Origin of the sequence: Helicobacter sp. MIT 03-1616 (assembly GCF_000765685.2) — a bacterium.
Lineage (GTDB): Bacteria > Campylobacterota > Campylobacteria > Campylobacterales > Helicobacteraceae > Helicobacter_C > Helicobacter_C typhlonius.
The window spans coordinates 57,672-114,717 of record NZ_JROY02000005.1; the positions used below are offsets into that span (position 1 = coordinate 57,672).

Sequence of the window (57,046 nt, forward strand, 5' to 3'; positions counted from 1 at the left end):
TAACGCAAAGAAAAAAATGCTTAAACGCCTTTATATGCTTCGCCGCTACGAGTCTAAACTCTAAGCATACAAGCATTTTTAGGATTTATTACCTAAATTTCCCCTTGTTTTTTAACAAGGGGGAGAATCTTATAAAGTCCCAAGGGCTTAAATAAAACACAAAATCCAAATAGAGCAATGAAAATCATAGATTTTGCGACATCGGCTAAAATCATTGCAAAAGTCAAAAAATTGGCACAAAGAGAAAAACAAAGGAGAAACCAAGCCTCGCCGCCCACATTTCCACATCAACAATGGAGCATACAATGAAACCTATCCTTTCCCTCTCGCATTTAAGTAAATCCTATGGACATTTTCAAGCACTGCACGATTTGAATCTACATATCACAGAGGGCAATATCGTGGGGCTTTTTGGCGTGAATGGCAGCGGAAAAAGCACATTGCTTAAGATTCTCGCCTCTCTCCTGCGTCAATATCAAGGCGAGGTGGAAATCTGCGGTATGCCCATTGGTTTGCACACAAAGCCCCTTGTCTCCTATCTGCCTGATCGCAATTTTTTGAATCCACGTTTCAATGCGCTTGAATGCAAAAAGTTTTTTGCTGATTTTTTTGCATTTGATAGTGCGAGTGCAGATTCTATGCTTGAGCTTTTGCAGATTCCAACCAATGTCCCCATTAAGTCGCTTTCAAAAGGCACGATTGAAAAGCTGCATTTGATATTCACTCTTGCCCGCCGCGCCAAACTCTATTTGCTTGATGAGCCTATCGCGGGGGTGGATATTATCGCAAGAGAGCAAGTCTTTTCGCTTATCACAACATATATTCCTAAAGATTCTGCCGTGCTTCTTGCCACGCACCTTGTCAATGACGCACAGCCCATTTGCACCCACGCACTTTTTATCGCTCAAGGCAGAATGCTGCGCTATGAGCGTAAAGACACGATTTTAGAATCTTTTGATGATTTGCAATCCGCACTTAAGAGCGATTATCACCGCGCTTATAGCTCTCTACAGCCCACACAAAATACGCAAGATATAAATACCCAAAATATACAAGAGCAGCCAAGCACAAGTGCTACAAAGGAGATATAATGCAAGAGAAATTATTCCAGCCACTGGGCTTTTTTCAAGGTTTTTGGCGATATGCTTCTTATGAGTTTCGCACAAGCTTTAAACCGCTGTGTGTTACCTATGCGCTTGGGTTTTTGTTTTTGTGTTTATTAAAGCTTGATATGAGTTTTTATAATAGCACATTAGAGAATATGATATATACGAGTTTGGTTATACTCTGCGTAGGTTTTTTTCTCGCATTTTTGGTGATTTTGGTTGTGTGGGTGTGGCAGAGCTTTTGGGGGGAGGTTTTTGGTGATGAGGGCTATCTCACGCATACATTGCCTATTGGCTTACATTGTATTTTATTGCCTAAGATTTTGATTTATACTTTATGGGCATTTTGTGCTTTGGTTGGATTTGTGATAGGTATCACTTTTGTGTTGGAGAACGAGTCGCTCTCTTATATTCTTTCATATTTTGCTACCTTAAAAATATGTGGCATTATAATGTATTTTATTACATTTATACTTGTTATTTGTGCTATTTTGAATGTTTTGCGTGTGCGGCGATTTGTATTGATGAAAGCCCTTTTGCTTGCAATTATTTTTTTCCTTCCCAAGATGCTTTTAGAGGTTTTTGGCTTGACGTTTTTTCTCTTGGTTGTTGGAGATTCTGTTAAGTTTTTAGTGTCTTATTTTTTATTTAGTGATTTTGTATGGGCGGTGCTTTTTTATACTTTGGCGTATTATCTTATCTCGCGTAAGTTGGAGCTTGCGTAAATGCGGCTTTTGTCCCACGCGCTGTTTTTTAGAATCTACTGCCTACTGATTTTTTTAAACACACTTATTCTCTTTGGTTCGCAGTATTTTGTTTATACGAAGCATTGGGATTTGTATTGGTTTAGTTCATTTTTTTATCGTGAGATTCTGCTATGTGTGAGTTATTTTCTCATTTTTTGGTTGCTTTCTTTGCTTTTTTGTAAGCTCCCTCAACTTGCTAAAGGCATAGCGTTCTTTATCCTTGTCATAAGCCTTGTATGCTTTGTCATTGATGTATTTTTGCTCTATACTTTTGATACAAATCTTAATTCTTATCTTGTCATTGTTGCCCTAGAGACAAATCCGCAAGAGAGTGCGGATTTTTTGCATAATTATCTTACCTTGCCACTTTTTGGCATTTATGCCTTTTTGGGTATTGCGTGTTGGCTTGTGTGGAAGTTTAGCGCAAAGCTCGTGCTTATTCCTTTAAATCCTACCACCTCGCCAAAGCAGCAAAAAAATATCGCCTTTAGGCTTTATACTGCTCTTGTGTGTGGAATCCTTATCATTCTTACGATGATTTTTACCCACACTAAGCCGCTTAATGAGGATTGGAGCGATATGATTTATAACTATACAAAGCAAACCTATCGCGCGATTGAAAACACGCGAGGATTCATAGAGGAATACAAAAAACTTAACGCTAATTTTGATACTCTCGCTCAATCCTTGCAAGTGAAAAAAGCAAAAAACAATATTGATAATATAGTCCTTGTTATTGGTGAATCTACCCAAAGAGGTAAATTAAGTCTTTATGGATATGAATTACCCACTACACCACATTTAGATAAACTTAAAATTTCTAAACCAAATAATCTCTTTATATTTAATGATATTATCTCTCCTCACGCTCAAACTCACGAAAGCCTTTCATTAAGTCTCACATTAGCTAATCAAGATTCACAAGGTATTCAAACAATCCATAAAAAACTTCCACAAAAGCAATGGTATGAGTTTTTAAACATCATTGATGCCTTTAAGCTTGGAGGCTATCACACTATTAGCATATCAAATCAAGAGCCTGTAAGTCTCTTTGGCAATGCTGCTGCTACGATTTTAAAACGCGCTGATGAAGCAAGCTTTGTCAATGTCAATGACAAAATGAGCACGACAAAATTTGATGAAAGCATTTTGGAGGTTTTAGATAGCATAGAGATTATAGAATCTAATTTGCCTGAAAATAGAGAGGATATAGAGGGTGCAAAAGATTCTATAAATCTTACAACAGAATCTGCGCTAAAGAGTAGCACCACAAATGCCATAAAAATCCCCGCGGATAAGCATAGATTCTATGCCCTGCACTTAATGGGCAATCACGCCAAATATTATAACCGCTATCCAACCAACTTCGCACATTTTGCGTCTAAAGATATGCTTTGTCAAGAGGATAATTCACCTCAAAAAGGTGCAAATATAGAGGAAAATATGCACTATGATAATGCCACCCTCTATGGCGATTTTATCTTAAGTGAGATTATTAAGCGATTTGAATCCAGCGATAGCATAGTAATTTATTTTAGCGACCACGGAGAAGAAATTTATGATTTTAGAAATTTCATAGGACATTCAGATTCTAAAATCTCGCGCTTTATGGTAGAGATTCCATTCATTATTTATGTAAGTGATAGCTTTATACAAAAGCACCCCAAGCTTTACAAGCGATTGCAAAGGGCGCAAAATACCAAATATATGAATGATGATTTAATGCACACTTTGCTTGATATTGCAGGTATTAGTTTGAAAGGCTATGAATCTCAAAGAAGTCTTATTGCTACAAACAAAGCCTTTCTTAAGAGTAGAATGCGTAAGGTTGGCGAAAAGAGTAATATAAAAGATTATGATAAAGAATTAAAAACACAAGAAAGCTATATCCAGCAAGGCTTATGCCAAAAGAAAGAATAATGTAGCTTGAATGCTTTTAAAGAATCTAGAAATTATAGAGTTATTTAGATTCTATGCCCCTCTCACAATAGCGACTTTTATTTGCTAGAGTTTGTAAGTAGATATTATGATTAGATTCTAACATCGTGCGGGAGTTTTCAGGGTGATAGAGATGATAGGCAATTCCTGCAAATTTTAATCGCCTCATCTCTCCACCATTAAACAAAAATCTCGCCACAAATTCAGAATCTTCCCTCCCCCAGCCAATAAATGCTTCATTAAAGCCATTGATGCTTATACAATCAGTCTTAAAAAAGCTCATATTGCACCCGCGAATGCCTTTGATAAAGTCTTTTTTGTCAAAAAATGATGAGGTAATTTTGGAAGTATTAAAAATAAATGACGAGAGTAAAACACATCGTTTTGCTTTGAATCCACCTTGTTTAGAGGCTAAGCTAAATGCGTCTTTTGCGTGAGATTGCATAATATTTTGTGTAGTGCTTTCATTTAAAATCACACGAGAGCCTTGCAAAAATACACCTTTTTTTGCAAAGTGAAGATGCTCTTTTATAAAAAAAGAATCTAAAATCATATCGCCATCAATGATAATAATATATTCTCCATTTGCCGCATTTATAGCACGATTACGAATCTCACTTAAGCGAAAGCCTTTATCCATCTGCCAAATATGCCTTAAAGGACAAGGAAAGTCTTTTGCATAAGATTCTATTAATTCTTTTGTATCCTCTGTGCTGCCATCATCGGCAATAAGCACTTCACTTGGCAAAAGCGCAAGATTTTTTACAGAATCTAGCACTAAAGCTAGTCTTTCTTTTTGATTATAAGTAGTGATGATAAGCGAACATACTCGGGGGGGGGTCGTGTTTTGAAGCTCATAAAGCTTCATATATTTAAAAAAAGTGCCTAATCCATTGCAAATACTAATCACAAAACCCTTGTATCCATAAAAAATGCCTTTTTTGAAAAAATAATCTCTAAAAAATGTCCAAATTCCGTGCGTGATTGCTTTAAATGGACTTGATTTTTTATGTTTGTTTTGCTCTGCCCAAAGGCTTGAGTATCGTTGGAGTTTTTCAAGGAGATGAGCGATATTATCATAGGCGTAATGTTTTATTCCGCTTGAGAGCTTGAGTGTGTGCGCATTTTTGGGGATTATCACACTCTCGTGAACAAAATTGTCATTAAAGCGCGTGAAAGTTTTATTAAAAAGTCGCCAAACATAGTCTGGATACCACCCACACGCCTTTATCCACTCTCCATTATAGAGATTTTTACGTGGCAGGGCATAAATCGTGTGAGAATTGAGCTCTAAAGATTCTATAAGCGCAAGTGTGCTTAACTCAAGCACCTCATCAGAATCAATACTCAAAATCCAATCGTGCTTCGCATAGCTTATCGCTAAGTTTTTCAAAGCACCAAAGCCGATAAATTCACTCTCAAAAATCCGCACATTAGAGAAGTTGCGTGCTATTTCCAAAGTTTTATCAGTGCTACCATTATCAAGCAAGATAATCTCATCAAAATTTTTTAAAGACTCTAAGCATTCTTTTATGGTGTCTTGTGCATTTTTCACTAAGATTGTTACGCTTATGGGAAGTGTATCCATTCTCTCTCTTTGTGTGGATTTAGGTTTAAAGCTCATAGTGCGCTATTGTAGCACATTTTATGTTTTTTGTCATTTTGTCTATTTAAGATGATAACAAGTATAAAAACATAAAACATTTCTCAAGCCATTAAGCGATGAGGAGTATGATAGACTGCAAGGTTTATGAGTTTAGAATCTGCAAAAAGGAGCAACAAATGAGTAAGCAACTATGGGATAAAAAGGCGCAGACTTTTCCGCGCTTTAAAAAAGATACGCAGGATACTTTAGAAATTTTAGATTTTTTTCGCGCCCAAAATGTGGTATTCAAAGATAAAAATTTGCTAGATATAGGCGCAGGAAATGGGCGATTTGCCTTGCAACTTGCTTTTGAAGCAAGGCACATTTATGCCACAGATATTTCCCAAACAATGCTTTCACATCTGCAAGAAGACGCAAGAGATTTGGGGTTAGATAATATCACCACATTTGTAAGCTCGTGGGAAGAGTTTGACATAAAATCTTTGGGAGAGATTGAGCTTGCCTTTGCTTCAATGACACCCGCACTCAATAATCTTGCAGGATTCAAAAAGGCTTTAGGTGCAGGTAAAGAGGGGCTGTGCTATATAGGTTGGGGCAGAGTGAGAAAAAGCGCGTTTTTAGATGAGATTTTTGCAGCACATAATATTAAGGTTGAACTTCCTGTGGGGTTGCCTCAAGTGTTAGAATGGCTCAAAGAGCTAGGATATAAAGAGCCTATATATTGCTATAAAGAGGCGGGATATACCTATAAATCAGACATACAAAAAGCTATAAACGACATAAAATGGCATATTTGCATACATCAAGGTGAGCCAGATGAAGAGAAAATCAAAGCCTATGTGGATAAAAAGCAAGTTAATGGATATGTGAGCTATGAGCAAAAACGTGAAGTAGGGATTTGCTTTATCCCACGCGTTTAAGCATATATATTAGGCGATGACTTAAATGAAGTAAGGGCAAAAATGAGAAAAAAGATATTTTTCTTTGCAGTGTATTTGCGCTTTTTGTGTGTTTGTATCATTGCTTTGAGGCTTGGGCGATTTGATATTGCATATAGCAATATGCTTGCCCTTGTGAGAGAATATTTTGAGAGTTCAAGCAAAAGTATAGATTCTATGCTTTTTGTAGAGGAGTGACTAAGATAAGGAGCATAGAAAAGGAGCTAGAAAAGCCAAGCAAGGAATACACGATGAGTGTAACGCATTGTTCTCCTTTATGTAAAATGTGATTAGTAAAGTTATGTTACTATCACAACCTAACTTTATAAAGAAGGAGAAAATAATGGGACTTTATGATAGGAATTACACTAACAACGCGCAGTTTGCAAATGAAGCAATAGCGGAGCGTGATAGTGCATTAGTGAATTTTGTAAAGACGACTTACAAATTTTTTGGTGCAAGTTTATTCTTTGCTTTCATCGGTGCGATGATTGGTTTTATGTATTTAGAATTTGTAGTAGAATATCGCCTTTTTATTTTTATTGCTGAAATTGCAGCACTTTTTGGGGTTATGTTTTCACGTTCTAAGCCGGGCTTAAATATCGCTATGCTTTTCATCTTTACTACACTTACAGGCTTAGCTATTACGCCTCTTGTAGCAATGGTAGCATTTAAAGCTGGTGCTGGTGCAGTTGCAATGGCATTTGCTATGACAACAATTATTTTTGGCGTTATGAGCATTTTTGGTATTAAAACTACAAAAGATTTAGCTAATATGGGCAAAATGCTTTTTATTGCTCTTATTGTTGTGGTTGTATGCTCAATTATAAATCTCTTTCTTGGAAGCTCTATGTTTCAAGTATTGATTTCAAGTGCAGCAGCTATACTTTTTAGTTTGTATGTAGCGTATGATACGCAAAATATTGTGCGTGGTTTATATACTAGCCCAGTAGATGCAGCTATTAACCTTTATTTGGATTTTTATAATATTTTTGTAAGCTTACTTTCGCTCATTGGCTTAGCAAATCGCGACTAAGGCTCACACAATGGAGGTTGGTAGAGTCATTGATGCTAACCTCAATCGTTTAAAAGAGGGTGTCCGAGTGATTGAGGATACTCTCCGCTACTTTCATAATGATGTTTTGCTTTCTTCGTCATTAAAGAATCTCCGACATCAAATTAAAATCTCTTCAAATATATCTTTACTTTCTTGTCGTAATGTAAATGGCGATGTGTTAAAAGGAAGTGTGCCTGATGAATTGTAACGTGAGAATCTCGCCCATTTGGTAATGGCAAATTTTAAACGTGCTCAAGAAAGTGCACGAGTTCTTGAAGAATATACTAAACTTGTTCCTACTTTTGGCAATAGTGCTGATTTTAAAAAGGTAAGATATGAGTTGTATGAGCTTGAGAAAACCTACTTTGAACGATATGGCAAAAAGGAATAATCAAAGAGTATTATTATGAATTTGTTGTATTAATTGTGCCTCTAATGCTTTTTCCTTTAAATGTGTAATTTGTGCAAATTGAGTGCGATTAAAGGTGCGCTGACGTTTGGCAAGTTGGCAAGTATGAAAAAAGATTTGCTCTTCAAGCTGTTGTAAAGTCGCAACTTTGCCTTGCAAAAAATTTACACATTCTTTTGCGCCAATAGCATTTAACGCAGGAGCTTGTGCGCCATAAGATTCTAATACATTTTGCACTTCCTCCACAATCCCTTTTTGAATCATTGCTTTTGTGCGTTTAGCAATGCGCTCTCTTAACTCATCGCGTTCGCATTCAAGGCAAAAAATCTCAATGTCATAGCCTAAAGACTCTTTTTTATGTGTGGCAAAATATATACTTGGAGGTGTATTTGTGGCTTTAAAGAGTGCAAGGGCTTTGCAGATTCTGTAAGTATCTGTGGGTGAGAGACTTTGAGCATAAGTTTTATCAATTTGTGTTAATTGTGCGTATTGCATATTTATATTTCCTAGACTTTTTACCCACTCTTCGTGTTCTTCAAGGGGAGGCATAGGGCTTAAGCCCTCCATAATGCTTTTAAGAAAAAAGCTACTTCCACCTACGATAAGCAAAGGCGTGTGTGGAGAGTTATTTTTGATATCTTCAATGCTTTGGAGCAGAAGATCTTTAAAAATCATCACATTGCTTTTTTGATGTGGCTCTAGGATATTAAGCGCATAATAACATACCTGTGATTGCTCCAAGAGTGTGGGTTTAGCAGAAGCAATATCAAGATATTTATAAATACTTAGAGAATCAAGGCTAAAAATCTTACAATTTTGCTCCATTGCTATGCGATGAGCAAGAGCACTCTTGCCGCTTCCACTTGAGCCAAGCACTGCAATGATTTTCATATATGAAGTTAGAGACCTATTTATCTAATATCTCATAATAGGTAGTGAGAAATACTTTATTTCCTGTGCCATCAAATTTCCTAAGATTTAATCGTTCTAGGGCAAGCTCTATTGCGTTCACAACCCACACACTCTCATTAAGTGCGATAAGTCCCATTTGATTAATGCGTATAATACTTGTTTTAAGCTTATCTTGCCCACCTGCTACATTAAGTGCAAATTCATTTTTAAGAATCTTCCTAAGAGGTGCGGCATTTACCTCATCATAAATTGTATTCATCGCTATTGCAGGAGATTTTGGGTAGATTTTAAGCCCGAGTGATTCTAGGGCTTTTTGTGTAGCGAGAGAACGCGCTTTGGTTTGCGCATAAACTTGTTGCATATTGCCATTGATGAGTTCAAAATATCGTGTCAAGCCTGTGATAATTGTCGTAGGCGCAGTCCAAGCAGTCGTATTTTGTGCTTGATTTTTAAGCTCTGTTTTGAGATTAAAATAAAAACCTATATTCCGCTCGTTTGCAAGTTCTATCGCATAATGAGAAAGTCCTATAATGCTTAAGCCCGGTGGGAGCATAAAAGCTTTTTGTGAGCCGCCAATGAGTGCATCAATATATGTCGTATCAATTTCTTCAACACCCATAGCAGTAATAGCATCAACAACAACTACAATGCGCGGATTATGCGCTTTAATTGCTTGAGCAATTTCTTCTACAGGGTGGCGCAATCCTCCTGCAGATTCGCACATTTGGATACAAAAGCAATCAATTTCACTCTCTTTTTGTAGCACTTCAAGCACACTTTTCGCACTTACAGGCGTATCCCAATCATTAATGATTTCTGTATAGGGGATTTTGTGCGCCTTTGCTATTTTACCAAATCGCTCACCAAATTTACCGCTATTGATACTTAGCACTTTATTTTGAGTAAAAGTGCATACACACGCTTCCATTGCACCAGTGCCACTACTTGCAAGCATAAGCACTTCAGGCATTTTCAAAATCTCTAAAAGCCCCTTTCTCGCTTGAGCAAAAATTGCTTCAAACTCTGGTGTGCGGTGGTGCAGGGTAGGCTCACTCATCGCATTGCGTATAGATTCTGGCACAGGTGTGGGACCGGGCGTAAAAAGTAGCATAATGACTCCTTAATGATTTATATAAAAACAAAAGCGCATTATACTTGAAATACCTTTACTTTTGACTATTTGACATCATCTAAGTTTAGAGGCTCACTTTTTTTGATAGCCCTTTTTGCTTTTTTGCCTAGAATCTTAGACAAATGTCGTGGGTGTACTCCACCATTAGGACGCAATACGGCAAGATTTTTATGTGTGAATTTCTCACCTTTTTGAATATCTGCACTTACCCAAATACTTCGTGCAAATTGTCGCCTTTTTTTCATAATATCTGCAGGAATTTGCGGGTTTTTTTGTCCTAATGCTAAGGTGCTATTGCGCACTTGCTCTACCATAGTTTTAAATTCATCTTTATTCATACTAAACGCACTATCTACACCACCAAGCGAGGAGTCAAGAATAAAATGCTTCTCAATCATACTTGCTCCTAAACTTGTGGCGATACTTGGACAAAGTGCACCAAGCGTGTGGTCAGATAATCCATATTTGATGTTATATTTTTTATAGGTTTTAGCAAGTTGAGGCATAGCAAGGAGATTTGCAGATTCTAGCGGGGCAGGATATTCGCTTATGCAATGAAGCAATGTAATGTCCTTACAGCCATATTTATGGCAAATTTCTAGTGCAGTTTTAAGTTCTTTGTGCGTAGCTACGCCTGTGGAAATAATGATTGGCTTTTTTGTTTTGGCAATAGCTTCTATAAGCTCATAGTGCATTACTTCAAAACTTGCTACTTTATAAATCGGGCATTGCAGAGATTCTAAAAATGCAACACCTTTAGGTGAAAAAGGCGAGCTAAAAATAAGCAAACCTAACTCTTTTGCAAGAGAAAAAAGTTCTTTATGCCATTCCCAAGGAGTTTGGGCTTCTTTATAAAGTTCATAGAGATTGCGTTTATCCCAAAGTGTGCCACCACTAATGCAAAAATGTGGCTCATTTGATTGAAGTGTGAGGCACTCTGGCGTATAAGTTTGTAGTTTCACGCCATCAGCGCCACAAGCGGCAATCGCACGAATAGAATCTTTAGCAATTTCTAGGCTTTGGTTGTGATTTGCACTCAATTCAGCGATAATAAGAGGAGAGTTTGTCATTTGAGCTCCTTATACATTAAAATCACATCATAATATCGTCTTTGTTCATCATCTTTGCGGCACACAAAGTCGTGTAATACGCCCTCGCGCATATAACCACATTTTTCATAGAATTTTATGGCGCGTTCGTTATGGATAAGCACCTCAAGGTGTAGGGTGTGTAGGGTTAGATTACGCATAGCATAAGATTCTAAAAAGGATAGAATCTGTGCTCCCTTGCTATTTTTGTCGCATAGCGGATTTGTATAGATACCGATAAAGGCGTGTTTATGCGCGGGATTTATGCGCGTGAGTGAGCCTACACCAATGTATTCATCATTGGATTTAAAAAGCCAATACTGCTTTGAAGTATCATTAGTGAGATGAGCTAAAAATGCCTTGTGTGAAGCGGGAGTGATATACGAAGAATACATCCATTGTGCTACTTGCTTGTGATTACGCATAGAGAGGACAATTTCGCTTTCTTCTTGTGTCAAATGCGTAAAGGGTAGGGCGATAAGAGAATTTCTAGAATCCACGCTTTTATCTCGCGCATTTATGTTATGTGATATGAGATTGTGAATCTGCGTAAAAAGTGCAGATAATGAATCTAAAAGCTTCTCACTTGGGTGTAAGTCTTGAAGCGTGGTTTTAATAGATTCTAGGCTTTTTGGGGTTTGGGGCTTTGTGTGCGTATCAAAGTCGTTTGCGCTAGATTCTAAAATATCTTTATACCAAATGCGTAAGATTTCAAGTGCGTCAAGCGGGGTTTTGGCGGTGGCAATCGCGCCTTTTTGCGCCCATTTTGTGATGTGGAGATGTTGATTTGTGGCAGATTCTATAATAATGCTTGGAATCTTTAGTGTGAGGAGTTCGAGCATACTCCCGCCCCCCGCGCTTATGGCACAATCGCATTCTTGTGCCTTGGCTAAAAAATCTTTGGGGTTAAGGTTGTGATAAGTGCTAATGTAGCTTGTGAGGCGAGGCGGGATACAAAGTGTGTGCGGGTAGCCGCCGCCTAAGATGATATGAAAATGGCAAGATTCTAAGAAAATAGAATCTGCAAGAATATTAAGATTCTCAATAAGTTCTTGCGTGAGATTGCCACTATCCACGCCACCAAAGGTAACAAACACATTTATACGCGATGTGTTTTTCCCGCACTTCTGCATAGAATCTTGTATAAAATCCCGCTTAAAATCTTGTGTATAATCCTGCGTTGGCATAATGGGCGGGATAATGTATTCTTCCCCGCACCATAGATAATAGTTCTTGTGCGAAAAATACTCTTGTATATGTGGAGTGGGGTTAAGGATATAGCTTTGTGGCGGATACACATCGCGCAGAGTATCATCAAGACAGATGAGCGCCTTGCTCTGGGATTTTAATCGGTAGTAAAACCACTCTTGTGCTTCATAACTATCGACAATAGCAATATCAAGCATTTGAGGCTGGGTAGAGAGCCACTCGTAATTTTTACATTCATAGGATATAGATTCTAATAATTCTTTATCGAGCAGTTGTGCTAATGACGGAGGGATAAAATCCCCTACCACGCGATTATGCAAAGTGAGGGCATTGACTTGCCTTGTTTTGGCGCATAACGCGATGAGTTTCACACAGCGATAAAAATGTCCTAAGCCATATTTCGCCCCGCTCTCGCAAAAAACATCAATCCGCATACCCTTTCCTTTAGCTTAAAAGTTTTGATTGTGTAGCAAAGTTGATTCCATAAACAATAAAAAAAGTGCAAATATAAAAAGATGATGAAAGAATGAATAAGGGTTATTTTGATGAGTTAAGGAGGTGTGATGTGGGCAGATTATGCGAATCAATGGTTTTAATCAGTGATTGAATCTCTTCATTATACATCTCTTGCGTATAGATTCGCTCTCACATTTTAACTTAATGCACTTCAGGCACTAGCTCAAAGCCCTAATACTCAAGCTTTGGGAGCTTTGCCCCTTGCAGTGAAATCTCCATTGCTCTGCGATAAAAGGCTGTGTGTTTATTAGAGCAGTGCCTATTGCATTGTTTGACAAATAGCACATCAAATACATCAAATCCCATCCACTCCCACGCGTAAGTATTGTATCTAAATATCATTTTTCCCTCACGCTTTTTAATAGCACTTATTTGCTCTTGAGTAAAGCCATTGTTTGTAAGATGATTCATACACCATTCGTGGGTTTCCTTAGTATATTCTGTATCAAGATACTCTTCAAGCAAGGCTATCCAATTATCCATATGATGTATTTCTTGCACGTTATTGCGTTTGATAAAGTCTTTAAATTGCTCTTTATCACAAGAAGGAATCTTAATCAGCTCATAAAATGGCTCACTCAAGCACTTATTTTGCACAATTAAAGCAAGTGGTAAATCTATATAGCCCACAATATCTTTGGCATTAAGCTCACTTTCGCCTTGCTTATTTTTGTTTTGATACACGCTACTTGGCTTAAGCGGATAATTAAAAAAATAAGGCTTGAAAGCCCTATTTTAATCCCGCAGTCTTGAGAGTAAATATCTTCAGATTCTGCAAGATCCGCAATATATTGACCTAGAATCGTATAGGGAAGCAAAAGTCGCGTCAAGCAGGAGCGCAAAAATCCCAAACTATAATCTCTCTCGCAAAAAACTAAATGGGGGCAAAGGCAGAGGGAGTTTAAAGGCATTTGTATTGCCACTATGGATTGATTCTAACTCCTTGCCCTCTTGTGTGATAATTTTCTCAAAGCGCATTTTTTTCACACCATTTTCTTCATAAATCTCACCTAGCTCACTTTTGCCACACGCCACCTCTATGCCAAAAGGCACGACAATCTCTTTGGCTTCTCCTACGCGAATTGTATGCTTACATATCGCACATAAACCATTTTCTAGCACCTCGGCATTGACTTGATAATTACCATCACTAATCGCGGTAAGATGATTTTGTGTGTTATTTTTTTCATAAGGGCGATGAATGATATAGCCATCAGTGAATCCGCGATTTTTAAGTGTGTTAAGCTCATTGGCATAAAATGCGCTATTTTCACTCCCGCTATAATAATCATCAATTGCTGCACGATAAGCCCTAGCAGTGATTCCTGCGTAATAATTTGACTTTGTGCGCCCTTCGATTTTGAGCGCATCTATTGCGCCAGAATCTAAAATTTCTTTCATATGTCCGCTTAGATTCAAATCTTTTGAGTTAAAAATATGTGTCCCCAGTCCCTCTTGCTCTTGTAGCCTCATCATCACGCCATTATCGGGATTTTTGACAAAAAGCTCCTTGCCATCAAACTTCACAAGCTCATCATTCTCAATATTACGCACAAAATATTCATAATCAAATCGGCAGTCATTCGCACAACTCCCGCGATTAGGCACACGCCCACTTTGCAAGGCAGAGATGAGACATCGTCCAGAAAAGGCAAAACACATACTGCCGTGAATAAAAACTTCAATCTCTAAATCGGGGAGTTGCTTTTTAATTTCTTTAATATCTTTGAGACTTATTTCTCGTGCCGCAACAATGCGCTTCACACCCATTTCATAGTAGCTCTGTGCATCAAGGATATTAAGCACATTTGCTTGAGTAGAGAGGTGGATAGGAATTTGCGGGGCGATTTTTTTAGCTAGACGCACAACACCAATAGTGGCGACAATAAAGGCATCAGGCTTAAGACTTGCCATTTTTTCAATATGAGATTCTAAAAGTTTGAGTTGGGAATTAAATGGGAATCCATTGATTGTAACAAACACTTTCTTGCCAAGTGCGTGAGCATATTTCACACCCTCTGCAAAGTCCTCATAGCTAAATTCTTTTCCTGCTCGTGTTCTTAAGGAGAAATGGCTCACGCCTCCATACACAGCATCAGCCCCATAAGCAAGGGCAATTTTAAGTTTTGTAAGGTTTCCTGCGGGGGAGAGGAGTTGGACTTTATGAGAAGTTTTAGAATGAGCCTTATTTTGCATAGGATTATGTGTGCTTAAGTTTATAGAATCTTGCATTATGTAGTCTTTAGACTTATTAGTTTAGAATCTCATCACTTTAAGACTTTGTGCCAAATGAAGCAATCATTGCTTCAATATCATCTTCATTGACCACATCTTCTTTGTCGTCTCCTGCAATAAAGACAGCGGAGCTTACGCGCTTACTATCATCAATCTTGCCTTCAAAGAGTGAATTCATATATTGTGCGAGGGCGCGCATTACATTGATTACGCGCTCAATTTTTTGACGATGAATATCTTGGTATTGCATTAAATCCATTGCCTGCATTGAAGCATCATTAATATCGTTTGCTGCATCTGTGATTTCTTTGCTATGTGACCGAGTGTTTTTGGTAGATTCTAAAGCGATTTGGAAACTTTGTATATGAGGAAAAGTCGTGCAAAGTTTGGTAAATAACTCCTCTTGCTCACATAGGTAAGATTCAATGCCCTTAGCAAGTTTAGAGATTTTATCTGCGTCATTACTCATTACTTCGAGCTGGTCGAAAATTTGTGTGCCCTTGACTTCTGTATCTTTTGTAACTTCATCAAGCTGATGAACGATTTTGTGGTCTTCTGTGGGTGGAGGTGGAGGCCATTTTTTATCTGCTTCTGCGCGGAAGTCATTTGGATCAATAGTTACTTTCTTCACTTCATCATCCTCTGGGGCAGAAACCGATGCACCATCTACCTTGCTCACATCGGGCTCACCATCCATAAGAGAATCTAGCTCTTCTTGAGTCATTGCGCTTCCTCCAAAATAAAAAGCGTATTATATTACATTTATTTTAAGTATTTCATTAATTTTTACTATTCTATATCGCATTTATACAATATAGGACTAAATGCCTTATCGGCTATAATGACTTGCTCTCCTATGTGGAATTGTGCGCATTCGATTGGGTCATATATGATTTTATAAATTTCATCATTGCATAGCACACTGATAACACACACTAGAGCTTCTTTGTGTATATGGATAATCTCGCCTTTGAGTTTGAGCTTCGCACTTAAGAGCTTGTGCGTAAAAATAGAATCATTGCTGCCATCACGGGTAATATGTCCATTCTGTAATACAAATGTGCGCGAGGCGAGTGCGAAAATCTCACTCATACTATGGCTTACGAGTATAGTCGTAAGTCCAAAATGCTTGTGGAGAGCCTTTAGCGTATCTTGCAATATTCTCCTCATTGCATTATCAAGTGCTGAAAAAGGCTCATCAAGTAGCAATATTTGAGGGCGTGAGATGAGTGAGCGCGCGAGGGCTACGCGTTGAGATTGTCCGCCAGAGAGTTGGGAGATTTTGCTTTTTTTAAGGGGTGTTAAGTCCATACGCGCAATGAGTTCATCGGCAAAGATTCTATCTTTTTTGTCTTTGAGCGCGAAACAAATGTTATCATAGACATTGAGATGGGGGAAAAGCGCGTGGTGCTGAAATACAAAGCCGATACATCGCTTTTGTGGTGGCAAACAAATGCCATTTTGTGAATCTAGCCATACGCTTTCACCCACGCGAATATAGCCATTTTCGACAGATTCTAATCCGCTTAAGATTCTTAAAATTGTCGTTTTCCCTGCGCCACTCTTACCAAAAAGTGCAACAAATTCACCAAATTGCAGCTGTTTATCCACTTCTAGCTTAAATGTACCCTCACTGCCAAGCAGGGTTTTGCTAAAACGCAAATGAATATCACTCATTGCTTGCCCCTTGCTAGGCGTTTATTGACATAAAAAATTGCCAAAAGCAATACGAAGCACACGCTAAAGAGCGTAAAGGCGTATTGGTGCGCTAATGTGTAGTTGAGCGATTCTACCTCATCATAGATAGCAATACTTGCCACGCGCGTTTGGTTTGGGATATTCCCACCTATCATCATTACCACGCCAAATTCCCCAATGGTGTGTGCGAAGCTCGTTACACAGCCCAACAAAAGGGCAGGTTTAATATTTGGCAAAAGCACGAAGCAGAGCGTATAAACGCGTCCTTTGCCAAGTGTGAAACTTGCTTCCTTGAGCGAGGAGGGGAGGCTCAAAAGCGCACTTTTTATGGGATTACACATAAAGGGTAGGGAGAAAATCACACTCGCTAAGATAAGCCCTTCAAAGCTAAATACAAGCTTTATGTCAAAGTATTTGAGCAAAAATGCCCCCAATATGTTCTGTGGGCTAAAAGTGATGAGGAGATAGAATCCTAACACGGAGGGCGGTAGCACGAGAGGCATCCACACGAGCACTTCGCATATGGGGCGCAGGGGATTTGTAGAATAGGCAAGAAAATTGCCGATGACTATGCCGAGTGGAAGTAAGATAAGCGTGGTGAGAAAGGCGATAAAGAAGGTAAGGCGCATTGTCTCTATAAAGTCCATTATGCAATGCCTTCAAGTATGATATGTGAGCTTAAAACGCACCAAGTGTAAATATCCCCCTCCTTTATTAAGGGTGTTTGAATAGAGGGAATAAGCGCATAGATTGGTTTATTATCTGTGTTGTATCGCGCTGTTGTGTGGGAGTTGGTGGATTGTGAATCTAAAGTATGCGGGGATTCTAAAGGCTTTGTAGAATCTTGCAAATGCGCGTTTTGAAAGGGCAGGGGCAGTAAGGCTATGCGCGTAAAAATAGAGTTTGCCTCATAGGTAATTACTTGTCCCTTAAATGCGTTGAAGCCCCATATCTGTGGCGTATCATCTGGCAGGAGAAACACATTATTTTCTTTGAATCTTAGCCATATCTCATCGCCCTTTGTATATTGTGGGCTATCTTTAGATTCTATTGTCAGTGCGTGGAATGTGCCAAAGACAGAATCCGCGCTTATTAGCGCACAATGAGAATCTAGCACAATGTGGCTAATGTGAGTTTTAATACTATTCATCTGCTTTGTCGTAACCATATTCTTGGAATATTTTTTGAGCCTTTTTATCATTGAGTATGAAATCCGCAAAGTCCTTAGCAAGTGTAGAATCCGCACCATAGTTAGGGATAATGAGTGCCTGATTTATGGGCTTATATATGCTTTCATCAATGAGCGTGTAAGTAAGGGAGGGGCTTTTGTCCTTTATTACCATTGAAAGTGCGCTAAAGCCAATCTCGCTTGAGCCTTGTAGCACATAAGTTGTCGCCTGTCCTATGCTTTCGCCGATTCTAAGTTTAGGAGAAAGTTTCTTATCAAGCTTTTGAGACTTGAGAAATTCCTGTGCGGCTTTGCCATAGGGGGCGACTTTGGGATTAGGAATCGCAATATCACGCACCTGTGGGTGTGAAAGCACATTAATATCACTCGCATTAAAATTCTTATTGATACTAAAAAGCACGAGTTTGCCTTTAGCGTAGTTTTGTGGCGCGGTGGCGGCTAGTTTTGCCTCATAAAGTTTTTGTGGATAGCTTGTATCTGCAGCGATAAAAAGATGTGTGGGTAAGCCATTGTGAATCTGCGCATATGCCTTGCCTGATGAGGCATAGCTAATTTGAATCTTATCTTTTTTATGCGTTTTTAAATACGCATTCTTAATATCTTCAAGCACATATTTGAGACTTGCTGCGGCAAGGACATTAATTTCTTCAGCCACCGCACCTACGCAGATAAAAGCACTTAGAATAGATATATTGAGAATTTTTTTAACAAATATCATAACACCTTCCATAAGATTCAAGTAGCAAAATTATATACTAACTTATATAACCAAAGCCAATTATGCGCTTCTATATCTTTGTATCTCATCATTTGTAAGGCTATATGATTTGTGTGCTAATGTGCTGTGCGGGATTCTAAAGCGGAAGTGTCAAATGTGGAATCTTGGGTTTAGATTCTAAAATTTTATCTGCAATTTTTTGGTTTGCTTTTGTGATTTAGGCGTGTAGAAACTGCCCTCCTTGTAGCCATTGAGTTTTGCAAAGATAAGCCCCAAAACACTAGAATTGATTAAATCCCTGAGGGAAGTTTTTTCAAAATATGCAAGGCTTAAAGTGTCATCAAGTGCTGAAATTTCGCATAAAGCCTTTTCTTTTTCGTTGCGATTAAAAAGGCTGGAGTTTAGATAAGGTAAATAATTAAAATTTTCATCGTCTCTGTCTTTTTTGGCTTAAGACTTCAAAGAAAAGTGTGTTTAAAGTGCTAAAGGTAGGAATTTTATGAAAATTTAAAAATTTCAAACGCTCATCGCCACCATTAAAATGCACTAAATTTGCTTCAATAAGCTGAAGAAAAAGCACACGATTAAGCCATAGAATCATCAATGAAAGTGTAGATTCAAAATTGCTTTTATGAGACTCATCTGGAAATTTGTTTTTTAAAATCTTTTAAAGCAGATTCTAAATGCGATAATTTTAAGAGAATCTCATCAAAATCTTGTGAGTTATCCAAATAATCAAAAAATATATTTTTTACCCTTTCAATTTCATTAAAGGTTTCAAGGGCTTTATGTCCTAGTGGAGTGAGTTTTGTGCCACCACCACCTTTGCCGCCATTATTTGATTGCACAAGTGGAGAGGGGGAGAGCTTATTCATAATATCTACACTATCCCACGCTGCTTTATAGCTCATACGCATTTGTTTTGCCGCTTTTGATATGGATCCAGATTCTGCTATGCGCGTGAGTAGCTCTGCGCGTCCTACCCCAATGTAGCTTTTATTATCTTTTTCAAACCAAAACCGCGCAAAAACATTCATAATCTTTCCTTAATAGAGTATCACATAGGTGCGTAATGAGCCGTGCACACCAAAGACGGTTTGAAGCTCAATATCCGCAGTGCGCGAAGGTCCAGCGATAAAAATCATATTAGTCGGCAGGATATTATTTTCGCTTTGAGCTTTGAGCGCACACACGCCGTCATAGAAGTTTTCCACAATGTTTGATTTTTTTAGCAAAACAACGCAGGTGCGCGTGATGAGTGATGAGAGACGAGGGGCATTTTTGTGTGAAGCAATGCCGATAATGCCGAGATTTGCCACGCCACAATTTGCGTGAATGATAGAAGTATCAATGTTAAAAAGCTCACTTCTAGTCTCATCAACGCTTTTTTCATATGCGACAAAATGCATAGAATCTACCCCGCTAACGCCCTTTAACGCACCTATATCAAGCGCGTCTTTTATATTTGGATTATACAAAATATTTTGTGCGCCCACTTCTACTAAGGCTTTAGCAATATCTTGTGTAAGCGCTTCTTTGCTAGATTCTATCACAATGGCTTTGTTCGCATTCTGCAAGGCAATGTATTCTTGCACCTTGTCTTGCTGTGCGCTTTTGAGCGGATTTGTATATTTTGGTGATTCTGTATGGAGCGGATTAACACGCATTGAATCTTTCACACGCGCCAAAATGTCTTGCTTACTCATAGATAACTCCTTTCATATTTGAAACTTTTTTGTGGAGGTTGCCATTTAAAGTAGGGAAAGTGCGATAAGCCACCCAATTTTTAAGCCCGGGTATAAATCCACTAAAAAGCTTTACTAGAGGCATAAGTAGAGGCTTGTTTGGCAAATTCAATAATTCACGCCAAGCATCACCATTAGTTGCAGCATTAGCAAATTGTTTCATTGCGTATTCTTCATTTCTGTCGCGTGATGAGCCGTCATTGCTTTTAAGATTCTTGCGCCCTTGTCCTACTTTTTCACTGCGTAAATCGCGTATAAGCTCGGCTAATGGAATCTTTACAGGACATACCTCGCTACATCGCCCACAAAGTGAGCATAAACTCACCATATGCCCGAATTTTTGCATACCAAAGAGTTGAGGTGAAATTACCTCGCCAATGGGTCCGGGATAGGTGCTAAGATATGCGTGTCCGCCGATTTTGTCATATACAGGGCAATGATTGAGGCAAGTCCCGCAGCGGATACACGAGAGTGAGCGATAGAAATGTGAATCCTTAAGCATATTCGAGCGGTTATTATCAAGCATAATAATATGCACCTCTTTTGGTCCATCAAGCTCACCCTCTTTGCGCGGGGAAGTGATGATGTTATTGTAGCAAGTGATAGGTGCGCCCGTGGCTGAAGGCACAAGCAGCGCGTCTAAAATACTTGCATCTTCAAAGCTTTCAACAACCTTTTCAATCCCACAAATAGCGATGTGAATATCACTTGCTGTGGTGCTCATACGCCCATTGCCCTCATTTTCAATAAGCCAAATCGCGCCTTCATTTGCAATGGCAAAATTAACGCCGCTTAGTCCCATTTTAAACTCTTTAAACTCCTTGCGTAAATGCACGCGCGCAATTTCATTGAGTTTTTCTGGCTCGGATTCTAAATTTGCCCCGAGTTTTTGCTGAAAAATTTCACCAATTTGGTAGCGATTTTTATGAATAGCAGGGGCAACAATATGCACTGGCGGTTCATCAATAAGCTGAATAATCAACTCGCCCAAATCTGTCTCCACCGGCTCAATGCCCTTTTGCTTCAAAAAGGCGTTAAGGTGGGTTTCCTCACTTGCCATTGATTTGCCTTTAAGAATCTTATTTACACCCTTTTCCTGCATAAGCTTGTAGATAATCTCATTTACTTCTGTGCTATCATTTGCCCAATGCACTTTAAAGCCATTTTTGAGCGCATTTTGCTCGAATCGCTCAAGCAGGGTATCAAGCTGTGAGAGAGATTTTTGCTTTACAGCCCTGCCTTGCTCACGCAAAGCCTCCCAATCTGTGTAGCGAGAAGCGATAAGATTCTTACGATTGCCCTTAAGCGTATCCATAACGCTTTTTAGATTTTTTCTTAACTGATTATCGTTGAGTGCGCTATGCACGATGGCATTGTGTCCTTGATTGCTCATATTATGCTCCTAATCCAATTCTTTGGGCTAAAAAATCATAGAGATGTATAGGCTTAACCGCAATGTTTTGCTTTTTCATTGCGCCACTGATGTTGAGTAAGCACCCGGCGTCTGCAGATACGACATATTCTACATTGCGCGAGAGAATATCCTCTATTTTTTGGCTCACCATTGCATTTGAAACTTCGGGTTCTTTTACGCTAAAAGTCCCGCCAAAACCGCAGCATTCCGCTTCGCGCTCTAGCTCGATGAGCTCTACATTACTGAGTGAGTTAAGCAGTGCCTTTGCGCTATCTACCACTTTAGCCGTGCGTAAAGCGTGGCAGTTGCTATGCCAAGTGATTTTTGTCGGCGCACCTTTATCCTCATATTTCACCTTGAGAATCTTATGGAGATATTCGCCTAAATCATATACGCGACTGCTAAATTGCTTTACTCTCTCAAAATCGCTTGTGCCTTCAAAAAGCGAGAGATAATCCTCTTTCATCATACCCGTGCAAGAGCCTGAAGGCACGATGATTGGCTCTTCTCCTTTAAAAAGCTCGACATTGTATAAGGCTACCTTACGACTTTCTTCATAATAGCCTGAATTATAACTTGGCTGTGCGCAGCAAGTTTGGTCTTTTTTAAACACTACTTCACAGCCCTCTTTTTGTAATAATTTGATTGCATTTACACAAGTATCGGCATATGCCACACCGCCTAGACAAGTTGAGAAAAAAAACACCCGCATTTTAACTCCTTCCTAAATTTCATAAAACAATTATGATATAAATAAGGAGCTTTAAAAATACAAAAGGTAAAAGTTTAGTTATTTTTCTTTTTATAAATGTGTAAAATTTTCTCAATTATATGTTAAATGGATTTAATGTGAAAATTTTACACATTGGCATATAAAATACATACTCATTCATCTATTTCATAAGGTTAAGATTAAGATAAGGTTAAGTTTTTTTTTTTTAAAATCAATAGCAAAATGGCAGTTGCAGTTGTTATTTTGAAAAGATTCTAACCATAAAGATTAAAGGAGATTCTAAAATGGGTGCTTGGGAACAGATTTATGATCCACTTAACAATATGTGGTTAAGTGCAGCAGTAGCTTTTATACCTATTGCGTGTTTTTTATTATGTTTGCTTGTTTTAAAGCTTAAGGGATATATAGCTGGCTTTATCACAGTGATTGTAGCGACTTTGGTGGCATTTTATGCTTATAAAATGCCTTTTTCACTCATAGGTGCTTCTTTTGTGCAAGGATTTGCACAAGGAATGTGGCCTATTGCTTGGATTATTATTGCAGCAATCTTTCTCTATAAGCTTTCGGTGAAATCTGGCTCTTTTGAAGTAATTAAACAAAGTGTAATGACTATCACGCCTGATCATAGAATCCAAGTGATTTTAATTGGATTTTGTTTTGGTTCATTTTTGGAGGGAGCCATTGGCTTTGGCGGACCTGTTGCGATTACAGCAGCACTCCTTGTGGGCTTGGGGCTTCGTCCATTATATGCAGCAGGACTTTGTTTGATTGCAAATACTGCTCCTGTGGCTTTTGGAGCAGTTGGGATTCCAATTATTGCAATGAGTAATCTTGTAGGTGTAGAGCAATATTCTGTTGCGGCAATGGTTGGGCGTATGCTTGTGCCTTTGAGTTTAACAATCCCTTTCTTTATTGTATTTTTAATGGACGGAATCAAAGGTGTGAGAGAAACTTTCCCGGCAATTTTGGTAGCAGCAGTGAGCTTTACAGCTACTCAATTTATTAGCTCAAACTATCTTGGCGCAGAGCTTCCTGATATAGTTTCTGCTGTGGTATCTTTAGTTTGTACCACAGCTTTTTTGAAGTTTTGGTCTCCCACAAATATATTTAGGCTTGATGATTTAAAAGATTTTTCAAACCACGAAAAACTTGAATTTGTTAAAGTCTTTAAAGCGTGGCTTCCGTTTATTTTGCTCATTATTTGTGTAATTATTTGGACTCAGCCTTGGTTTAAAGCAATATTTGAAGCAAAGAAAATTTTATTTGAGAATCCAGATTTATTGATAAATGGAGCTATTGCTTTACCTAAAGAGAGTTTCTTTTTTAGCATAAAGCCTATAATTGATGATGCGGGAGCAACGATAGGTTATTATCAAATTGGAGCCTTAAACTATACCCAAGTGAGTATGGCTTTCAATCCTCTTACAAGTGTCATAACTGACCCTAGCGGCAATCCTATAAAAATTGATTTGCCCATTAATCTTATTGCGCTTCAAGCAGGCACAGCGATTTTAGTAGCCGCTTTTTTAACCATCGCTTTTTTGAGAATAAAATCAAGTGTGGCTGAAGAAGCACTTGGAGATACCTTAAAAGAAATGGCGATTCCTTGTATCACAATTGGGCTTGTTGTTGCCTTTGCTTTTATCTCAAAAAATAGTGGTATGAGTGCAACTTTGGGTATTGCTTTTGCAAAAACAGGCGATTTATTTGCTTTCTTTAGTCCAGTTATTGGGTGGCTTGGCGTGTTTATCACAGGAAGCGATACAAGCTCAAATCTACTCTTTGGTCCGCTTCAACAAGTTACTGCACAAGAGCTTGGTATTAAAGAAACATTATTCCTTGCAGCAAATTCTGTAGGTGGTGTTGTAGGTAAAATGATTTCTCCACAAAGTATTGCGATTGCTTGTGCAGCGGTTGGGTTAGTTGGTAAAGAATCAGATTTATTTAAATTTACTTTAAAATATTCTCTTGCATTTATCATTCTTATTGGTATTTGGACAGCTATTATTGCTATGTTCTTATCGAGCATCATACCTGATGCGGTAGCACTTCCTAAATAATTCTTATTTAGGTTTATCCTTTTACCCTTTCGCAGGGGTAAAAGGGCTATTTCAAACAAAACTCAACAGATTCTTCGTATAAGATTCCATAGAATCCACCACGGATCTACAAAGCGCAAAAAGATTCAAATTTATATTTTGACTATGTCTCATTGATATTTTAACCTTATACAAAAGCACCCCAAGCTTTACAAGCGATTGCAAAGGGCGCAAAATACCAAATATATGAATGATGATTTAATGCACACTTTGCTTGATATTGCAGGTATTAGTTTGAATGGCTATGAGGAGGCGCGTAGTATCCTTAGTGAAGATAGCACCTTGCTTAAATCCCGTGCGCGTATGGTGGGAAATAGAGAGAGCGCAAAGGATTATGATAAGGAGTTAAGATTACAGGAAATTATCAGTAAAGAATAATTTATGTATTTTTCTTTTTGCCATATTTCATTTTATCTAGCATATTTTGATACTTAGGTCAAAGAGATTCTCAATGTTTAACTTTAAAGATGTTCCATTAAGGCACTTATCACAACAACAAAAATCTTTTGCGTGAGGTGTTTAAATAATCTTTAAAATCTCAAGCACATCATAATTGTGATTCTTGCTTAACATTCCAAAAATCTTAAAGGTCTCTAGCAAAAAATCTTTATCTTTAGAATCTAAAACAAGCAAACTGCATTCTTTAGGCTCTGCTACCCTGCCTAAAAGTAGAGGTTGGCATTGTAATTCTGTGATGGGAAAGCAAACATAAAGCATTGGTTGCACCCCAACTGCTCTTTGTTTTTCTTTAATCACAATTTCTATAAGAACATCAAAATTATTAAACTTATGCACTAAAAGCGGGTAGGCTATTTGTGATTGATAAACTCTATACCTAAATATTTTTACCCACAGGGTGGCTTCGCAATATTTGCAATTCATTCCTAGAATCCAAAAATTCATATTCTTGAATGTTTTGCAAAAATCTTGTCAAACCCTCAATTTCATATTTTGTAATAATTCCCCACTGCACGAAATAATGCAAATACTCACTTAGTTCATAAAGTGCTTTTGTTTTTTTGCCATTTGCTCCTTGAAATTCTGTGTGTTGCAATGTGCTTAAAGCAAGTTTTTCTTTATCGCTTTTATCCACATCATAGCCAATTTGCCATTCTATATAGTGCTTTTGTGAAAAGGGTATTTGCCTTGTAGCAGTGGGTAATCCATACTCATAGAAGCTATTGCGAGTTTTTACTCTTGTTTTGCCACTTTGTGTAGTAAGTGGAATCTCTACAAATACTTTTTGATTTTCACATTTTTGAATTTTCATAATGCACCCCTAACAAGTCCTTAAAATATTGCAAAATCTCTGGGCTTAGAATCTTTTCTTCACTTGCCTTGACAAAGCAAGATTCTAAAGCCTTAAACTTTTTAAAATCAATCATCACATCACAATTCCCAAAATAATAAGGAATATGTGGTAAAAAAGCTTTAAATACATCAACATAGCAATAAAGACTATATTTTTCTTGTGTAACATAAATTGTGTTAGTGTTTTCTTTTTGCATAAAAGTTTTTGAACGGCTTAAAGCATTAATGTCTCGTAGGGTATAAAACATCGCTACTTTTTTAGATTCTATAACACGATTTTTATTTGGATATTTATCAATGTATTGTGATATGAAATTAAACTCATTAAGTTTAAAAGTTTTGCCCTCACAGGTTTTAAAACTAAAGTTACAAATAAACTCATAATCCATTCCCCTATCATCTCTTTAGTATAAGGCTATGATAATAGGAAAATGCCCCTTAGAATCCTTGCAAAACTCTTTTGAGCTAATAATCATAGAATCTAAAAGCCTATAAGCTTTTGTGAAATCCTTCAATGCCTTAAAATTGGTTTTTTTAATCAAATAAGAGAGCGGGTGCAATACGCAGATAAATCCGCCCTTAATCTCTCATAAGAGCGTAAAAAGCTTATGCCTATATCTCTAGCTTGAAAGGCAGAGTCTATGGGGATAGACTCTTTATTTTTAAGATTGCTTTGAACAATAGAAGTTCTATCATTATAAGGTGGATTGCCTACAATCACAAGTTTAGAAGATTATGCTATATAAAAACTCTCTCTTGAAACATTGCTTAATGCGTTTTTGTGATACAAAATAACGCTAGATTCTAGCTTGTTTCGTGTAATTTTTAGAGCCCTCTCATCAATATCAATTCCTATGGTTTTAGCAAACCCATTCACACACAAAAAAATTTCCGCTTCCACACGAACTATCAAGTAGCACATATTCTTTAAAATCCACATATTGCTTAAGCATATTGTAGGCATATTGCACCAAAAATTCATTAGTGTAAAAGCTGCCAAGATTAATTCTTTCTTTGGTGCTTAAATGCGTTGGTATTTTCACTCCTCAAACACTCGCTTAAAAATAGCATTTACATTTTTTGTATAGTAACCAAATTCAAAGCATTCTTTAATAGCCACTTCACCAATAAGCCCAACTAATTCAGTATCTGCCAATAAATACTGCAAATACAAGCTCTCTCCTTTTTCATTCACCGCGGCTTTGCCCTCTTGTAAATCCTGCCATACTTTCATCGCATTTCTTTGCACGATTTTGTAAGAATCTTCTCGGCTCACACCCTTTTTAGGCAGCTCTAATAAAATTCTTTGTGAAAACACAAGCCCACCGGTGAGATTAAGATTTTTCATCATATTTTTAGGATAGATAAGTAACTTTTCTATAAGTCCTGTAAGCCTAGCCAACATAAAATCTGTCGTGATAAAGCTATCTGGCAAAATAAATCGCTCCACGCTTGAATGGCTAATATCTCGCTCGTGCCAAAGGGCAACATTTTCCATTGCTGGAAGTGCAAAAGAGCGAATCATTCTGCAAAGCCCCGTGATATTTTCACTCAAAACTGGATTGCGCTTGTGAGGCATAGCAGAGCTACCTTTTTGCCCTTTGTCAAAATATTCCTCCGCTTCATACACTTCGGTGCGTTGCAAATGCCGAATCTCTACAGCAATTTTTTCACAACTACTCGCTAAGAGTGCTAAATCGCTCATAAGCCTAGCGTATCTATCTCTTTGAATAACTTGATTGCTAACAGGTGCGGCTTTCAATCCTAAATCTTTGCATACAATTTCTTCTAGCTCCATAGGTGTATGCGCGAGATTCCCCATTGCACCGCTAAGCTGCCCCACAGAGATGACTTCCAAAGTAGATTCTAAAGCCTTTAAATGTCTGCCTAGCTCATCATACCAAATCGCCAACACAAGCCCAAAGGTAATAGGCTCGCCGTGGATTCCGTGAGAGCGTCCCACCATAAGCGTGCCTTTGTGTTCCATTGCTTTATTTTTAATCACTTCACGCACCTGCTTTATATCCTCTAAAATAATCTTTAGAGAATCTCGCATTTGCAGTGCCACAGCGGTATCAATGCAATCACTTGAGGTTATCCCATAATGCACCCAGCGGCTCTCCTCGCCTAAAGATTCCGCCACACTTGTGGTAAAAGCTATTAAATCGTGCTTTGTAACTGCTTCTATCTCATCAATCCTTGCGATGTTAAATTTCGCATTTTTGCAAATCTTTTCACAATCGCTATCAGGGATAAGTCCTAGCTTGTTCCACCCACGCACGAGGGCTTTCTCCACCTCTAGCCACGCAGAATATTTAGCATTCATATCCCATAGTTTTTTCATTTCCTCCCGCGCATAGCGTTCTATCATAGAAACTCCTTATGTTTTAATAAAAGCAGATTTTAGCCAAATTTATTTAAAAGCTTTTTGCTTAAGACACAAATAATCTAAAATACCAAAATTTTCTTGTTTTTATAACACTATAAAGATTTTCAAATATAATTAGCAGATTCTAAATCCATAAAAAAGGATTAATAATGCTTAATAAAAAAGTTTTGGTAACCGGTGGAGCGGGATTTTTAGGCTCACATTTATGCGAAAAGCTACTAGAGAGGGGCGATGAAGTGCTTTGTGTGGATAATCTTTTCACAGGCACAAAACAAAATATTATACATTTACTCTCAAATCCCCGTTTTGAATTTATGCGCCACGATGTAACTTTTCCTCTCTATGTAGAAGTTGATGAAATTTATAATCTCGCTTGCCCTGCTTCTCCAGTGCATTATCAATTTGACCCAGTGCAAACAACTAAAACTTCTGTTATGGGAGCAATCAATATGCTAGGACTTGCAAAGAGAGTGAAAGCGAAGATTCTGCAAGCAAGCACGAGTGAAGTTTATGGCGATCCTGAAATCCACCCACAAGTAGAATCCTACAAAGGCTCAGTGAATCCTATTGGTATAAGGGCGTGTTATGATGAGGGAAAGCGATGTGCAGAAACACTTTTTTTTGATTATCAAAGGCAGCATAATTTAAATATTAAAGTAATGAGAATTTTTAATACCTATGGACCTAGAATGCACCCAAACGATGGGCGTGTAGTGAGTAATTTTATCATTCAAGCACTCAAAGGCGAAGATGTTACGATTTATGGCGAAGGCAAGCAAACTCGTAGTTTTTGCTATGTAGATGATTTGATTGAGGGTATGATAAGACTTATGGATAGTAGAGATGGATTCTATGGACCTGTAAATATAGGGAATCCACGTGAATTTAGTATGATTGAACTTGCAAATGCAGTGCTAGAGCTCACTCACTCTAAATCCAAACTTGTTTTTTCACCCTTACCTCAAGATGACCCAAAACAACGGCAACCCGATATTAGCCTTGCTCAAAATGAGCTAGGGTGGAATCCAAATGTTGAGCTTAAAGAAGGGCTAATAAAAACAATTGCGTATTTTAAGGAAATTATATGAAAAATAATTATTTTCTCTATAATCTTAAGGGAATCTCTCGTATGCTAACACCTGCAGTATTTTTGCCCAAAAATCGTGAGAAAATTTTAAAAGATGTGCTCACACGCCCTGATATTGAATATATTAAATCACGTGTAGATTATTATTGCCAATTAAATAATCCTATCACCCTTGATGATGAAGCGAAAAATCTTAGCTTTGTGCGATTTACACGCAAGAAAACCGTGTATTTTTTTGATACCTATGAATACACAAGATATTTTCCTCAAGATTTTAAAGCGCATTTTGCATTTGGCGATGTCAATTTCATCTGCCCCAAGCCCTCTATTACCAAATCCCGCCCTATCAAATCCTATTATGAATCTGATTTGGCGCAATTAACTGGGGGGGGGCAGTAAAACCTCCATTTGCCAACTCCACCTTGCTTAATCTTGAGAAAGTGCGACATTTTACATTTATCAATGATCCATATACCTTTGAAGATAAACAAGATAAACTTTTTTATCGTGGCGGGATTTATCAACCCCATCGCACACAATTTTTTGAAAAGTATTTTAATCATCGGCTCTGTGATTTAGGACATACCGGAAGTAAAAGAGTGCATCACTTATGGCAAAAGCCAAAAATTGGCATAGCCAAACATTTACCTTATAAATTTTTGCTCTCTTTAGAGGGGAATGATGTTGCAAGCAATCTCAAATGGGTAATGAGCTCTAATTCTCTTGCAATTATGTCAAAGCCAAAATTTGAAACTTGGTTTATGGAAGGCACACTTAAATCAAATGTGCATTATGCACAAATCCGCGATGACTATGAAGACTTGGAGGAAAGGTTAGAATATTTCATCAAACACCCAAATGAAGCTAAAGAAATTATCCATAACGCCCAAGAGTATATTAAACAATTTTTTGATACAAAACGTGAAGCTATCATTTCTCTTTTAGTGCTTGAAAAATATTTCTACTACACAGGACAAATCGATAAACTTAGAATATAAAACTAAAGCAGATTCTAAACAATGCTAATGCTCCCCTAGAGGAGCATTAGCTATTTAACCAGGGCTACCGCTTCGGGAATAATATAAGGAATAAACATAGCAATAATAGCTGTCCAAATACCAATAAGAATGATAAATGCAAGAGAATATTTTAAAGTAAATTTAAATAAATCTGATTCTTTACCAACTAACCCAACCGCTGCACAAGCAATCGCAATACTTTGTGGAGAAATCATTTTACCTACAACACCACCTACAGAATTTGCTGCAAGGAATAATGTTTCTTGACTTTTGTTTTTTTTTTTTTTGTATAATCAAATTCCAGCATTAAGGATTTAATCCAATGTTTCATTATTTCTTTAAGGAGTTTATATGAAAAAGCTAGTTTTAGCTCTAGGTTTTGGTGGTGCAGTAGCACTTTTTAGTGGTTGTGCAATAGGTAGCACCGCAGGACTTGTTTCAGGTGTGTTGTATTCTGATATGACAGGTCCTGTGGCAGCAACTTCAACAGGTGGAGATTCTAAACAAGGACAAGCAAAATGCTCAAACATTCTTGGTTTAGTTAGTGTTGGTAATTGTTCTGTTGATGCAGCAGCAAAAGCTGGTAATATCTCACAAATTAAAAGTGTAGATACTAAAATATGGAGTATTCTTGGACTTTATACAACTTCAACAACAATCGTAAAAGGCAACTAAGTCTTGCCTTTAGCCTTTTCCCTTATCTAAGGGAGGGGTTTACTTTTACTCTTCAAGCTTTCCAAAATAAAAACCTTTCTCCAAAAGCATAGGCACCACTTCTTTAATTCCTGCAAATGTATCGCTTTGAGGTTTATTGAAATGATAAATAAGAATTGAACCATTACGCGCTTTTTGTGCTTGTTTGATAATCTTTTGCTTAGAAAAAGTTGCTCCACCATCGCCCAATACATCAAATCCACCAATTTTATAACCCAAATCTTTGAGTATGGATACTGCTATTTCATCATAATATGCTGTGCCAGAGCGAAAATAATGTGGCTTTTTACCTGTGAGTTTAAAAATAAGCTCATCATTATCCATAATCTCTTTATATACTCCGCTCACAGAATCTGTGCCTTTGATATGATAAATTGATTTGCCATTTACGCTAAGAGGAAGGTGCTTTGTGCCGTGATTTTGGATAGAAAAAAGCGGATTTTGAGCGAGTTTTATAAAATCATCTGTATGTTTATGAATCCAACGTGCATTAATAAATAAGGTGGCTTGAATATTATGAGCTATTAAATAATCAATCAATGCCTTATCATACGCCCCACCACAAGCGTCAAATGTGAGATATGCAACAGGTTTGCTCTCATTAGGCAAAATCGTAGTAACACCCTCGAGATTTTCACCCCATTGCGTTGGTGCAATATTTTTATACTTATGCTCTATTTCCTCTAAGGTATAAATATGAGCTATTGGATGAATCTTTTTCACATAAATTCTATAACTAAATACTGCAATAAGACAAACAATACCTATAAGAAAAAAGCTTATAAAAAAAATATTTTTTTTCATCAATAATACTAGTGCCTATTGATTTTGCACATCTGTTACCACTTCCTCTTCTCCATCTAAGCGCGCCTTTTGCATTCGTATAATTGCATTCACAAGTTCTTTAGCAATGCTATTACTAAAGCCCACAGCATTGAGCAAAGAAGTGCTATTTTGTATGCTTAAATTCTTTTTATTTAGAAGAGATTCTATATATGCAACAAAATCTTTATCCATTTTCTTAAATACTTTTTTCTGCCCCTTGAGCTTGATGATTGCTTCTTGTGGATGAATATTTTCAAAAAGGAGGACTTCATTTATATTTCGTAAAAGCATTGCAAGATGGACTCTTAGCGTATTGTATTCACTTGAGAGAACTAAATCCTTAGAGAGACTATTTTTCTTTAAATTTGGCTGTAAAAGCTCTACATTTTTAATTGCCTCGACAATATTACGTGATGCTGAAGTAAGAAGGGCAAATTTGCGTACATATATTTTATCTTGTGTATATGCTTGTGCCTGTGTAGAAAAATCAAGTATGGCATTAAAAAGCACTTTGATTTTTTTGATATAGAAAATTTCCACATCAATATCTTCTTTTGCCCATATTTTCGCTTTAAGAACTTCGTTCATATCTTTATCGCTTTTAATATCTGCACGGGAAAAACCAAGCGTGTGCGCAATAAGCTCAAAGGCATTTTCATACAAGTGTTCAACTTCGTGATACATAGCAAGATATGCTGTATCCTGATACTGTACAATCGCGTTATTGACATATAGGGGTTTATCAATTTGTGTATCTTTATCTTGCAAGACTTTTTCTAATAAAGTAGAAATTTTTGGGATAAAAGGAAGCAAAAGCACCACTGCCACGAGATTAAAAAGTGTGTGAAACACTGCGATTCTTAGCACACTATCCTCTGCTAAACCTATAATTGATGAAATAGCAGTATTGAGCCATACAAAGTAATCAAAAGTAGCAATAACAAGAATAGCAATAGAAAAATTAAAAATACAATTCGCTGCCGCCAAACGTTTTCCGTCTATATTTGTGCTAAAAGAGACAATAACCGCAGTCATAACGCCACCTATGCTTGTGCCAAGTGTCGCTGCTAAGGCATTTTCATAGGTCATACTTCCTGTGGCAAGAGCAGAGATGATAATTGTCAAAGTTGCGTGGGAGCTTTGCACAATAGCCGTCATCAATGCCCCAAGTCCGGCAAAAAGAAGCGCACCGCGTAACCCATCCATTGAATACTGCGAAAAATCAATAATTTCCTTGTATTCCTCGAAGCCGTCTTTGATATAACCCACGCCTAAAAAGAAAAATCCAAGCCCGATAAAAATCTGCCCCACGCCTTTAGCGGTTTTGGTGCTTTGGAAATTAAAAAGCACACCGCCCACGATGAGAGGTAAGGCAAGGGCGGAAATTTTTATACCGCTCGCCCCAGCAATGAGCCACGAACCAGCACTATTCCCGAGATTTGCACCAAACATCACACCGATACCTTGCGATAGGCTAAGCAGAGAAGCCGATACAAAGGATATAGAAAGCACAGAAACCAAAGAGGAGCTTTGCATAATCGCCGTAGCCACAGCACCAAAACTTACACTTTTGATTGCGGTGTTTGTCGAAGTGGTGAGGATATTTTCTAAGAATCCCCCATTGAAAGTGCGAAATCCATTCCCAAGACTTAGCATACCAAAAAGTAAAATTGCAAGTCCAGCGCTCACGCTTGTAAGTGCTGGACTTGTGGAGACAAAATATATAATAGCTAAAATACATATAGGTATAAGATACTTTTGAAACATACATTCCCCCAGTGCCGAAACTCATTTATAAACTTGCCATTGTAGCTTTTTCGCATTGATTAAGCACTTAAAAAGGCAAAAATTTTGTGCTTATTTGCATAAGTGATACATTTATGTTGTTTTTTGTATCTTATCCCTTGATAGTTTGTGTCTATAATAAACACATAAAAAGTGCATAACCCCAAAATTTTAGAATCTAGGGCTATGCGGGTTTAGAATCTTGGCTAAGATTCTAAAAATCTTAATGTGCTACTGCCTCACTCGCGCCTATACCGCTCTCTGCACGAAAATCTTGTGCGCTAAATCCTGCCTTGTCTATCTGCGCTCTCTTTGAGCCATCAAGCTTAGAAATCACATATATAGCGATGAATGTAAGTGGCATAGTGAAAATTGCTGGGTGGTCATAGGGAAAAATTGCCGCGTCAAAACCAAAGCTTTTTACCCAAATGCTAGGACTTAAAATCACTAACGTAAGCACCACAATAAGCCCAATTAGTCCTCCCCAAAATGCACCTTTTGTGGTGAGATTTTTCCAATAAATACACAGGAGCAAGATAGGAAAATTCACACTCGCGGCAATGGCAAAGGCAAGTCCTACCGTGAAAGCCACATTTTGATTTTCAAAAATAATCCCCAAAGCGATAGCAAACACACCAATACCAAGAGTAGCGATTTTTGTTACTTTCATCTCAAGTTCTGCATCGCATTTACCATCTTTGCAGACATTCACAAATAGATCGTGGCTTATTGCACCAGCCCCAGCAATAGCCAAGCCTGATACAACAGCTAAAATCGTAGCAAAAGCAACTGCAGAGATAAAGCCTAAGAATAAATCACCACCAATAACAGAGGCAAGATTCACAGCAACCATATTTGTAATGCCATTATATGTGCCATCTGCATTTGTAAATTGTTCATTACCAAGCAAAAGCACAATCGCCCCAAAACCAATGATGAAGGTAAGGATATAAAAATACCCAATCAATCCTGTGGCGTAAAATACTGACTTACGCGCTTCTTTTGCATCTTTAACCGTGAAAAATCTCATCAAAATATGGGGCAAACCAGCCGTGCCAAACATAAGTGCAAGTCCAAGAGAGACCGCAGAAATGGGGTCGGTTAAGAATCCGCCCGGCGACATAATCGCTTCACCTTTTGGGTGATGCGAAATGGCTTGAGAGAAATAATAGCTCAAATCAAATTTTGTCAAATACAAAATCATAATCGCCATAAAAGTTGCCCCAGCCAAAAGTAATATTGCCTTAATGATTTGCACCCAAGTAGTGGCGTGCATACCACCAAAAAGCACATAGCAAATCATTAAAATGCCTACTATCACTACTGCCAAAGTATAAGGCAACCCAAAAAGCACTTGAATAAGTTGTCCTGCACCCACCATTTGTGCGATTAGATAAAAAACAATCACGCTTAATGCAGAAATTGCAGAAATTACACGAATAGGTTTTGCATCAAGGCGATAAGCGGTAATATCGGCAAAGGTAAATTTACCAAGATTCCTAAATTTTTCCGCAATAAGAAACAAAATAATAGGCCACCCAGCCAAAAACCCAATGGAGTAAATAAGTCCATCAAAGCCATTTGTAAAAACAAGCGCAGTGATGCCTAAAAAACTCGCCGCACTCATAAAATCTCCAGCAATGGCTATACCATTTTGCATACCGCTAATATTTCCACCTGCTGTATAGAATCCACTTGCTGACTGACTTTTTTTGTTTGAAAGATAAGTAATAAACAAAGTCGCTAACACAAAGGCTAAAAACATACCAATAGCCGTAGGATTAAGGTCTGATACTGCCCCACCAAAGTCGATAGATGCACCATAGAGTGGGCTTAAAAGCGCAAATAGCGCACATAAAAAGCCTAGCTTAAATATATTTTTCATTGTGCTACCTCCTGTGCGTTTGAGCAATCCTTGTAACAAATCTCCCCTTTTTCGAGTGATTCTACAATCTTGTTTTCCTCTAAAGAGCGCAGAATTCCCTCTTGTTCTTTATCGAAATAAGTATTTGCCAAAAATGTGTAAAGCCCGGTGGCGATAATACATAGGGCGATAAGGAAGATTCCCAAAATAATACCAAGTGTAATAGAACTAGGTCCCAAGCGATAGCCAAGCACTTCTGGGAATAGCCCCACGCCAAGCACAAAGGCATAATACGCAATAAAAATCACTAGCGACATAATAACTGCAATTTTATTTCTAAATGAAACAAAATACCTAAAAGAAAAAAGAGCTTTTTCTTGTTCTTTAGATAGTTTCATACATTTCTCCTTTTTGTTTAAAATACTGCTATTTGCAAAAGCAATATACTGCTTAAAGTAGCAATAAATATTTTGACAATCAAGTATATGTAACAAAATTACAATATTAAGTTTTTCATATGTGGTATAAAAGTAACAAAAATGTGTAGATTATAGAGTTTTTCAGTTTATATCGTGCGCGGTTGGTATGAAAATCTTAAGTGAGAATTTTATACCTAATACAATAAAGCACGATATTGCGAGATTCTAAAACCTTGCAAATATTATAGAATCTTATACACATATCACTGCTGCTATGGCAAAGCCGCCATCGTGGCTAATACTAAGTGAGAGTTGTTTTACACCAAAATATGCCATCTTCTCATCACTCAAACACACAAGCGGAACTTTTTTTGTGTTTTTGCGTATTTTTATATCTAAAAATCCAAGCTCTCGCCCAATCCCAACACCCAATGCCTTAGAGCAAGCCTCTTTTGCCGCCCAAAATCCAGCCACGCGTGTAATGTTTAGTGCTTGAAGTATTTTAATATGATGCAAAGATTTAGAATCTCCGCCTAGAGCGGTATTTTGAAAGTTATCAAAAGTCGTTTTAGAATCCACACGGGCAGAAGCGCAATGATTAGCTATAAAATCATTGTGAGAATTTATAGACTCAATAAGGCAAAGCACGATTTCCTCATCACTTAGAAATCGCCTCAAACCCTTTATGCCAAATTTTTCTACAAAACCGCGCATACGGGCAATGCTTATAATATCAATGCCTATCAATCTAGCTCACTACAAATTCCACGAAATACACATCGCCTACTTTGCCATCAATCAAAAATTCATTAATGCGCTTTACAATCTCATCTTTCAAGCGGTTTTTACCCTTTGTAGAAGCTACATCTTCAACAGACTTTGAGGATAGAATCTCAATAATCGTATCTTTGAGTAAAGGCAATTTCCTATCAAGCTCGATTTTTGTGGCATTTGCTTTTAGCTCGTCTTTATCAAGTTCAAACTGCATACTTGTCTTAAGGTATCTCTTGCCTGTTTGTGTCATTAAGTTGGCTGTGAAAGGGATAGGACCTTCCGCTGGATAGATGAGTCCGGGCACTAATCTATCTGTATTGCGCACATTTACCGTGCTTCCCACGATGATTTGTGCTGGTGCCATTTGTGTTTGCACTTGCGGGGTTTCTTGCTTTTGTTCTTCCTCATCGTGTCCACCCATCATTAGCATAGCTACCACAATGCCCACCAAAAGCAAGAGCACTACGACAATGCCGATGATAACAAACAAAATTGCCTTACTTTTTTTCTCTCCGCCATTTGGGGCTGCTTTTTCTTCTTCTGCCATTTTCAATCCTTTATTATGAAATAAGTTAATGTGCTTTTGCCAAACTGACGCGTTTTATACTTCTCATACTCGCCAAAAAAATGTGGCATATTATAGCCACTCCAATGTTCAAAAACAATTAAATCAACGCGACTTTGCTGTGAATGTGAGAAATTGCATATTTTGGTAATAAGTCGCTCATAAATATCTGCCATTCCTTCTCGTATGCAAAATGGCGGGTCAAGATATAAAATTATCCGTGCATTTCTCACATTTTTATCATCATTTTGAGCTATTTTTTCGATATGTGATTGTATGTCTTGGGTGAAAAAATCAGCATTAAAACTCTTGCATTGAAAATGCGGTGCTCTATCGCGCATTAGGGTAAGATTGCGCGATAAAATCTCATAGGCTTCTTTGTTAATCTCATAAAAAATAGCTGCCCTTGCCCCGCGTGAGAGGGCTTCAATCCCCATTGAGCCACAGCCCCCAAAGGCTTCGATAAACACACTATCCACAATTTCGCTTCCCAAAGTATCAAAAAACGAGCCGCGCACGATAGATTTTGTCGGGCGTGTGCTTTCATCGGGATTAAAAATAAGCTTGAGATGTTTTAAGTTGCCCGCTTGAATATGAAACTGCGCCATTTACGAAACTTTTAGAATCTAGCGTGTTTTAAGTAAGGCGATAATGTTATCCGCTAACGCCTTTGCAGATTCATCGCACAGGGTGCGAATGCGAGATTCTAAATCTGTGATATTTGCACTCTGTGAGAGCGCATTATTCATAGTGTGTAAGGAGGAAGATTCTGTGTTTTTATGGCTGTATGTGAGCTTCTCATAAAAAGCTGCTAAATCTTCGTTCAAGCTTTGAGTGTTAAAAGGCTTTCTAATGTGTGAATACGCCTCATCAAGCACAAGGCACAATGGCTTTGTATCGCGTCTATTCTCATCATCAGTGATGATAAAATCACACTCTGCTTCACTCGTAACAGAATCTTTCAAAAAATACTCCAAGCTACTTTGCACCAATGGCGATAGGCAGGATATGGCAATTTTCATTTTTACTCCTTTAGATTCAGTTTTATTATAGCGCACAAAGTCCCTATAATATGCTTAGAGGGTCGATGTCAATCTCAAATGTAGCGCGTAAGCTTTGCTCTGCCACCAAAGTATGCAGTAGCTCCAAAAGTGCGCGGGTAGAGTGTGAGCGAAGCAAAAGCACGAAGCGATGTTTATTATAAAGGCGCTTCAGCAAAGCCCTGCTTTCTCCTACAATTTCTACTTCTTTATGTAGATTCTGAATCTGTGTTAGAAATGTCCGCACTTGTGAGAGATGTAAAAGTGCTTTTTGCTCGTTTTTGTGTGCAAAATTTAGCGTGGCAAACCTTTGGTATGGCGGATAGATATGCGGTCGTGTCTTTAGCTCATAAAGTAGAAAATCCTCATAATCATTTAAAAATGGTTGCAAAAATGTGCCATTAGCACTTTGTATATACACCTGCCCGTCATATTTACGCCCACTGCGTCCGGCGATTTGGTGCAGTAGGCTTATTGTGCGCTCATTGCAACGATAATCGCTACTCTTTAACACATAGTCGATTCCTAGCACTATGGCGAGATTCACACGATGATAGTCGTGCCCTTTGCTTAACATTTGTGTGCCAACCAAAATATCAATCTCCCCTGCGTTAAATGATTTTAAGGTTTTTTTAAGCTTATTTTGCGTGGTAATATTGTCCCTATCAAAAAGCGCGATTCTTGCTTCTGGCAGTGTTTGGCTTAGGATTTTTGCGACTTGAGCTGTGCCTATGCGGAATGAGCGCAAAGTATCCTTTTGACATTGCGGACAATGTGTAGGAATAGGTTTAGAAAAGTGGCAATAATGGCATATCAGCGCATTTTTATCAAGGTGCAAGGACATATTTACCGAGCAAAAATCGCATTCGCACCCGCTCCCACACGCGCTACACACGAGCATTTTATAATCCGCACGCGTGGGAAGAAAAATAATTGCTTGCTGCTTGTTTTGGAGGCTTTGCTTAAGCGCGGCAAGTAGGGATTCATTAATAAAATATAGGGATTCGTTGAAAATATGCTGCGAATCTAACGCACCTTGCATAGAATCTTGCTCGGGTAAAGGCAAAATTTCGATATGTTTTTTTGAACTAAAATACCGCCCCTTAAGACGATAGAGATTATTATGCTTTGTCGCATAATAATAACTTATCACGCTTGGTGTTGCCGAGCCTAAAATAGTCTTAATCTCGCTTTTGTTCCCCAAATAAAGTGCTAAATCCCTCGCATTGTAGCGCGGAGAGCTTTGAGATTTATAGGCATCATCGTGCTCCTCATCGACAATCACAAGCCCAAGGTTGTGAATTGGCAAAAAAATCGCGCTCCTCGCTCCTGCTATCACGCGGATATTTCCCTCCCTTAAGCCCTCTAGAATCTGCTTTTTTGCTTTTGGAGTGATTTTAGAATGCCATATGCCCACGCAATCGCCAAATACTGCCTTAAGACGAGATTCAATTTGTGGCGTGAGGGCAATTTCGGGCATAAGGAAAAGTGCATTTTGTGCCAAAGAGAGTGTATGTGCGATGAGGTGGATATAAATCTCTGTTTTGCCACTGCCGGTATCGCCAAAAAGTAGGGGATTTTTATGGGTAAGGCAAAAGCTAAGAGCATCGCTTTGCGCTTTACTTAAAGCATTTGGAATTTCTACGCGCAAAGATTCTAAGTTTATCTCACTCACCTCCTGTGGCAAAAAAAGCCCATAGGATTCACCTAGCCCCACACAATAATATTGCGCGATAAATGAGGCTAAAATATGTTGATATGGGAGGAAAGATTCAGTTATTTTAGAGGTGATTTTGCATTTAAATGTGGGTTTTTGCGTGGGATTTAGCACTACGCCTTTATAGGATTTGTTGTTTATAGTGATAGCACAAATATCACCTGTGGCGCATTCATATTCACACGCGTAAGTGAGGGCTGGACTTTTTAAACCAAGTGGAGCGATGAGATAAAAATACAATGCAAATTCTCATCTCTCAAATTTGCTGAATCTGCACATCAGGGTGCGTGGCGGGAGTATCTATACTCTCAAGGTTTTTGTAGAGATTTTCTAGTGATTGATAGGTGAGGGCGTATTCTTGTGCTTTTGTGATATAGAGTTTAAGCAAAGTAAGCGGTTCGACTTCGTTTGCAAAAACCGCTTTAAGCTCTTCCCTGACATCATTATGCAAGGGTTTTAAAGAGACAGAATAATGTTTGCCATTAAGTGCAATCTCTAGATTCTCATCACTCATTTCAAGCCTTCATCAATTTTAGCAAAGAGATTTTCAAAACCCTTATCTTTGGAGGCAATTTCTTCATAAAGGCTTGAAATTTGACTATCTTTTGCTTCATTTTGCGCCTTGAGCGTGGAGATTTCAAGCTGCAAGGATTCTATTTCTTCCTTTTGGTATGCTATCTTTGTAAGCATTTCTTCGATTTTTTGGGAAAGCCGCTCCATTACATTATTCATCTGCAATCCTTTGGTAAAAATAAAGTATAATCTTAACACAAATAACACAAATAGCAAAGGAGTGGGCTTAAAATGTCAAATTTTATTCTTGATTCTCAATATGCCCCAGCAGGAGACCAGCCTCAAGCCATCGAGCACATTACACAATTTATTCGTAATGGTGCAAAATACAGCACACTTGTTGGTGTTACAGGGAGTGGAAAAACCTACACGATGGCAAATATCATTGCCAAGCTCAATATCCCAACGCTCATTATGACACACAATAAAACCCTAGCCGCACAGCTTTATAGCGAGTTTAAAGGCTTTTTTCCCAAAAACCATATAGAATATTTCATCTCGCACTTTGATTATTACCAGCCTGAAGCATATATCCCGCGCCGAGATTTGTTTATCGAAAAGGATTCAAGCATTAATGAAGACTTGGAGCGATTAAGATTATCCGCCACTACCTCGCTTTTGGCTTATGATGATGTAATCGTAATTGCAAGTGTGTCGGCAAACTATGGTTTAGGGAATCCTAAAGAATATCTAACAATGATAGAAAAGCTCGAGGTGGGCGCGACATATACGCAAAAAGACTTACTTTTAAAGCTTGTTGATATGGGCTATACGCGCAATGACACAATTTTTGAGCGGGGGCATTTCCGCGTAAATGGCGAAGTGATTGATATTTTTCCTGCATATAATGAAAATGAATTTATCCGTATTGAATTTTTTGGTGATGAGATTGAACGCATTGGGGTATTTGACGCATTAGAGCGCACTGCTCTTACACAATTAGAATCTTTTGTCCTCTATGCGGCAAATCAATTTATCGTAAGCGCACAAAGACTCCAAGAAGCCCTTCATAATATAGAATCCGAATTGCAAATGCGCTTAGGTGAATTTGAAAGCGCAGACAAACAAATTGAATATCAACGCTTAAAGGGGCGCACAGAGTTTGATTTAGAAATGATAAAAGAATCTGGCATTTGTAAGGGCATTGAAAACTATGCGCGGCACTTGACAGGTAAAAAAGCAGGTGAGACACCTTACTCACTTTTAGATTACTTTGAGCAAAAGAAAAAGCCTTATTTAATTATTGTCGATGAATCTCACGTGAGTTTGCCGCAATTTGGTGGTATGTATGCAGGAGATAGGAGTCGTAAAGAAGTGCTTGTAGAGTATGGTTTTAGGCTACCTAGCGCACTTGATAATCGCCCATTGCGCTTTGATGAATTTATCAATAAAGCCCCACATTTTCTTTTTGTCTCTGCGACTCCTGCTCAAAAAGAATTAGAGCTAAGTCAAAAACATATCGCAGAACAGATTATCCGCCCCACAGGATTGCTTGACCCACTCTATGAAGTGCGAGATTCTGATAAAGCCGTGCTTGATTTATATGATGAGATTAAAGCAAGAATTGCTAAAAATCAACGCGTGCTTATTACTACGCTTACAAAAAAAATGGCGGAGGAGCTTACCAAATATTATGCCGAGCTTGGCATAAAGGTGCGCTATATGCACAGCGACATTGATGCTATTGAGCGCAATCATCTTATTCGCTCTTTGCGATTAGGAGAATTTGATGTGCTTATAGGCATCAATCTCTTGCGTGAGGGGCTTGACTTACCCGAAGTGAGCCTTATTGCCATTATGGACGCAGATAAAGAGGGATTTTTACGCTCTGAAACAAGCCTTATACAAACAATGGGGAGGGCGGCGCGTAATGTCGAGGGAAAAGTAATTTTATATGCAAAAAAAATCACAGGTTCAATGCAAAGAGCATTTGATATTACAGATTATCGCCGTAAAAAGCAAGAAGAATTTAATCAACTGCATAATATTACGCCCACATCGGTGCAAAGAAATGTAGAGCAAGAGCTTAAAATAGAATCAAGCGGACTAAGCAAACTCTATGAAAAAAATGCCAAGAAGATTCCAAAAAGTGAGCGCAATGCGATTATAAAAGAGTTAAGCCTCAAAATGCACCAAGCCGCTAAAGCTTTAGAATTTGAAGAAGCCGCTAGAATCCGCGATGAAATCGCTAGAATTCGCAATATGTAGATTCTCTAGTTTGGTTTTGTAGAATCCTAGTTAATCCCTCTATGCAGAGAATCCTGCTTAAAATCTTATTCGCCCTTATGCTCCTTGTGATGATGTATCCATTGTTTAATCTTGCTAAAGCAAGTTTCAAAGAGATTTTTATATGGCTCACTCTCTACGCCAAAACTCTTTTCAAGTTGCTCTATGAGGGCTTTTTGCTCATTGTTGAGCTTTGGTGGATAAGTGATTTTTATCTGCGCGACAAACTTCCCACGATAGCTACTATTGACATCTTTTATCCCCTCATTATCAAAGACAAATTGTTCTTTATCGCGCGTATTTGGGGGAATTTTCAGCTCCAATTCTCCTCGCAAAGATGGAATCTTGAGCGTTGTGCCAAGCACGATAGAGGTAAAAAACACAGGCACTTCAATATACACATTTGTGCCATCACGCACATAGTTTTCATCCTCTCCCACACTTATAGCAATGTATAAATCTCCTCTTTTACCGCTTTTGTCAGCATTTCCACGCCCACCAATGCGGATTCTGTTTCCATCATCAATGCCCTCTGGAATGCTTACCTCAAAGCTCTCCTCACGCATTTCAAAGCCCTTGCCCTTGCATTTGGGGCATTTTTCACTAATTTTTGTTCCCTCGCCCTTGCAGGTAGGGCAGGTTTGCGCGAAAGTCATAAAGCCCTGTCGTATATAGACTTGTCCCTTGCCGCCACAATCCGCACATTGTTGCACCTTGCCACCTTTTGCACCATTTCCACCACAATCACTACAAGCGATTTTGTAGTGATTGTGAATCTCCTTTTTACAGCCAAACACTGCTTCTTTGAAATGTAGCTCAAGGCTTATAATATCATCGAGATTGTATTTACCCTTGCTTCGTTTTTGTCCGCCGCCAAAGCCAAAATTTGCGCCAAAAGCAGATTCAAAAATGCTCCCCAAATCGCCAAAAATATCGCTAAAGTCTCTCCCGCTAAAGCCACTAAAGCCCGAGTTTTGTAAGCCCTCCTTGCCATAATTATCATAGATTTGTCGCTTTGAATCATCACTTAGCACCTCATAGGCTTCATTTATTCTTTTGAATTGCTCCTCCGCGTCCTTGTCATCTGGGTTTCTATCGGGGTGATATTTCAGTGCCATTTTGCGATAAGCTTTTTTAATCGTCTCTTTATCGCTCGTGCGCGTGATTTCTAGAATTTCATAATAGTCAAATGTATCCAAAATCTGCTCCTAATTTTTGCTCTAAATTGAATGTGGGATTGTATCTAAAATTTATAAGGTAAAGTTAAATTTTTGCGATATGATTTTACCCCAAAAGGATATAAGGTTTATTATGAATCAATACAGAAGTAGTCTTAAGGCATTTTATGAACTCATTTATGCAATGGAAAAACTACCGAGCATTGGCAAAAAGAGTGCGCAAAAAATGGCGTATGCTTTGTGTATGGAAAATAAGCCCTTAGGTTTAAACATTGCCCACGCCATTGAAAATGCCACACTTATGGTGCGCAAATGTCAAAAATGCTTTTGTTTAAGTGAGAGTGAGATTTGCGAGATTTGCACCGAATCTTCGCGCGAAAATGGTGAGTTGTGTATCGTAGCAAGTCCGCAAGATGTGCTCACAATCGAGGATATGGGGGAGTTTGGTGGGCGTTATTTTGTTTTGGGCGGAGAGCTAGAGGAGATTGATTTTGCTTTACTTAATAGCAGAATCGTAACCGAATCTATCAAGGAAGTGATTTTTGCGCTTTCCCCTAGCCTTGCAAATGAGGCGGTTATGCTTTATGTTGAGGATAAGATTCAAAATGCAGTGCATTTTAGTAAAATTGCGCAGGGTGTGCCAACGGGCATTGGGCTAGATTCTATCGACCAGCTTTCGCTTTCACGCGCCTTAAGCGCTCGGGTAAAGGTTTAGTAGTCTTTAAAGAAGTTTTTAAGCTTTAATTTGTAGAATCTGCTTGTTGTTTTTATCTTAGTAACAATGTAAAGGATTAGATATGAAAAAGTTGCTTATTCTTACTCTTTTGGGTTTTGCTAGTTTTGCGTTTGCTGATGCTCCAGCTCAGTTTAAGAAATGTATCGCTTGCCACGGACCTGATGCGAAAAAAGTTGCTCCCGGAAGTAAAGGCGATGTAACAATTGCTGGTATGGCAAAGGAAAATTTGCTTAAAAAGCTTAAGGGCTATAAAGCAAAAACAGAAAACAATGGTGGTTCAGCTGCTATTATGTATGGACAAATGGCAAATGTGAGTGATAGTGATATTGAGGTATTAGCAGATTATATCTCTAAATTACCTAAATAAATCAAGCTGTGGCGGGGTCTCCCGCCATACTTTCTTAAGATACTAAAATCTGCAATGGCTGAAATTACTCTTTCTTCCAATTCTTACAAACATAACTTTCATCTCATATCTTCACACATTGGTTCAAATGTAGAACTTGCGGCAGTTTTGAAAGACAATGCCTATGGGCACGGCTTAGAGCAGATAAGCACCCTTGCGCGTGAATGTGGGATAAAATCTGTGTTTGTTAAAAATTATAATGAAGCCCTGCGCGTGAGTGCATATTTTCCTCATATCACCGCATTGTATGGAATGCCAGAGGGTGATTTCCCCCCGCATATCGCCTTTGTGATAAATGCTAGAGAGCATATTGAGAGTTTGCCCAAAGGCACAAGGGTAGAGCTCAAGGTTAATGCTGGAATGAATCGCAATGGCATAGAGGCAGATGAGCTTGAAAGTTATATCGTGCAGATTTTAGAGCGAGGATTGAATCTTGTAGGGGTGTTTTCTCACAATGGCTATGGCGATGATATTGATGATGAGTTTTTACACACACAGGAGCGATTTTTAGAGATTAAGGAGCGCACAAAAGCACTCGCCCAAAAATATGGCTTTGTTGTGCCCAGATTCCATTCTCTTAGCTCCTCTGGTGCTGTGCGTGTAGCGAGTGAGGGTAAAATCACCGATGATTTAGTGCGTATTGGCATCGCCCTCTATGGATATTTAGACACTGCGTTTGAGAATCCACTGAATGCGAAGCTTCAAAAAGTCGCTAGACTCTATGCCGACAGGGTTTCCACACGCATACTGAGTGCAGGTGCGCGTATAGGGTATAGTGGCTGCACAACCTTAGAAAAAGAGAGTGTGATTAGCACCTATGATATTGGCTATGGTGATGGTTTTTTCCGTGTGAGTGAGCAGCACAAAGTCCATACAGCTAAGGGCTATCAAATCTTGCCTCGCTTGTCAATGGATTGTTTTTCTTGTTTATGCGATGAGCCACGCATTTGCGTCTTTGATGATGTGAGCGAGTTAGCCAAAGCCTTTGGCACAATTAGTTATGAGATTCTTACACATTTATCCCCTAGCATTAAGCGCACGATTATTTGATGTCGCGTCTCTATCCCTTTAGCCACAGCCCGATTGAGTGCCATTTCAACCCTTCACCGCGCGATTTTGTGGTAAAAGAAATCCCCCTGTATGAGCCAAGTGGGAGCGGGGAACATTGTCTCGTGTATGTGCGAAAAAAGGGTTTGAGCACATTTGAGCTTTTGAACTTACTTTCGCAAGTGTTAGGGTGTAAGGTGCGCGATATTGGCTACGCAGGGCTTAAAGATAAATCCGCAATGACTTACCAATATATAAGTATTCATCGCTCTTTGCGTCCAAAATTAGAATCTGCCGCAGTGTTTTTGGAGCAAAAGCAAGTGAAGATTCTAAACATTGCCTATCATCACAATAAGCTTAAAGTCGGGCATTTGAAGGGTAATCACTTCTTTATGAGACTGAAAAAATGTCTCTCGCTTAGTGCGACAAAAATAGAATCTGTCCTTGCCTCCCTTTCCCAAAGTGGTTTTCCAAACTATTTTGGAGACCAGCGATTTGGTAAAGATGGCAATAATTTTCAAAGCGGTAGGGCATTAGCGCACAAAAAGGAGCATATTAAGAATAAAAAAATGAGTAATTTTCTCATCTCAAGCTATCAAAGCCATCTGTTTAATGAATGGTTGAATGCGCGTATTAATCTCTCTCAAATCTTGCATCACTTTAGCGTGAGTGAGGCACAAAAAGCATTGCAAGATTCTAAAATCCCCGCATTTAGGGCATTAGCACAAGAATGTAGCGCACAGGTGCTAGGAGATTTACAGAATCAAAAGCAACATTTTATACTTCTTAATGGTGATATTATGTGCCATTATCCCTTTGGTAAAGCTTTTATATGCGAGGAGCCAAGCAGTGAATCTACGCGCTTTATACAAAGAGATATTGCTCCCACAGGCGCACTCTGTGGCACTAAACTTACCTACGCGCAAGGTCTTTCCGCTCTATGTGAAAATCTCTATATCGACACGCAGATAAAGGCGAGCGGCTCGAGGCGGTATGCGTGGGTGTGGGCGGAGGATATACAGAGTGAATATATCGCGCAAAAGGCACATTTTGAGCTATGTTTTAGTCTGCCAAAGGGGAGTTATGCGACTATTTTTTTAGAATCTCTTCTTAATCGCCCACTCGTGCAGGAGTTGGCACAAGATTCACAAGATGAAATGAGTAATGTTTAAGATTCTATTTTTTAAGTAAGTTGAAGCCACAGCGGCACACTCACAAAGCTCAGTAAGATTCCAAAAGCGATAGCACTCACGGCGAGTTTTGCATTAAGTCCCGCACGAATCACAATCGCACCAGCACTCACTACAGGGGGCATTGCTACCTCAATAAGTGCCATACGCCACAAATCATTAAACCCACCAAAGCCTATAAACACGATAGCCAAAAGAACTAATGGCGCGATAAACATTTTGCCAAAGAGCAAAAGTGCGGTGAGTCTCCATTCCTCCTTAATGCCCCTTAGGCTCATCTGCACTCCAATGGCAAAGAGTGCGACAGGTGTGGCAGTAAGAGCTAGACTTTTGAGCGGAACAAAAAGTTCATCAGGTATTTCTAGTGGTATGAATTTCAGCACCAAGCCAGAGAGGAGGGCAAGAAAGAGCGGGCTGCGAAAGAGGCGCGATGTAATGGCTCTTGCGCTAAAAACGCCTTTTCCGCCAAGACTTAAGATTAAGGGTGCGAGAAAGGCGATAGGAATGCCTGTAACAATTTGGTCATAAATAATAACCTTGTTTGCATACTCTTCGCCGAGTGCGCCATTGACGATAGGTAGTCCGAGAAAAAGCGTATTGCCAAATGCGCCCATAAAGCTTAGAGTAAGGATAGAATGGGGGTGGAGTTTTGCAATCTTGCCGATGATAAAAAGCACTGCACCACCGCTTAGGGAGCAGAGGAAGCTTATTACACATACAAGGGCAAAGTCTGTATTTATCTCGGCGTGATAAGTGCCATTAAAAATTTGTGCGGGGAGGGCGAAATTAAGTAAGAATCCAAGCAAGATTCCACTTTGCTTATTGCCAACAAGGCGCAGGAGTTTAGCGATATAGCCGATGAGGACAAAAACACATACACTATAAATCGCAAGAAGCATTAGAGTTCTCCGGTTTAGAATCTGCTACTGAAGCAGTGCCTAGGTGCTTTAGATTCTAATATAGTTCTTTAAATATTGGTGATTGAAAGGGGCAAGATTCTAAATTAAATTTTACTTGCTATAATCGCGCTTTTTTAGTCCGTGGCACATCGGCTTATGCCTTGAGCCTACACAAATAACAAAAAGGATAAGATATGGCATTGCAAGAAGAAATTACTGATATTTTGAAAAAGGTGATTTACCCTAATTTTCAAAAAGATATTGTGAGTTTTGGCTTCCTCAAAGAAGTAAGCGTGAGTGAAAATGCGGTAAATATCCGCGTGGATATACCCTCAAGCGCACCAGAGGTAAGCGAAAAGTTGAGGCAGGAGATTAGCCAAAAGCTAGATTCTGTATTGCAAAATAAGACTTTGAATCTGCTCATCAATATCCCCCAACCCGCGCCCAAAAAAGAACCAAAGGCGAAGAATCTCGCCCCACATATTAAGCATTTTGTAATGGTAAGTTCGGGCAAAGGCGGAGTGGGGAAATCCACAAGCAGTGTGAATCTCGCTATTGCCTTAGCACAGCAGGGCAAAAAGGTGGGACTACTTGATGCGGATATTTATGGTCCTAATATCCCTCGAATGCTCGGGCTTAATGCGACAAAGGCGCAGGTTGATGAGGGGCAAAAAAAGCTCCTCCCGCTTAAAGCCTTTGGTATAGAAATGATGAGTATGGGGGTGCTTTATGATGAGGGGCAGAGCCTCATTTGGCGTGGTCCTATGATTATGCGTGCGATTGAGCAAATGCTAACTGATGTGCTATGGAGCAAACTTGATGTGCTTGTGATTGATATGCCACCGGGCACGGGAGACGCACAGCTTACACTCGCCCAAAGTGTGCCTGTGAGCGCGGGGGTAATCGTTACTACACCACAAAAGGTAAGCCTTGATGATAGCGCACGAAGCCTTGATATGTTTGATAAGCTCAAAGTGCCAATTGCAGGGATTATTGAAAATATGAGTGGGTTTATCTGTCCAAACTGCGGGGAGGAGTATGATATTTTTGGCAAAGGCACGAGCGAGAGCCTAGCTCAAAGTTACAATACAGCGATCTTGGCACAAGTGCCGCTTGAACCAAAGGTGCGTGAGGGTGGGGATAATGGCAAACCAATTACTTTCTTCGAGCCAGATTCTAAGTCTGCGCAGAGTTATAGAGAAGCCGCCGAAAAACTCGTGCAGATGTTGCAAAAGGTAGAAGCACAAAATCTTGCAGATAATAAAGATATTCAACCCACACAAATGAAGCGTTAAGACATAAAGCAGTTTGTAGATACTTTAAAAGTTTTGCAGTCTTAGAATCTTGTGCGAGATTCTAAGATAAGTCTTTGAGGGCTTATTGCGAGGATTCTATATATAGATAGAAACCACCGCATTCTAAAAGCCCAATCTAGTTTTTACCCTCATTAAAAAAATCACAAAGTGCCTCTTGTATCTGCTCTATTGCCTGTGTAGCAGGTTTATAATAAATCGTATCAAATACAGATTCTGCAATGGAATTTGAGGGCTCTAAATTATTGAGGATTTTTAAGCCAATCTTGTGTTTGTATTCACAGCGTGCAAGGATAGAGCTAATATCTACAACATTACCGCTTGTGCCAATAACTAGCACGCAATCCCTAAAATTTAAAGATTCAAAAATCTCATACATTGTCGCATATTGCGGTGCTTTCTCATAAAAAAACACAATGAAAGGTTTGAGCTTTTCATAGCCACAATTTGGGCAATTATGTGGCTCAAAATGAGTGTATCCTATATCAAAGATATACTCACATTTGGGGCATATAATTTTGCTTAATTGCCCGTGTAAATGAATGATATTGCTTGCTCCGGCGCGCTCTAGCAAATCATCAACATTTTGCGTGATGTGAATCACCTCTATATCTTGCTTTGCTTTGAGACTATGAGGAAGTGTGGCTAAAAACTTATGCATAGCATTAGGTTGGACTTTGCCTAGCTCCTCACGCCGCAAATTATAGAATCTATGCACAAGTGCAAAATTTTCTAGCCAATTTTCATAATTACAGACTTCCATAGGGTCATACTGCGCCCATAATCCGCCATTATCCCTAAATGTTTCTAGTCCAGATTCCGCGCTTAATCCTGCTCCACTGAATATTACAAGTTTTGGCATTGTTGTTCCTTAAGATTAATTTAATATACAGTAACTCATTGCGTAGAAAATATAAGGAGATAGGAACTCTTCCAAAAAAAGTCTAGAGTTTAGCTTTTTCAGTGAAAGAGTCCTATGAGCAAATTTGCTTCAAAGTTTTATCTCTAGCTTGGATAGTCGCCGTGGAAGATCAACTGCTAGAGATAAAACTTTTGAGGTTCACGGAAACTATCGGCTGGCATCATACTGCTATTTCTAACGAAAGTCAAGCATTATAAACATAATAAATTTTACTAAAATGTATATCGCCCCTCAATAAATGTGCTGCGTCCTTGCCCGATTAAAAATCCATATCCTGCAATGCTATCGCTCGCATCGCCATTGTAGTAGCTATAATAAAATGTATCAAAGACATTTCGCACGCCTCCGCTTAAAGATAAATCCCCAAATTTCGCGCTTAAGCCTATATCTGTAAGAGAATAAGCCTTAATCGTATCCCCACTTATGTCTTTTTGACTACCATAGAATGTATTCTGATTCCATAAATGCCAAATTTTACTTAATGCAACATTAAAACCAAAAGTGCCTTTATAGTTACTCACATATGGAATCCTATCTTTCACGCTCACGTTATTATTTTTAAGAATCCGTGCATCGATATAAGTAAAACTCTCGCTTAAAGATAATCTCCCATCAAAGAGATATTGTTCTGAAAAAGCCTCTATACCTGCTCTTTGTGTCCTGTCATAATTGCCATACTGCACACCCGAAACACTATGAGCGTTACCAATGGTATAAAATTCATTCTGTGTCAATGTATAATATGCACTCGCACTTACCATTGCCACATTACCCACAAAATCTTTGAAACCTAGCTCAAAGGTATCATAAGTTTCTTTTTTCAAATCAGTGGGAAGATAAGTCCTACTTTGTCTTCTTAAAAGTGAGTTTGGGCTTGGAGAAAAGTATCCTCTCTCATATTTTGCATACACATTACCAGAATCTCTATAATGATAATTTGGTGTAATCTCGAAGGCAAAGTTATGCTGTGTATCTTCTAGATTACCTTTTGTTCCATTTGCACTACTAATGATGGTATTTATTATAGGATTAAACACACTTCCAGTATTTGCATCATATAATCCACCTTGTGTGTTATAAATAACATCAGCTTTATATGTGGCTACTTCATATCGCACCCCACCTGTGAGTGAAAAGTCTTTTGTAAAATCATATTTTTCTAACACATAAAGTGCATTGCTCCATTTGCTCCCCTCAAATGGGATATTCATCGCGTGTCTATAAGTCATTGGATTGCCACTATTCATACTATTTACAACTCCACCGGTAGCCCATATGTATTGATTCATTACGCGTTTTCCATAATTATAAATAGATTCTAATCCCAAATAAAAATGTCCATTCTTGTGCTTTACGTCATATTTTGCTATAAGTCCAGCCTTTTGGTCATCAAATAAAGAGCCACTTTGGTCGGCATAAGTCCCACTCCAAGAAGTTCCATAGGCTATATATTGACTTAGGCGTGTTATAGAATCTATATAGCTAATTCTATTGAGGTGATAAAAGGCTTTGAGGTCAAAATTTGCATTTTCGCTCATCTTACTTTTATAGCCCACACTCACATCAAGCCGTTGTTGTTTATTGTGTAAATCCCCATTTCCTGCACTTTTTCTATCGCTTTTGCTCGGGTTTGCTCTATCCATAAAGGAGTTGTTAGGCGTTGTATCAATCAAACCTATAAAATAATCTATATCAAAGCTAAGAGAAGACCCCCCCGCAAAATCTTTGATAATACCCATATTAACTTGCCCACCACTTGTTTTGTCATTTATCCTAGGACCTTCACGATTGATATATGCCACCCCAAGCGAGATATGAGTATCCTCACCTATTTTTGTGCCAAATTTCGCATCGGCATTATAACTATTGCCTGTGGAAGCAATGATATTGCTATAACTAAGCCCTGCGCTAAAAAATGGTTTAGCAAATCGCCTTTGTGTGATGATATTTACAACACCACCTCTTGTGCCATTTCCATACATCACAGCTCCTCCACCTGGCAAAATCTCAATAGATTCGATGCTTGCTGGTGAAAGAGTGTTGAGTGGCGTAACGCCGTGGGAGCTATCTAGCATATTAGAATATATACCATTTATCAACACCTGCACAGAAGTATTCGCACGATTACCTTGCCCCCTTAAATCAAGATTGCTTCCTAAACCGACATTTGCCAACCCAACAAAAGGTGTATAAGAAAAAATATCAGTAGTAGAACGATAACCTTTATCAATAATGTTTTCTTTATCAATCTCATAAACATTACGATTAAGTTCATCAAGTCTCGTGTTCATCATAGAGCCATATACGATAGATTTGCTAAGATTCACAGATTTAGAATCTGAAATTATCTCATCACCTAAAGCTATTTGAGCTATTACTCCTAACAGAGTAAAAGATAATAAACATTTTTTCATTGACTCTCCTTTGCAATCATTTTTATAATTACAAGTATATAACAAAATAAATAAAATCAATCTTAAGAATTATTATTAATTAAATAATTACAAAACAGATTGTAAGCCTCCCTAAAGGAGACTATATGGCTATTTTCTTGGAAGCACACAAACCCCATTAAGTTTAAGAGTGGGGTAAATTTAAGAGATGTTGTTCTCCCATTGCTTGAGCAATCTCTTCATAACCCTTCAGTGCATCTTGATTGCATAAAACCCATTCATTAAGTCCCTCTAAACTCATCATATGTGCAATTTTTGGGTCATTTTTAAGGGCATTTTGTGATTTCATCATTTCTACAAAGCTTCTTTTTAAGTAAGAATCAAAACTTTTTATGGTTGTAAAATTACAATGACAATAAGCAGGGCTTGTGTAAAAATTCACCATTTGAGGATAATTTCCCTCTTGCATAACCCTCACCCAAGTAGTAGAGCCAATCGCTCCTGCATCTAGTTCTCCACTTTTTATTTTATCCAGCACATCAAATTCACTTCGCCCTGTATCGCCGTGTTTGCCCACATCGCTATTAAAGCGAAATATCCCCACACTCCCACTTTCCACCTGTGCGCTACCAAGCAAAGCAGGAGAAATTTCTTGCAGTTTAAATCCATTTTTTTGCAAATAAAATAAAGGCATAATCGCCGCTTGAGCAGAATCTAAACTCCCTAAACCAAATTTTTTACCCTTCAAATCCTCTAAGCCCCTCATTGTATCTCTTTTGGCTACAAATACACTTTTAAAGCCAACATCAGTATCGCGCATTAAAATTGCCTCTGCACCATTATTTGTGCAATGCCTAGAGCGGATAAAAGCCACATTTGTATTCCAAGCAATATCTATTTTTCCCTCTTTAAGCCACTGCACTTGCCGCTCATAGTTGCTAAATAACACATAATCTAGCCTTATATCTTTAAAATAATCATTAGCATATTCCCTAATCGTATCCCAAATAGGGACAATTTGTGGCGCATACGCCACTGCACCTACTAAAATTGACTTCATATTTACTCCTTTGGTAAAAGTGCATCAGAGAGCCACACTTGTAAAATATCAAGACTTGGCGCCATTACTTGTGAAGCGAACGCATCTCGCAAATATCGCTCTAGTGGCAAGAGCTTACTATAAGCTTTTCCTCCACCAAGTCGCATTGCAAGAGCACAAATGTCCATAACAAGCTGTGTGGCGTTAATCCTACACGCAAATATTTTGCACATTGCATCAGATTCTTTATTATCAAATGCCCTTGCAGCCTCTTTTGTCAGTGCAATTTGGCTTTGCGTTTTGGTATAGAGTTCTGCGATATGGATTCTCACTAACTCTTTATCTGCCAAAGAGGAGCCATCAGTATATTTTCTACTCTTACAATGACTAAGTGCACATTCATAGGCAGCTTTGCCAACGCCACTATATACTGCTCCAAGTCCCACGACAAAATACATTGCTACAACTCCAGCTTGTGCTTCACCCTCTCCGTCAATGCCAAGCAAATATTGTTTTGTATGAAGCTTCACATCATTATATTGCACAGGTTTTGAGACATTTCCGCGCATACCTAACCCATTCCACACGCCCTCTTCGTGATAAATACCCTCCGCATTATTGGGTGTAATCCAATTATTTTTACCACCATTTACCTTGCAAGAATTTGTATAAGTAAGATAATAGTTAGCTTGTTGAGCCGAAGTTACAAAGCTTTTCCGCCCTTTTAAGATTCTATACTCTCCCGCTTCTGTCTCTGTTATATCAGGCAACCCAAAATGTGTCCCAGAGCCACTTTCACTATAAGCAAGAGCAAAAGAAATCTCACCTTTTGCTACTCTTGGCAAAAATTCCTCTTTTTGCTCCTTTGTCCCAAAAGTCGCAATACAAGCCGTTGCAACATTATGCATCATATAGCAAAGTGCAGTAGAAGCGTCAAATTGCGCTAAAGTATAACACACCTGCGCGTGATTAAGACAATTTCCACCGCTTCCGCCATACTCTTTAGGCACTAATAATCCCATAAACCCTTGCTTTTTGAGCTCATCATAGGCTTCTTTTGGGAATCTTGCTTCTTTGTCAATAGATTCTGTATGAGGGGCAACAAATGCCTTGCCAAACTCCGCTGCTTTTTGTTCTAAGTTTTCCAAACTTAACATATTTTCTCCTTACATAAAATTAGGTGTATGAGCCCTGCTTAAATCAAGGGCAAGTTCCTCATCAATGCCACATTCCACAAGCCGCTTTGTGCGATTTTTCTCCATTTTTTTCTTTAATTCCTGCACCTCCTCAAATCCATTTGAAATTAACACGCTATCCTCTCCACCTCCACGCAATAGAGCCATAGATTCTAAAAGCAGGGAGGATTCGCCACTTTGCGCATCTAAATAATTTTTACGCGCAAAAACGACTTCCTTTAAGGCAGCAATTTTGGCAGGATTTTGCGCTATTGCTTGTTTCACATTATTGATTCCATAGGCAACGTGGCGACTTTCATCTTTTCTTGCTAAAGCAAGTAAATATGCACTCGCCTCATCTCCTAATGCCCTAAAGCTCTCCTCTAAGAATTTCAACAAATCAATAAAAGTCCCTTCCCCCATAATATGCAGCAAAAAGCTAGATTTGAAATAATCTTTCTCATTCCACAGGCTAAAAAGGCTTTGTTGCGTTGTAAGTGTGGAGTATTGCACACCAAGCCCTGTAATATTTGCCCTTTTGATAAAAGATTCTATATGTCGGCTCTCATCACCGATAATAGAGGAGAGTAAAAGCGGAATAGGCGTGAAAAAGGGTGAAATCTGCCCTAAAAATCGTGCGGGGATATACAGAGCTGAAAACTCATTTTCAGTTAAATAAGTCATAATCTGTGCGATTGCAAATTGCAGGGCTGGGCTAAACTCTGGTATTTCTTGCCATTTTATATCTGTGGTGGCATTCCATTGCGACTTTTTAGAATCCTCATAAATTTGCAAAGCATTACTGCTCCAAATATTATTATTAGATTCTATACCAAAATGATAATTTGGACTTGCCAATTCCACTTGCACACCATTTGGTGCTAAACCTTGCACCGATGGACTTATGTGAGAATGACAATCAAATTTTTGGAATCTTGTGGGGGATTTTTTGCACAAGATATACACAAAATTACCCTTAGAATCTGCATTTTGACTTATTGCACACTTTTGGACAAACTCCTCACCCTTAAAAGCACACCACATAATAAGGTCATTTTCTAAATTATCTACATCACTTACAACTTCTATCAATGCGCCTTTTTCTGTTAATAAAAAAGCATTTTCAAGTCGCATAAAAAAGAATGCGCCAATAGGTAAGCTACCCATAAAAACACAGGATTTTGAATTCTGCATAAAATGACTTCATTAAAATTTATGAGCCTATAAGAAGACTTGTTTTCTTTCACCCTGAAAGCTTATTTGAGTGCATTAATGCTACACATAATTAACTTAAGATAAAATAATTCCTATGCTTCAAATATCAAATGCCAAACACATTGCATCTTTTGCAGACAATTCAAGGAGATTTGAGAGAGGATAAGAGTAAAGTTCCTTTAAAGAGGTAGCCGACTCCTTTGAGCGTATCTACTTCTTACTTAGCTTTGTTATAAAGCATATAATATCACTTAGCACTTGTTCTTTATTTATCTCGTTTAGAATCTCGTGCCTTGCGCCCTCATAAAGTATCAACTCCATATTAAAACCGCATTGTTGGTATTGATATGCAATTTTTTCTACACCTACGCCAAAATTTCCGCAACTATCACTTTTGCCACTTATAACCAAAAGTGGCAAACCCTCACCTTTTAAATCTTGCATATCATTGACATATTTCATACCCTCAAAAAGTCCTATAAAACTTTGTAGGCTAAAGATAAACTGACACGCGCTATCTGCCTTATATGCCTCAACTACGGCTTTATCGCGACAAAGCCACGCAAAGCCACCTTTTGTATTATCCTCGTCCTTATTGCATAAAAATGGCTTATTGAAGCTCCCAAAAGATAGCCCATTTATGAGTGCCTTGCCACGAGATTCTAAACCGCATTGATGCAGGATTTGCGCGAGAAATTTGCCAAGATTCACAAGTGGATTATATGCTGGCGAACCCG

60 protein-coding genes and 4 pseudogenes (2 of these 64 only partly in view) are annotated in these 57,046 nt (G+C 38.5%); 21 read left to right on the forward strand and 43 right to left on the reverse strand.

Going from position 1 to position 57,046, the window contains the following annotated elements; translation table 11 throughout:
- The 5 genes from rpsU to LS67_RS04855 form a co-directional block, all read left to right on the forward strand.
- Nucleotides 1–64, forward strand: partial view of a 30S ribosomal protein S21 gene (rpsU, locus tag LS67_RS04840; protein ID WP_002955579.1) — the final stretch only. It extends 149 nt beyond the left edge of the window; only the last 64 of its 213 coding nucleotides appear in the window; its start codon lies beyond the left edge, outside the window; its stop codon occupies nt 62–64.
- 113 nt (nt 65–177) lie between these two features.
- Complete coding sequence (locus LS67_RS10110; protein WP_268902982.1) at nt 178–309, forward strand: hypothetical protein; 132 nt, start codon at nt 178–180, stop codon at nt 307–309.
- Complete coding sequence (locus tag LS67_RS04845) at nt 306–1,091, forward strand: ATP-binding cassette domain-containing protein (protein WP_081953914.1); 786 nt, start codon at nt 306–308, stop codon at nt 1,089–1,091. Before LS67_RS10110 ends, LS67_RS04845 begins: the two co-directional genes overlap by 4 nt.
- Entirely contained in the window at nt 1,091–1,831 is a 741-nt protein-coding gene (locus tag LS67_RS04850; RefSeq protein ID WP_052099849.1) for a hypothetical protein, read from the forward strand. Before LS67_RS04845 ends, LS67_RS04850 begins: the two co-directional genes overlap by 1 nt.
- A complete protein-coding gene (locus LS67_RS04855) occupies nt 1,832–3,772 on the forward strand; it encodes a sulfatase-like hydrolase/transferase (RefSeq protein WP_034326771.1) in 1,941 nt (646 codons plus the stop codon).
- Between the two features lie 40 nt (nt 3,773–3,812).
- On the opposite strand, the gene LS67_RS04860 is transcribed toward LS67_RS04855, so the two are convergent.
- A complete protein-coding gene (locus LS67_RS04860; protein ID WP_034326773.1) occupies nt 3,813–5,378 on the reverse strand; it encodes a glycosyltransferase family 2 protein in 1,566 nt (521 codons plus the stop codon).
- Nucleotides 5,379–5,521: 143 nt separating this feature from the next.
- Here LS67_RS04860 and LS67_RS04865 point away from each other — a divergent pair, with 143 nt between their 5' ends.
- The 4 genes and pseudogenes from LS67_RS04865 (at nt 5,522) to LS67_RS04875 (ending at nt 7,782) form a co-directional block, all read left to right on the forward strand.
- On the forward strand, nt 5,522–6,316 hold the full coding sequence (locus LS67_RS04865) for a class I SAM-dependent methyltransferase (protein ID WP_161594475.1): 795 nt from the start codon (nt 5,522–5,524) through the stop codon (nt 6,314–6,316).
- Nucleotides 6,317–6,358: 42 nt separating this feature from the next.
- A complete protein-coding gene (locus LS67_RS09595; protein WP_156407271.1) occupies nt 6,359–6,532 on the forward strand; it encodes a hypothetical protein in 174 nt (57 codons plus the stop codon).
- Nucleotides 6,533–6,677: 145 nt separating this feature from the next.
- Entirely contained in the window at nt 6,678–7,370 is a 693-nt protein-coding gene (locus LS67_RS04870; protein ID WP_034326774.1) for a Bax inhibitor-1/YccA family protein, read from the forward strand.
- 10 nt (nt 7,371–7,380) lie between these two features.
- Nucleotides 7,381–7,782, forward strand: a pseudogene (locus LS67_RS04875) (thiamine-phosphate pyrophosphorylase).
- Here the strand turns inward: LS67_RS04875 and miaA are convergent.
- The 16 genes and pseudogenes from miaA to LS67_RS04950 all read right to left on the reverse strand — a co-directional run bounded on the left by miaA (nt 7,783) and on the right by LS67_RS04950 (nt 22,368).
- A complete protein-coding gene (miaA, locus tag LS67_RS04880) occupies nt 7,783–8,691 on the reverse strand; it encodes a tRNA (adenosine(37)-N6)-dimethylallyltransferase MiaA (protein ID WP_034326776.1) in 909 nt (302 codons plus the stop codon).
- Nucleotides 8,692–8,707: 16 nt separating this feature from the next.
- Nucleotides 8,708–9,823 carry a pyridoxal-phosphate-dependent aminotransferase family protein gene (locus LS67_RS04885; RefSeq protein WP_011115749.1) on the reverse strand — a complete coding sequence of 372 codons (1,116 nt, stop codon included), beginning with the start codon at nt 9,821–9,823 and terminating at the stop codon, nt 8,708–8,710.
- Nucleotides 9,824–9,888: 65 nt separating this feature from the next.
- A complete protein-coding gene (gene pseI, locus LS67_RS04890; RefSeq protein WP_034326777.1) occupies nt 9,889–10,914 on the reverse strand; it encodes a pseudaminic acid synthase in 1,026 nt (341 codons plus the stop codon).
- On the reverse strand, nt 10,911–12,575 hold the full coding sequence (gene pseH, locus LS67_RS04895) for a UDP-4-amino-4,6-dideoxy-N-acetyl-beta-L-altrosamine N-acetyltransferase (protein WP_034326778.1): 1,665 nt from the start codon (nt 12,573–12,575) through the stop codon (nt 10,911–10,913). The genes pseI and pseH overlap by 4 nt, the downstream gene beginning before the upstream one ends.
- 253 nt (nt 12,576–12,828) lie before the next feature.
- On the reverse strand, nt 12,829–13,341 hold the full coding sequence (locus tag LS67_RS04900; protein ID WP_138109613.1) for a hypothetical protein: 513 nt from the start codon (nt 13,339–13,341) through the stop codon (nt 12,829–12,831).
- A gap of 168 nt (nt 13,342–13,509) precedes the next feature.
- Nucleotides 13,510–14,853, reverse strand: a complete 1,344-nt coding sequence (locus tag LS67_RS04905; RefSeq protein WP_138109627.1) for a peptidase U32 family protein — start codon at nt 14,851–14,853, stop codon at nt 13,510–13,512.
- Nucleotides 14,854–14,929: 76 nt separating this feature from the next.
- Complete coding sequence (locus tag LS67_RS04910; protein ID WP_034328268.1) at nt 14,930–15,616, reverse strand: hypothetical protein; 687 nt, start codon at nt 15,614–15,616, stop codon at nt 14,930–14,932.
- A 65-nt stretch (nt 15,617–15,681) separates the two neighbouring features.
- Nucleotides 15,682–16,569, reverse strand: a complete 888-nt coding sequence (locus tag LS67_RS04915; RefSeq protein WP_034328269.1) for an ATP-binding cassette domain-containing protein — start codon at nt 16,567–16,569, stop codon at nt 15,682–15,684.
- Nucleotides 16,566–17,237 (reverse strand): molybdate ABC transporter permease subunit, encoded by a 672-nt coding sequence (gene modB, locus LS67_RS04920; protein ID WP_034328270.1) that lies wholly within the window; start codon nt 17,235–17,237, stop codon nt 16,566–16,568. The genes LS67_RS04915 and modB overlap by 4 nt, the downstream gene beginning before the upstream one ends.
- The gene (locus tag LS67_RS04925; RefSeq protein WP_034328271.1) at nt 17,237–17,740 is read right to left on the reverse strand and encodes a hypothetical protein; all 504 of its coding nucleotides are present in this window, start codon (nt 17,738–17,740) and stop codon (nt 17,237–17,239) included. The genes modB and LS67_RS04925 overlap by 1 nt, the downstream gene beginning before the upstream one ends.
- A complete protein-coding gene (modA, locus tag LS67_RS04930) occupies nt 17,733–18,497 on the reverse strand; it encodes a molybdate ABC transporter substrate-binding protein (protein WP_236096348.1) in 765 nt (254 codons plus the stop codon). The genes LS67_RS04925 and modA overlap by 8 nt, the downstream gene beginning before the upstream one ends.
- A 219-nt stretch (nt 18,498–18,716) precedes the next feature.
- A pseudogene (locus LS67_RS09915) lies at nt 18,717–19,128 on the reverse strand (type IIG restriction enzyme/methyltransferase); the annotation flags it as partial.
- A gap of 7 nt (nt 19,129–19,135) precedes the next feature.
- Nucleotides 19,136–19,534 (reverse strand): winged helix-turn-helix domain-containing protein, encoded by a 399-nt coding sequence (locus LS67_RS04935; protein ID WP_034328272.1) that lies wholly within the window; start codon nt 19,532–19,534, stop codon nt 19,136–19,138.
- 9 nt (nt 19,535–19,543) lie between these two features.
- On the reverse strand, nt 19,544–20,203 hold the full coding sequence (locus tag LS67_RS04940; RefSeq protein WP_034328273.1) for a LutC/YkgG family protein: 660 nt from the start codon (nt 20,201–20,203) through the stop codon (nt 19,544–19,546).
- A complete protein-coding gene (locus LS67_RS04945; protein WP_034328274.1) occupies nt 20,196–21,635 on the reverse strand; it encodes a LutB/LldF family L-lactate oxidation iron-sulfur protein in 1,440 nt (479 codons plus the stop codon). Before LS67_RS04945 ends, LS67_RS04940 begins: the two co-directional genes overlap by 8 nt.
- Before the next feature lies 1 nt (nt 21,636).
- A complete protein-coding gene (locus LS67_RS04950) occupies nt 21,637–22,368 on the reverse strand; it encodes a (Fe-S)-binding protein (protein WP_034328276.1) in 732 nt (243 codons plus the stop codon).
- Between the two features lie 305 nt (nt 22,369–22,673).
- On the opposite strand from LS67_RS04950, the gene LS67_RS04955 reads away from it, so the two are divergent.
- Together LS67_RS04955 and LS67_RS04960 are read left to right on the forward strand one after the other, a co-directional pair.
- The gene (locus LS67_RS04955) at nt 22,674–24,449 is read left to right on the forward strand and encodes an L-lactate permease (RefSeq protein WP_058122025.1); all 1,776 of its coding nucleotides are present in this window, start codon (nt 22,674–22,676) and stop codon (nt 24,447–24,449) included.
- A 198-nt stretch (nt 24,450–24,647) separates the two neighbouring features.
- The gene (locus LS67_RS04960) at nt 24,648–24,866 is read left to right on the forward strand and encodes a hypothetical protein (protein WP_138109615.1); all 219 of its coding nucleotides are present in this window, start codon (nt 24,648–24,650) and stop codon (nt 24,864–24,866) included.
- Between the two features lie 141 nt (nt 24,867–25,007).
- Here the strand turns inward: LS67_RS04960 and LS67_RS09920 are convergent, their stop codons facing one another.
- The 6 genes from LS67_RS09920 to purB form a co-directional block, all read right to left on the reverse strand.
- Nucleotides 25,008–25,370, reverse strand: coding sequence for a R.Pab1 family restriction endonuclease (locus LS67_RS09920; RefSeq protein WP_231944814.1), 363 nt, complete (start codon nt 25,368–25,370; stop codon nt 25,008–25,010).
- On the reverse strand, nt 25,324–25,758 hold the full coding sequence (locus LS67_RS09925) for a hypothetical protein (protein WP_231944815.1): 435 nt from the start codon (nt 25,756–25,758) through the stop codon (nt 25,324–25,326). The genes LS67_RS09920 and LS67_RS09925 overlap by 47 nt, the downstream gene beginning before the upstream one ends.
- A complete protein-coding gene (locus LS67_RS09930; protein ID WP_231944816.1) occupies nt 25,739–26,188 on the reverse strand; it encodes a hypothetical protein in 450 nt (149 codons plus the stop codon). Before LS67_RS09930 ends, LS67_RS09925 begins: the two co-directional genes overlap by 20 nt.
- Nucleotides 26,189–26,532: 344 nt before the next feature.
- Nucleotides 26,533–26,676, reverse strand: a complete 144-nt coding sequence (locus LS67_RS09935; RefSeq protein WP_236096349.1) for a hypothetical protein — start codon at nt 26,674–26,676, stop codon at nt 26,533–26,535.
- On the reverse strand, nt 26,660–26,842 hold the full coding sequence (locus LS67_RS09940; RefSeq protein WP_034328357.1) for a hypothetical protein: 183 nt from the start codon (nt 26,840–26,842) through the stop codon (nt 26,660–26,662). The genes LS67_RS09935 and LS67_RS09940 overlap by 17 nt, the downstream gene beginning before the upstream one ends.
- Nucleotides 26,839–28,170, reverse strand: coding sequence for an adenylosuccinate lyase (purB, locus tag LS67_RS04975; protein WP_034328358.1), 1,332 nt, complete (start codon nt 28,168–28,170; stop codon nt 26,839–26,841). Before purB ends, LS67_RS09940 begins: the two co-directional genes overlap by 4 nt.
- Nucleotides 28,171–28,337: 167 nt before the next feature.
- Here purB and LS67_RS04980 point away from each other — a divergent pair, with 167 nt between their 5' ends.
- The 3 genes from LS67_RS04980 to LS67_RS09950 are packed head-to-tail and all read left to right on the forward strand — an operon-like array spanning nt 28,338 to nt 30,273.
- A complete protein-coding gene (locus tag LS67_RS04980; protein ID WP_034328359.1) occupies nt 28,338–29,276 on the forward strand; it encodes a UDP-glucuronic acid decarboxylase family protein in 939 nt (312 codons plus the stop codon).
- A complete protein-coding gene (locus LS67_RS09945) occupies nt 29,273–29,674 on the forward strand; it encodes a hypothetical protein (protein WP_236096350.1) in 402 nt (133 codons plus the stop codon). The genes LS67_RS04980 and LS67_RS09945 overlap by 4 nt, the downstream gene beginning before the upstream one ends.
- 41 nt (nt 29,675–29,715) lie before the next feature.
- Nucleotides 29,716–30,273 carry a glycosyl transferase family 90 gene (locus tag LS67_RS09950; protein ID WP_236096351.1) on the forward strand — a complete coding sequence of 186 codons (558 nt, stop codon included), beginning with the start codon at nt 29,716–29,718 and terminating at the stop codon, nt 30,271–30,273.
- A 50-nt stretch (nt 30,274–30,323) separates the two neighbouring features.
- On the opposite strand, the pseudogene LS67_RS04990 reads toward LS67_RS09950, so the two are convergent.
- Nucleotides 30,324–30,557 (reverse strand): annotated as a pseudogene (locus LS67_RS04990) (L-lactate permease); the annotation flags it as partial.
- A gap of 88 nt (nt 30,558–30,645) precedes the next feature.
- Here LS67_RS04990 and LS67_RS04995 point away from each other — a divergent pair.
- The gene (locus LS67_RS04995) at nt 30,646–30,969 is read left to right on the forward strand and encodes a TRL-like family protein (RefSeq protein ID WP_034328461.1); all 324 of its coding nucleotides are present in this window, start codon (nt 30,646–30,648) and stop codon (nt 30,967–30,969) included.
- A gap of 45 nt (nt 30,970–31,014) precedes the next feature.
- Here LS67_RS04995 and LS67_RS05000 read toward each other — a convergent pair whose 3' ends face one another.
- From LS67_RS05000 to LS67_RS05050, 11 genes and pseudogenes are all read right to left on the reverse strand, one after another.
- Nucleotides 31,015–31,812 (reverse strand): polysaccharide deacetylase family protein, encoded by a 798-nt coding sequence (locus tag LS67_RS05000; protein WP_064504550.1) that lies wholly within the window; start codon nt 31,810–31,812, stop codon nt 31,015–31,017.
- Between the two features lie 15 nt (nt 31,813–31,827).
- Nucleotides 31,828–33,600 carry a Na/Pi cotransporter family protein gene (locus LS67_RS05005; protein WP_034328465.1) on the reverse strand — a complete coding sequence of 591 codons (1,773 nt, stop codon included), beginning with the start codon at nt 33,598–33,600 and terminating at the stop codon, nt 31,828–31,830.
- Nucleotides 33,601–33,841: 241 nt separating this feature from the next.
- On the reverse strand, nt 33,842–35,503 hold the full coding sequence (locus LS67_RS05010; RefSeq protein ID WP_138109617.1) for a cation acetate symporter: 1,662 nt from the start codon (nt 35,501–35,503) through the stop codon (nt 33,842–33,844).
- Nucleotides 35,500–35,880, reverse strand: a complete 381-nt coding sequence (locus tag LS67_RS05015) for a DUF485 domain-containing protein (RefSeq protein WP_034328148.1) — start codon at nt 35,878–35,880, stop codon at nt 35,500–35,502. The genes LS67_RS05010 and LS67_RS05015 overlap by 4 nt, the downstream gene beginning before the upstream one ends.
- Before the next feature lie 273 nt (nt 35,881–36,153).
- A pseudogene (gene acpS / locus LS67_RS10190) lies at nt 36,154–36,381 on the reverse strand (holo-ACP synthase); the annotation flags it as partial.
- A 268-nt stretch (nt 36,382–36,649) separates the two neighbouring features.
- Nucleotides 36,650–37,222 carry a flagellar basal body-associated protein FliL gene (gene fliL / locus LS67_RS05025; RefSeq protein WP_034328153.1) on the reverse strand — a complete coding sequence of 191 codons (573 nt, stop codon included), beginning with the start codon at nt 37,220–37,222 and terminating at the stop codon, nt 36,650–36,652.
- A gap of 2 nt (nt 37,223–37,224) precedes the next feature.
- Nucleotides 37,225–37,848 carry a 16S rRNA (guanine(966)-N(2))-methyltransferase RsmD gene (rsmD, locus tag LS67_RS05030; protein ID WP_081951438.1) on the reverse strand — a complete coding sequence of 208 codons (624 nt, stop codon included), beginning with the start codon at nt 37,846–37,848 and terminating at the stop codon, nt 37,225–37,227.
- Nucleotides 37,849–37,866: 18 nt separating this feature from the next.
- A complete protein-coding gene (locus LS67_RS05035; protein WP_081951440.1) occupies nt 37,867–38,262 on the reverse strand; it encodes a hypothetical protein in 396 nt (131 codons plus the stop codon).
- Nucleotides 38,263–38,305: 43 nt separating this feature from the next.
- Nucleotides 38,306–40,237 (reverse strand): primosomal protein N', encoded by a 1,932-nt coding sequence (locus LS67_RS05040; RefSeq protein ID WP_034328155.1) that lies wholly within the window; start codon nt 40,235–40,237, stop codon nt 38,306–38,308.
- A 16-nt stretch (nt 40,238–40,253) separates the two neighbouring features.
- On the reverse strand, nt 40,254–40,511 hold the full coding sequence (locus LS67_RS05045; protein ID WP_034328157.1) for a hypothetical protein: 258 nt from the start codon (nt 40,509–40,511) through the stop codon (nt 40,254–40,256).
- Entirely contained in the window at nt 40,508–40,729 is a 222-nt protein-coding gene (locus LS67_RS05050) for a hypothetical protein (RefSeq protein ID WP_034328160.1), read from the reverse strand. The genes LS67_RS05045 and LS67_RS05050 overlap by 4 nt, the downstream gene beginning before the upstream one ends.
- 72 nt (nt 40,730–40,801) lie before the next feature.
- Between LS67_RS05050 and uvrB the strand changes: the two genes are divergently transcribed.
- Complete coding sequence (gene uvrB, locus LS67_RS05055) at nt 40,802–42,778, forward strand: excinuclease ABC subunit UvrB (protein ID WP_034328162.1); 1,977 nt, start codon at nt 40,802–40,804, stop codon at nt 42,776–42,778.
- Nucleotides 42,779–42,843: 65 nt separating this feature from the next.
- Here the strand turns inward: uvrB and dnaJ are convergent, their stop codons facing one another.
- The gene (gene dnaJ, locus LS67_RS05060) at nt 42,844–43,995 is read right to left on the reverse strand and encodes a molecular chaperone DnaJ (protein ID WP_034328163.1); all 1,152 of its coding nucleotides are present in this window, start codon (nt 43,993–43,995) and stop codon (nt 42,844–42,846) included.
- A 112-nt stretch (nt 43,996–44,107) separates the two neighbouring features.
- On the opposite strand from dnaJ, the gene recR reads away from it, so the two are divergent.
- The 4 genes from recR (at nt 44,108) to truD (ending at nt 47,335) form a co-directional block, all read left to right on the forward strand.
- Nucleotides 44,108–44,689: a recombination mediator RecR gene (gene recR / locus LS67_RS05065; RefSeq protein WP_034328165.1), complete on the forward strand. Its 582-nt coding sequence runs from the start codon at nt 44,108–44,110 to the stop codon at nt 44,687–44,689.
- An 82-nt stretch (nt 44,690–44,771) separates the two neighbouring features.
- Nucleotides 44,772–45,077, forward strand: a complete 306-nt coding sequence (locus tag LS67_RS05070) for a c-type cytochrome (RefSeq protein ID WP_034328167.1) — start codon at nt 44,772–44,774, stop codon at nt 45,075–45,077.
- Between the two features lie 54 nt (nt 45,078–45,131).
- Nucleotides 45,132–46,166: an alanine racemase gene (locus LS67_RS05075; RefSeq protein WP_034325597.1), complete on the forward strand. Its 1,035-nt coding sequence runs from the start codon at nt 45,132–45,134 to the stop codon at nt 46,164–46,166.
- On the forward strand, nt 46,166–47,335 hold the full coding sequence (gene truD, locus LS67_RS05080) for a tRNA pseudouridine(13) synthase TruD (RefSeq protein WP_081951442.1): 1,170 nt from the start codon (nt 46,166–46,168) through the stop codon (nt 47,333–47,335). Before LS67_RS05075 ends, truD begins: the two co-directional genes overlap by 1 nt.
- Before the next feature lie 11 nt (nt 47,336–47,346).
- Here truD and LS67_RS05085 read toward each other — a convergent pair whose 3' ends face one another.
- Nucleotides 47,347–48,252 (reverse strand): AEC family transporter, encoded by a 906-nt coding sequence (locus LS67_RS05085; RefSeq protein ID WP_034325457.1) that lies wholly within the window; start codon nt 48,250–48,252, stop codon nt 47,347–47,349.
- A gap of 194 nt (nt 48,253–48,446) precedes the next feature.
- Between LS67_RS05085 and LS67_RS05090 the strand changes: the two genes are divergently transcribed.
- Nucleotides 48,447–49,547, forward strand: coding sequence for an Mrp/NBP35 family ATP-binding protein (locus LS67_RS05090; protein ID WP_034325459.1), 1,101 nt, complete (start codon nt 48,447–48,449; stop codon nt 49,545–49,547).
- Nucleotides 49,548–49,683: 136 nt separating this feature from the next.
- Here the strand turns inward: LS67_RS05090 and LS67_RS05095 are convergent, their stop codons facing one another.
- From LS67_RS05095 to LS67_RS05120, 6 genes are all read right to left on the reverse strand, one after another.
- Nucleotides 49,684–50,427, reverse strand: coding sequence for an SIR2 family NAD-dependent protein deacylase (locus tag LS67_RS05095; protein ID WP_034325460.1), 744 nt, complete (start codon nt 50,425–50,427; stop codon nt 49,684–49,686).
- A gap of 272 nt (nt 50,428–50,699) precedes the next feature.
- On the reverse strand, nt 50,700–52,901 hold the full coding sequence (locus LS67_RS05100; protein WP_034325462.1) for a TonB-dependent receptor: 2,202 nt from the start codon (nt 52,899–52,901) through the stop codon (nt 50,700–50,702).
- Nucleotides 52,902–53,064: 163 nt separating this feature from the next.
- Nucleotides 53,065–53,940: a phosphate/phosphite/phosphonate ABC transporter substrate-binding protein gene (locus LS67_RS05105; RefSeq protein WP_034325464.1), complete on the reverse strand. Its 876-nt coding sequence runs from the start codon at nt 53,938–53,940 to the stop codon at nt 53,065–53,067.
- A gap of 2 nt (nt 53,941–53,942) precedes the next feature.
- The gene (locus LS67_RS05110) at nt 53,943–55,076 is read right to left on the reverse strand and encodes an acyl-CoA dehydrogenase family protein (protein ID WP_034325466.1); all 1,134 of its coding nucleotides are present in this window, start codon (nt 55,074–55,076) and stop codon (nt 53,943–53,945) included.
- Nucleotides 55,077–55,085: 9 nt separating this feature from the next.
- Nucleotides 55,086–56,288: a ferritin-like domain-containing protein gene (locus tag LS67_RS05115; RefSeq protein ID WP_034325468.1), complete on the reverse strand. Its 1,203-nt coding sequence runs from the start codon at nt 56,286–56,288 to the stop codon at nt 55,086–55,088.
- Between the two features lie 231 nt (nt 56,289–56,519).
- Nucleotides 56,520–57,046 carry the final stretch of an alpha/beta fold hydrolase gene (locus tag LS67_RS05120; RefSeq protein WP_034325470.1) on the reverse strand. The gene runs 580 nt beyond the window's last position, so 527 of the gene's 1,107 nt are visible here — the last part of the coding sequence; the start codon falls outside the window, past its right edge; its stop codon occupies nt 56,520–56,522.

Coding starts and splice junctions, on each gene's coding strand:
- LS67_RS05010 (WP_138109617.1), bottom strand. CDS start 35,503: ATGAAAAATATATTTAAGCTAGGCTTTTTATGTGCGCTATTTGCGCTT.
- LS67_RS05090 (WP_034325459.1), top strand. CDS start 48,447: ATGGCATTGCAAGAAGAAATTACTGATATTTTGAAAAAGGTGATTTAC.
- pseI (WP_034326777.1), bottom strand. CDS start 10,914: ATGACAAACTCTCCTCTTATTATCGCTGAATTGAGTGCAAATCACAAC.
- LS67_RS04950 (WP_034328276.1), bottom strand. CDS start 22,368: ATGCGGGTGTTTTTTTTCTCAACTTGTCTAGGCGGTGTGGCATATGCC.
- LS67_RS05105 (WP_034325464.1), bottom strand. CDS start 53,940: ATGAAGTCAATTTTAGTAGGTGCAGTGGCGTATGCGCCACAAATTGTC.
- LS67_RS05085 (WP_034325457.1), bottom strand. CDS start 48,252: ATGCTTCTTGCGATTTATAGTGTATGTGTTTTTGTCCTCATCGGCTAT.
- LS67_RS10110 (WP_268902982.1), top strand. CDS start 178: ATGAAAATCATAGATTTTGCGACATCGGCTAAAATCATTGCAAAAGTC.
- purB (WP_034328358.1), bottom strand. CDS start 28,170: ATGATAGAACGCTATGCGCGGGAGGAAATGAAAAAACTATGGGATATG.
- rsmD (WP_081951438.1), bottom strand. CDS start 37,848: ATGGCGCAGTTTCATATTCAAGCGGGCAACTTAAAACATCTCAAGCTT.
- LS67_RS04955 (WP_058122025.1), top strand. CDS start 22,674: ATGGGTGCTTGGGAACAGATTTATGATCCACTTAACAATATGTGGTTA.
- LS67_RS04865 (WP_161594475.1), top strand. CDS start 5,522: ATGATAGACTGCAAGGTTTATGAGTTTAGAATCTGCAAAAAGGAGCAA.
- fliL (WP_034328153.1), bottom strand. CDS start 37,222: ATGGCAGAAGAAGAAAAAGCAGCCCCAAATGGCGGAGAGAAAAAAAGT.
- LS67_RS05035 (WP_081951440.1), bottom strand. CDS start 38,262: ATGAAAATTGCCATATCCTGCCTATCGCCATTGGTGCAAAGTAGCTTG.
- miaA (WP_034326776.1), bottom strand. CDS start 8,691: ATGAAAATCATTGCAGTGCTTGGCTCAAGTGGAAGCGGCAAGAGTGCT.
- LS67_RS04845 (WP_081953914.1), top strand. CDS start 306: ATGAAACCTATCCTTTCCCTCTCGCATTTAAGTAAATCCTATGGACAT.
- LS67_RS05075 (WP_034325597.1), top strand. CDS start 45,132: ATGGCTGAAATTACTCTTTCTTCCAATTCTTACAAACATAACTTTCAT.
- LS67_RS04940 (WP_034328273.1), bottom strand. CDS start 20,203: ATGAGTAAGCAAGACATTTTGGCGCGTGTGAAAGATTCAATGCGTGTT.
- LS67_RS04980 (WP_034328359.1), top strand. CDS start 28,338: ATGCTTAATAAAAAAGTTTTGGTAACCGGTGGAGCGGGATTTTTAGGC.
- LS67_RS05050 (WP_034328160.1), bottom strand. CDS start 40,729: ATGAATAATGTAATGGAGCGGCTTTCCCAAAAAATCGAAGAAATGCTT.
- LS67_RS05000 (WP_064504550.1), bottom strand. CDS start 31,812: ATGAAAAAAAATATTTTTTTTATAAGCTTTTTTCTTATAGGTATTGTT.
- LS67_RS04905 (WP_138109627.1), bottom strand. CDS start 14,853: ATGCAAAATAAGGCTCATTCTAAAACTTCTCATAAAGTCCAACTCCTC.
- LS67_RS05005 (WP_034328465.1), bottom strand. CDS start 33,600: ATGTTTCAAAAGTATCTTATACCTATATGTATTTTAGCTATTATATAT.
- LS67_RS04915 (WP_034328269.1), bottom strand. CDS start 16,569: ATGAGTGATATTCATTTGCGTTTTAGCAAAACCCTGCTTGGCAGTGAG.
- LS67_RS09920 (WP_231944814.1), bottom strand. CDS start 25,370: ATGAATTGCAAATATTGCGAAGCCACCCTGTGGGTAAAAATATTTAGG.
- LS67_RS04850 (WP_052099849.1), top strand. CDS start 1,091: ATGCAAGAGAAATTATTCCAGCCACTGGGCTTTTTTCAAGGTTTTTGG.
- LS67_RS04995 (WP_034328461.1), top strand. CDS start 30,646: ATGAAAAAGCTAGTTTTAGCTCTAGGTTTTGGTGGTGCAGTAGCACTT.
- LS67_RS05095 (WP_034325460.1), bottom strand. CDS start 50,427: ATGCCAAAACTTGTAATATTCAGTGGAGCAGGATTAAGCGCGGAATCT.
- modB (WP_034328270.1), bottom strand. CDS start 17,237: ATGGACTTTATAGAGACAATGCGCCTTACCTTCTTTATCGCCTTTCTC.
- uvrB (WP_034328162.1), top strand. CDS start 40,802: ATGTCAAATTTTATTCTTGATTCTCAATATGCCCCAGCAGGAGACCAG.
- LS67_RS04860 (WP_034326773.1), bottom strand. CDS start 5,378: ATGGATACACTTCCCATAAGCGTAACAATCTTAGTGAAAAATGCACAA.
- LS67_RS09930 (WP_231944816.1), bottom strand. CDS start 26,188: ATGGATTATGAGTTTATTTGTAACTTTAGTTTTAAAACCTGTGAGGGC.
- LS67_RS04870 (WP_034326774.1), top strand. CDS start 6,678: ATGGGACTTTATGATAGGAATTACACTAACAACGCGCAGTTTGCAAAT.
- LS67_RS05070 (WP_034328167.1), top strand. CDS start 44,772: ATGAAAAAGTTGCTTATTCTTACTCTTTTGGGTTTTGCTAGTTTTGCG.
- truD (WP_081951442.1), top strand. CDS start 46,166: ATGTCGCGTCTCTATCCCTTTAGCCACAGCCCGATTGAGTGCCATTTC.
- LS67_RS05045 (WP_034328157.1), bottom strand. CDS start 40,511: ATGAGTGATGAGAATCTAGAGATTGCACTTAATGGCAAACATTATTCT.
- LS67_RS05115 (WP_034325468.1), bottom strand. CDS start 56,288: ATGCAGAATTCAAAATCCTGTGTTTTTATGGGTAGCTTACCTATTGGC.
- LS67_RS09925 (WP_231944815.1), bottom strand. CDS start 25,758: ATGAAAATTCAAAAATGTGAAAATCAAAAAGTATTTGTAGAGATTCCA.
- modA (WP_236096348.1), bottom strand. CDS start 18,497: ATGATATTTGTTAAAAAAATTCTCAATATATCTATTCTAAGTGCTTTT.
- LS67_RS04925 (WP_034328271.1), bottom strand. CDS start 17,740: ATGAATAGTATTAAAACTCACATTAGCCACATTGTGCTAGATTCTCAT.
- pseH (WP_034326778.1), bottom strand. CDS start 12,575: ATGCGGATTGATGTTTTTTGCGAGAGCGGGGCGAAATATGGCTTAGGA.
- LS67_RS04855 (WP_034326771.1), top strand. CDS start 1,832: ATGCGGCTTTTGTCCCACGCGCTGTTTTTTAGAATCTACTGCCTACTG.
- LS67_RS05015 (WP_034328148.1), bottom strand. CDS start 35,880: ATGAAACTATCTAAAGAACAAGAAAAAGCTCTTTTTTCTTTTAGGTAT.
- LS67_RS04935 (WP_034328272.1), bottom strand. CDS start 19,534: ATGAATGTTTTTGCGCGGTTTTGGTTTGAAAAAGATAATAAAAGCTAC.
- LS67_RS04910 (WP_034328268.1), bottom strand. CDS start 15,616: ATGACTCAAGAAGAGCTAGATTCTCTTATGGATGGTGAGCCCGATGTG.
- LS67_RS05100 (WP_034325462.1), bottom strand. CDS start 52,901: ATGAAAAAATGTTTATTATCTTTTACTCTGTTAGGAGTAATAGCTCAA.
- recR (WP_034328165.1), top strand. CDS start 44,108: ATGAATCAATACAGAAGTAGTCTTAAGGCATTTTATGAACTCATTTAT.
- LS67_RS04945 (WP_034328274.1), bottom strand. CDS start 21,635: ATGAGCAATCAAGGACACAATGCCATCGTGCATAGCGCACTCAACGAT.
- LS67_RS09945 (WP_236096350.1), top strand. CDS start 29,273: ATGAAAAATAATTATTTTCTCTATAATCTTAAGGGAATCTCTCGTATG.
- LS67_RS05110 (WP_034325466.1), bottom strand. CDS start 55,076: ATGTTAAGTTTGGAAAACTTAGAACAAAAAGCAGCGGAGTTTGGCAAG.
- LS67_RS04885 (WP_011115749.1), bottom strand. CDS start 9,823: ATGCTACTTTTTACGCCCGGTCCCACACCTGTGCCAGAATCTATACGC.
- LS67_RS09595 (WP_156407271.1), top strand. CDS start 6,359: ATGAGAAAAAAGATATTTTTCTTTGCAGTGTATTTGCGCTTTTTGTGT.